Below are 57,671 nucleotides of genomic sequence, written 5' to 3' on the forward strand. Positions count from 1 at the left end.
ATTTTTTCTTGCATTTGTTGGGCTTGCTTCATCAGATTACCCAAACCACCTTTTCCGAACATAATTGTCTCTCTTTGTAAAAGCCACACAGTATGAAGTCATACAATATGTTGCGATTAAACAGGTCGGATACTCTCTTCATCCAGTTCAGCATCAAAATATTGCTGTAATGTTTGAATCGTTTTATCCGTAATAATCGATTGACGCGATAACGCCAATTTTTCATCATAAATGGCTTGTCGCCACTCCAACGGCGTTTTTACCGCTGGATCATCATCTTCTATAATTGTGAGTGAAATTGCTTTTCCATGCAATTCACTTAACGCATTAGTGAGCGTGCGTAACGCATTTGCTGAATTTAAATGTTTCTGTTTAGTTCGTAAATGCAAAATAACGTTTTCTTCGCTTACTGTCTCTTTATACGCATTTAATGCCAGTTGTTGTACTAATTTAGGTAGTGGCATTTTGTCAATTTCGGCTGCCCAAGCATCTCTTTCTTGCGACTCTTTGGCAATTTTTGCCGCTAATTCAGGTGTTTTTTCATACTCGAGAACTTCTTTGATCTCTTTTGGTGAAGAAACAACCTCTTGCGTTGACATTAATTCAGGATTTTGTGGACGCCACTGATACTCTTCTTTTTTCTTCTTTTCAGGCGCATTAGTCTGACGCTTAGCAACTTGCTGGCGTTTTTCACTGACGGCTGCTAGCCGCTCTAATGCACTAGCAGCCGGCTTAGCCCGATTAGGCGTCGCCGGTTCAGACTTTTTTGGCGGGGTTTGTTGTTCCGTCCCCTTTATTGCCTGCCTTGCTCTTAAAAGTTGTGCTGCGGGGCTATTGCCTAATGAAGCACTATTTTCTATTTGTGAAGATGGTTGATGAGCCTTTTGAGACGAATGCGTTTGCGCCATTTGCGGTGCATTATGCTCAGACATCCTATTTGCTGGTAATGATGCTGACGGTAAAGTTTGTGCTAATGGCGCGGAAGGTATTTCATCAATCACTGTTTTAGGATGAAAAGCAAGCGCACGTAGCAGCGTCATTTCAACGCCCATACGTCTATCTGGCGCATAAGCCAGCTCTTTTCGCCCTACTAATAAGGTTTGATAATAGAGTTGTAAATCTTGTGGAGAAACAGATTTAGCCAATAAACGTAAACGTTCTTGAGTAAATTGCTCTTGAGGATTTTCTTCACTAGGCAATAATTGCAACATTGCAATTTGATGCAGTAATGAGAGTGTTTCAACCAAGAAGTTTTCCCAGTCAGTACCTCTTGAAGCCACTTCATTAACCAGCGACATGACCTGTTGGCCATCGGCTTTTACCAGTGCTTCAATCAATGCTAAAGGCTGAGCATCATCAATAGTGCCAAGCATTTGGCTAACCACTTCCGCACTGACAACACCTTCGCCGCTTGCAATAGCTTGGTCTGTTAAGCTTAACGCATCTCGCATACTGCCATCAGCAGCACGCGCAATAAGTTGACGTGCTCTTACATCATTTTCAATATGCTCGGCTGAAAGTACTTTTTCGAGTTGTGTCGCAATCTGGTCGATATCTAATGCACGCAGATGAAATTGCAAGCAACGCGATAAAATCGTGACAGGTAATTTTTGTGGATCAGTCGTCGCTAATAAGAATTTAACGTGTTCTGGCGGCTCTTCTAATGTTTTTAATAGCGCATTAAAACTGTGGCGAGAAAGCATGTGAACTTCGTCTATTAGATAGACCTTAAAACGTCCACGAGCTGGCGCATATTGCACATTATCAAGCAGTTCTCGGGTATCTTCTACCTTAGTACGAGATGCGGCATCGATTTCAATTAAATCGACAAAACGCCCTTGTTCTATTTCAAGACAATTTGCACATTGACCACAAGGTTTACTCGTAATGCCAGTTTCACAATTAAGCCCTTTGGCAAATAATCGGGCAATAGTGGTTTTTCCGACACCTCTTGTGCCAGAAAAAAGATAGGCGTGATGAAGTCGCTGATGATCAAGACCATTAGCTAAAGCCGTCAACACATGACGTTGACCAACAACATCGTTAAAAGTTTGTGGGCGCCACTTACGGGCAAGTACCTGATAGCTCATTGATTCCGCTAAATTTGAACAAGATTTATCTCTATGCTAACACAGGGACGACCTATTGAGCGAGATTTGTAAGAAACAAATGAGATATTGATGAAAGAACCAGCAGAAATTTAAGATAAAGTAAAAAGTAACAATTGTGCGGGCAATATACATTTATAAAATAGAAAAACTTATAAATGATATATAAACACCCGCACTCTTACTTGTGTTTACGATAAGAGCTCATTCGCCCTTCTCTAAACAGTGAAGATATTAATGTCCTGGAAAATCAACCAGTGTAAAGCTGTGAACACCTTGTTTTTCTAAGCGTTCGATACCGCCTAAATCAGGTAAGCAGATAATGAAAGCAGCTTCTGTCACAGTACCACCTAAACGGCGGATAAGACGAGCAGTTGCTTCAATAGTGCCACCCGTTGCCAGTAAATCATCAACCATTAATACTTTGTCTTGATCCGTAATGCTATCTTTGTGGATCTCTAAAGTATCTGTGCCGTATTCCAGATCATAAGTTTCACTGAGCGTTTCGCGAGGCAATTTACCTTTTTTACGAACAGGAACAAAACCAACACCTAGGCGTAAAGCAACCGGAGCACCAAATAAGAAGCCACGCGCTTCGGTACCCACAACTTTAGTGATACCCTGACCTTGATAGTGTTCTACCAATAAATCAATGGTTGCCTGATATGCAGCAGGATTATCCAATAACGTAGTGATATCACGGAATAATATCCCTTCTTTTGGATAATCAGGAATGGTTTCAATACTGTCTTTAATAAATTGCAGTTGTTGCGCGTTAGCAGTCATAATCAGTGCCATAATAAAAAACGAAACGATAGAATCTATGCAATATGCCGTTAAAATGCAACAGAAAGCCAATTAACAACTCTTTTTTGTTGCTTTAAGTCAATTCATGTTTTTATCAAAACAGGGACAAGAACCAGATGAATAAACCCGATCCTTTAAGCTTGTTTAAAAAACAGATAGACAATCTTGCCGAAACAGTGGCGCCTATTGCAAACAAAAAAATTGCAGCACCTTGCTTCGACACAGCACTGTTCCACCGCCGAAGTGATTCCCTTGGTGGCTATATGCAACAGATCCGCGATAATTTTACCCAGTTAATCGCTTGTGTTGAGGCACAACGAAGCCAGCAGGTTAAATTTCTGGCCACACAAATCCTACAACAAATTGAAGCATTAACTCGTGAATTATCGACACAAACACTAAGAAAGCAAGAGAACCAGCTTACTCAACGAAAAAAAAGTGTCGATTTATACCAAAAGCTTGCCCAACATCAGGATTATGAGCGTCGATTACAAGCCATGATCCAAGATAGAGAGCTTTCATTAACGCAAGCACAAAGCTTTATGAAGCAACAAGAGTTACAAAAAGAGATTGCTGCTCTTGAAAATCGCCTTGCACGCTGCAAAAACGCCCTGTTTTCTATCGAAAAGAGTATTGAGAAACAAGAAGATAAATTTTAAAGGGAGTGACAATGAGTTTAAAAGAAGCACCTGAGTCTGTTCAATTGGCAGTCGATCTTATCTATTTACTTGAAAGCCACCATATTGATCCTAAAACAGCACTAGAAGCCCTTGAGATTGTGCGCCAAGATTATGAAAAAAAATTGGCGGCACAATCTCCCCATTCATCTTTTTAATTAAGCAAAAGGCGTATTGGCTTCAGGTGTTGAGCCATCAAGAGGACGTTTTATCTCTTGTACTTCATCACCTTGTTTATTATGTAAATAGACATCAAGTTGGTTAAACGCGATATTGATATTATTTTCATTACATAGTTTATCAATAGCACGGTTAACTTCATCTATTGCAATACTTCTATCACCTAATGTTCTGACATAAAAACGTAAATCATGATTCAGGGTACTTGCCCCAAATTCAGTAAATAGCACCACAGGTTCTGGCTCTGTCATCACCCTGACATTATCTTTAGCCGCTTTCATTAAGATCTCTTTGACCTTATCGAGATCAGAGCCATAAGCAACACCCACTTGAATAATAATACGTGTCACCGTATCAGATAATGTCCAGTTAATAAGCCGTTCGGTTACAAACGCTTTATTTGGAATAATCACTTCTTTGCGATCGAAGTCAGTCACTGTGGTTGCCCTAATACGAATTCGGCTAACTGTGCCGGAATAAGTACCAATAGTCACCGTATCACCAATTCTGACGGGTCTTTCGAACAAGATAATTAAGCCAGATACAAAGTTGGCAAATATTTCTTGTAAACCAAACCCTAAACCAACCGTTAAAGCCGCAGCTAACCATTGCAATTTCTCCCATGCTACACCTAATATTCCCAGTGATACGATGGTTCCGATAGCAATAATAATGTAGGTCAAAATGGTTGTGATCGCGTAAGAAGCACCTTGTTGCAGTTTTATACGGGATAAAATTAATACTTCTAATAAACCCGGTAAGTTTCTCGTCATAAACCAAGAAATTGCCATAATAGAAACAGACAATAATAGATCAGCAACAGTAACTGCCTTAACAACATTACCGAGTTCTGTTGGTAAATTGTAACTCCAGAGCGTTATTCCATCTAAATAGGTAAAGACCGTAATAAAATCAGACCAGATTCCATAGAAACTAGAAGCAAAGATGATAAATAAGATCATCGTTGTCAGTCTTAATGATTGCTGATTGATTTGATCCATATCCATAGGTGGCTCTTGAATTGGTTCAAGGCTGTTATCTTCACCTTCTTTTTTCTCTTTTAACATAGCTTGTCTACGTTCAAGAGCTCGGCGATAAGCAAGCCTTCTAGCCGCAACAGTTAATCCGCGTAAACTGGCGTGGTACGCAATAAACCACAACATAAGCAGATATAAACTGTCGATCCAACGATTTGCCAAACGTAACGCCGTATAGTAATAACCAAAAATAACCAGACCCATTAGAATTAAAGGTGAAAACGTTAATAAGGTAATCACAACGGTTCTAACAACATGGTTGCCTTTCTCTTGCCATATTTCACGGCAAAATGGCAGTGCGAAGAAACTAATACCAAATAACGAAATAATCGCAACCAACTGCCCAATAACATCGCCCACCAGTAATAATGGATTATTAATCCCATAAGCAGAAAGCAGAATAATAGGCAACATAGGAAGAGAGAGTCGCAATAAACGTTTACGGTTTTGCTGGACCCGTTCTACTGGAATTTTGAAATGTTTTACTGCAACACCATTGTCAGACATTAAGCGATAAGACCATTCAAACATCAGCCAAAATACCGCAAATTGCCAAGCGAAAGACCAGATAAATTCTTGCTGTACATTAAAGCTATTGATTAGCCAATATCCTATCGCTAAGACGAAACAAGAGAGCGGTAATGTTTTTAGAAAGACAATTCCCAGCGCGAGTGGTGTATGTAGCTGTGAATCTTTATTGAGTTTATTAATATCCCCATTGAGTTTTTCAAACTGGATATCAAGTTTCTTACGCTGCCAAATCAGTATTGAACCGAACAAAATTAGTGCAATAAGAACAGGAAGTGATTTCTTAGCCCCGATCAGCAGATTTTCATTTGACCAATTAAGTTTAAAACCTTGAAATTCAGCAACAGCCTGAGCAGGAAATGTTGAGAACCAATTGAGATTAATCGGCTTATTACTGCTTACCCAGAAAATTTGCTGAGCCAATGTATTTTCGAGTGAGCTCACTACACTGCGTAATTGCTGTTGATCCATTTGCAGGTTAATCGAACCTGAGATTTGATTACCCAATTGATTATTGAGCTTATCAAGTAATTCACGTCGAGCGTCAACAAGCAATTCTAATGCACTACGTAGCTCTTTTTGTGCATTAGGATCTGTCACTTCAGGATGAGCGACTTGGTATTCATGCATCAACTGATCAATATAAATACTGGGCTGTATTATCTGATCGCGTTGTTTGTTTATTTCAAATTGTTCTAAACGTAAGTCTGCAATTTTATCCGGTAGATTATTAATGAAAATGCCATCAGGTAAATCGACCTGCTCTTCAAATAAGATACGGGAAAGCAATAAGCTTCCTTTGAGCACATCAATTTGCTCTTTTAAATTCCGCTCAGATTGAATGGCTCTGTCTAAACGATTTTTTACCATTAAGCTATGGCGATTTAACTCATTATTATTTTGCGTTGTAACAATCAGCTTATCACTAAGCTGCTTATTGATTTCTGTTTGCGCTAAATAAAAAGGATTACTATTAATGACCTGATTTTCAAGCCCTGCGCTTTGCGCTTCTTTCGCTGTTTCTTCTGAACTGTCTAAACGCTTATCACTAATCGCGTCTTGAATTAGTTGAGCATGTTCTTGGGAAAGATCGATGTAAGCAGAACTATAATCACGTTGAAGTTGTAATAGGCTTTGCAACTGCACATTAGATTGTAAGGTGCGCTTTTGATAATTATTCTGTTGTTGAAGATAGTATTGCTCCAATTGCAATAACTGTACTGCTGAAGGTCGCATTTGCGCTTTATCTGCACTGCTTTTATTCAATAATGTTCTTATTTGTTGCAGTCTTTCTGAGTTATTAAATAACACAGATTGCGCCCTTTCTGGTTGTGTTTGTAACACAATAAGTTCATTGCTGTAATTTGCTAAATCATCTTGAGCTTTTTGTAATGATTGTAAAACGCTCTCTAATTGTGACTCTAACGTTGCTAACGGTAATGCTTCCAGTGACTTTTGATAGTCTTCCGCTTCTTTATTAGCGACTTTCTGTTTTAATTGATTAAGTTGATATTGTGCATTACGCAGTTTTTCAGGTAATTGCTCTACGGTTTTATCATAACTCGCTAATTTTTTTTCTAACTGTTGAATGTTATCAAGTAATAAGAGCGATTGTTCAAAGTCAGCAATCGTTAATTTATCTTCTGCACTTAACTCACTACGTTTGTTTAATAAATTAAGCTGGTTTTGGATGCTTTCTTGAGTAGGTAAATTACTGGGGACCGCAGCTAAAACAGAGGTGATGGAGAAACTCCAAATAATAAAAATAATAATCGAGACAGAAACAACCGTCATTATTCGATTATTAAACTGAGAGAAAAAAGTTTGAGTACGCATCGTTAAGCAACTTGTTCAATTAATATTGAAAAACTGTTCATTATTATAATCCAATTGCTTTAAATTGGCAGTGTAAACAGCACAAGTTGCTTGATTTGTTTCTCGCCTGAGAAAACGAAATGGCGATCAGAAAGTCAGTATTTTATCAGCGTCTAATGTCCACTGAGCTAAATCTACTAATGTGCCTAACTCTGCGCCATCAACAAGTGGTAACTCACTGATACCACGGGTATCTGTGCATGTTTTACAGAGTTTAACTGGAACATTCTGTGCTGTTAAAATTTCCAACATTTGCTGTAAGTTATAACCTTCTTTAGGTTGTTGACGAGCTAAAGCCCCTGTTACGGCATCTGACATTAAAAAAATATTTAATTCAGTTTCTGGATGCTGCTCTTTTAATGTTATTGATAAACGCAGGGCGTTAAATAATGATTCATTACCATAAGCTGCACCATTAGCAATAACTAATACCTTACTCATAAACATCTTCCTCAAGTTTAATAATAAATTAAGATGGCGTTGATATTCTCATATTTGCGCTGTGCTTTATCATATCAATAAAGCTATCAACCAAATATTGACATTCATCTTTGATAGAAAAACTTTCTGGTGAAAATAACCAGTTTTCGGCAAGGCCTGTCATCATTGCTCTTAACATGATGGCAGATCTTCTTAAATTAAGGTCGGCAGGAAGTTGTTTTTTTTCAATACAACGAGATAAAGACTGTTCTATTCTGGAGTGATCGGCTGCACACAATTCTCTGCGAATTTCAACAATTGGTGTCATTTCACCGACAAATTCGCATTTATGGAAATATATTTCTAAAAGTGCATTATGTTTGGGATCTTCGACAATCGATGTCAATATGTAAATAAGCAATTCTCTTAATACAAATAGTGGATCATCTGGATATTTTGTTTGATACTCTATTTCTAAAGATTCTATTTTTAAGTCGGTGAGTTCGCACGCTTCAGTAAATAAATCCACTTTATTTTTAAAGTGCCAATATATTGCGCCACGGGTAACACCTGCCGCGGATGCAATATCTGAAAGTGATGTGGCAGAAACGCCTTGCACAGTAAACAGCCTAAGTGCAGCATCAATAATCTGCTGTTTTGTTTCTTGTGCCTGCCGTTTAGTTTTTCGTGCCATTAATCCTCGATTTTGACTGAAGTTAATTTACATACATTCATGTATGTTTGTACTATACATCGCAACCAATCATCAACTTAATTATTTTTATCCCGGGAAACAACGTTTGAATAGAGGTTTTCTTATGCGAAAAAACAGAGGGGTTTTGCCTCTGGCTCTGTTAGTGCTATCAGGCAGCTTGGTTCTTGCTGGATGTGACGACAAAGCTAAACAGTCTGCTGGGGGTCCACCTCCTGCACCGGCTGTCGGTGTTGTGACTTTAGGGGCGCAAGCTCTGACAATCACCACTGATTTACCTGGTCGTACATCAGCCTTCCGTATTGCTGAAGTTCGTCCTCAAGTTGGCGGCATTATTTTAAAACGCAATTATACCGAAGGTAGCTATGTAGAAGCAGGTACATCTTTGTACCAAATCGACCCAGCTATGTTTGAAGCAACTTTAAATAGTGCACAAGCTGAACTGGCTAAAGCTAAAGCTAATGCTGAAATAGCTCGTCTCACTGTGGAGCGTTATAAGCCTCTGCTGGGTACAAACTATGTCAGTAAACAAGATTTTGACTCTGCAACTTCTCAGTATGCACAGGCTGTTGCCGCTGTTAGAGCAGGCGAAGCTGCTGTAACAACAGCAAAAATTAATCTTGGATATACCAAAGTAACGGCACCAATTTCAGGTCGTTCAGGTAAGTCCAGTGTCACCGAAGGTGCGCTTGTCGCTCCGGGTCAACAAGTTGCACTGACGACTGTTCAGCAAATTGATCCGATCTACGTCAATGTGACTCAGTCGAGTGAAGATTACCTGAAGCTCAAAAATGAAATTGAAAGTGGTGTTATTCGTCAAGAGCAAGGCAAACCTGTTGTTCATTTAACTCTGACTAATGGGCAAGCTTACGCAGAGAAAGGTCATTTAGAATTTTCTGATGTAACTGTTGATGAGACAACAGGCTCAATTACTATGCGTGCTATCGTACCTAACCCAAATGGGGAATTATTACCAGGTATGTTTGTTCGCACTAAATTAGAAAATGGTATTCGCCAAAATGCAGTTTTGATCCCACAACAAGCTGTTGTTCGTACTGCTCGTGGTGATGCAACAGCAATGGTTGTTAATAAAGACAACGTTGTTGAAGTTCGTACCATCGAAGTGTCACAAGCTGTTGGTAATAAATGGCTCGTTAATAGTGGTGTTCAGGCTGGTGAGCGCGTTATCGTTTCTGGATTGCAAAAAGCAAAACCAAAAATGACAGTAACGCCTCAAGAAGAGAATTTAGATGCGAAGCCATCACCTGAACAAACTGAGCCAGCTAAGAATCCTCAATAAGGAGTCGGTGATCCATGCCTAAGTTTTTTATAGATAGACCGATATTTGCGTGGGTAATTGCGATAATTACCATGCTCGCAGGTCTTCTGGCACTCATCAAACTGCCTGTTGCCCAGTATCCAACGATTGCGCCGCCAGCGATTTCTATCTCTGCGGTTTATCCTGGTGCTGACGCCACCACTGTGCAGAACACCGTTACCCAAGTTATCGAACAGAATATGAATGGTATCGATAACATGGTGTATATGTCTGCGACCAGTGACTCAGCAGGTATGATGAATATCACTCTGACCTTTGAAGCAGGTACTGACCCTGATATCGCGCAAGTACAGGTGCAGAATAAACTGCAACTTGCCATGCCGTTATTACCTCAGGAAGTGCAACAACAAGGGATTAGTGTTGATAAATCCTCAAGTTCATTCTTGATGGTTGCAGGGTTCATCTCAAGTGACGGCTCAATGTCACAAGATGATATTGCAGACTATGTGGGTGCAACGATTAAAGACCCGTTAAGCCGTGTAACTGGCGTGGGTGAAACCCAATTATTTGGTACCCAATACGCAATGCGTATTTGGTTAGATCCAGATAAATTGGTGAAATATAACATGACAACACTTGACGTTATTGGTGCAATTAAAGCGCAAAATAACCAAGTGGCAGCAGGTCAATTAGGGGGTACACCTCCTGTTCCTGGTCAGCGTTTAAACGTATCAATCATTGCTCAAACTCGACTCAATAACGCAGAGCAATTTAGCGATATCCTGATGAAGGTCAACACAGACGGTTCACAGGTTAAGCTAAAAGATCTCGGTGTAGTTGAAATGGGTGCTGAAAGCTATAGTACCATTGCTCGCTTTAATGGCTTACCTGCTTCTGGTATCGGTATTAAATTAGCAACGGGTGCTAACGCATTAGATACAGCCACCGCTGTGCGTGCTGCATTAGCTGAAATGGAGCCGTTCTTCCCTGCAGGATTAGAGGTCGTTTATCCTTATGATACAACGCCATTCGTTAAGATCTCTATTTTTGAAGTGGTAAAAACGCTTGTTGAAGCTATCATGCTGGTATTCGTAGTTATGTATCTGTTCTTACAGAACTTCCGTGCTACGTTAATCCCAACAATTGCAGTACCTGTTGTATTATTAGGTACCTTCGCCATACTCTCAGCGTTCGGTTATTCGATAAATACCTTGACGATGTTCGCGATGGTACTTGCCATCGGGCTTCTGGTGGATGACGCCATCGTTGTGGTAGAAAACGTCGAACGTGTTATGCAAGAAGAAGGTTTATCACCTAAAGAAGCAACACGTAAATCCATGGGACAAATCCAAAGTGCATTGGTCGGTATCGCCCTTGTACTTTCTGCGGTATTTATTCCAATGGCATTCTTTGGTGGTTCAACAGGTGCGATTTATCGCCAGTTCTCTATCACCATCGTATCAGCAATGGTTCTGTCTGTTTTCGTTGCCTTGATTTTAACACCTGCACTTTGTGCGACCATGTTAAAACCTGTACCGAAAGGCAGTCATGGTGTGCAAACTGGTTTCTTTGGTTGGTTTAACCGTACCTTTGAAAAGAGTAGCCATCACTATACTGACAGCGTATCCCGTACACTTCGTGGTACTGGTCGTTACTTATTGATTTACGTTTTATTAGTAGCGGGTATGGCGTTAATGTTTATTCGCTTACCTGCATCGTTCTTACCTGAAGAAGACCAAGGTGTATTACTGACAATGGTTCAGTTGCCAGCTGGTTCAACGCAAGAACAAACGCAAGACGTATTAGAAAGAGTAAACGACTACTTCAATACCGATGAAAAAGAACTCGTTAAATCTGTCTTTACCGTTAGTGGCTTCGGCTTCGGCGGTCAAGGTCAAAATATGGGTCTGGTTTTCGTTGTATTGAACGATTGGGATGAACGTAAAGCAGATGAAGACAAAGTTCCCGCAATTGTAGGTCGTGCCAATATGGCATTATCCCAAATTAAGGAAGCCTTTGTTTACTCATTTAATATTCCAGCGATTGTTGAGTTAGGCTCTGCGGGTGGTTTCGAATTCGAATTAGTGGATAAAGCTAACCTCGGTCACGAAAAACTCATGGAAGCTCGAAATCAACTACTTGGAATGGCAGCACAACAGCCTCAAATGTTAATGGGTGTGCGTCCTAATGGTCAGGAAGATACTTCACAGTATCGTCTGTATATCGACCTAGAAAAAGCACAAGCTCAAGGCGTTGCAGTGAGCGATATCTATTCAACATTAGGTACAATGTTTGGTGGTAGCTATGTAAACGACTTTATCGACCGCGGTCGTGTTAAGAAAGTTTACGTTCAAGCGGGATCTGAATTCCGTATGTTGCCACAAGATATCGGTAATCTTTATGTTCGTAACAATGTCGGTCAGATGGTTCCATTCTCATCGTTCATTGATACAAGTAAAGATCCTTGGTTATACGGCTCACCTCGTTTAGAGCGTTATAACGGTTTACCAGCAGTTCAAATTCAAGGTAGTGCAACACCAGGTCAAAGTAGTGGTGACGCAATGCTGATGATGGAAGATCTCGCAAGTAAATTACCAAGCGGTATCGGTTATGAATGGACAGGAATGTCATATCAAGAACGTTTATCGGGTAACCAAGCGCCTGCGCTGTATACCATTTCCTTGATAGTTGTATTCCTCTGTCTTGCTGCTCTTTATGAAAGCTGGTCAGTACCATTCTCCGTTATGTTAGTCGTTCCACTCGGTGTTATTGGTGCGCTTGCATTAACATCAATAAGAGGCCTCGAGAACGACGTTTACTTTAAGGTTGGGCTCTTAACAACCATTGGGTTATCGGCGAAAAACGCAATCTTGATTGTTGAATTCGCCAAAGACTTGATGGAGAAAGAAGGTAAAGGACTTATAGAAGCAACGTTAGACTCTGTTAGAATGCGTCTACGTCCAATTCTAATGACTTCACTGGCCTTTATGTTAGGGGTTATTCCTCTAGTATTAAGTAACGGTGCAGGTTCTGGTGCTCAGAACTCAGTAGGTACAGGTGTATTCGGTGGTATGATTGCCGCAACTTCCCTTGCTATCTACTTCGTTCCTATTTTCTTCGTCGTGATCCGTAGACGATTCGCGAAGAAAAATGAAGATTTAGAGCATCCAAATCATTCACACTAATTTGAATGAATTTGAGTAAAAATGCCAAAAAGGTCGCGAAAGCGACCTTTTTCTTTATCTGTTGATGTATTGTTTAAAATGAAAACTTATCTCATTATATTATTTTTAGGAAATATCTCTTTAATCAATAAATTCATTTTATTTTTTTTCTTATATGCGACTTTTTGTCAAAATTAAACAGTTCTGTTATTTATAAATAACAGCGATAATTATGCCTCATTTACACGCTTAAACATTCAAATCACAATAAAAACAAGTATAATCATCACGTTAAGAAGAATGGTCTTTAATTGGGGTTTCTTGATTTTTACGAAAATAGACAAAATTCTGTTGTTCAGATAGTGACTTATGCAATAATAGTGCTATATTAAGCAAAGAAATACTTATTGTATAAATTTTAAACTCATTTGTGTGTAATTGAGTGTTTAGTATTGTCTTTCGATATGCTATTACTTTGTTAGAAATAATAAATATAATTATTAAACTCTTTTAGCATACGAGTAAATATAAACACCCATTTTCAAATTTATGTTTTTTATTAATCCATTAATGAATTATGTGATGTATCCTATTAATAAGCTCATCTTTAAGTATTTATCATTATTAATGAATATTTTCTATTAATTCAATTACGATATGTTATGGACGAATATTCACCAGAAAAAGTAGATTTAGCCGAATTGTCGTTTCTATGCGAAGAGCTATTACAGCAAGCTTTAGGCTCATTAGATAAAGGTAGCACAGTTTGGCACAATGATCTGAGTAGCACAAAAAGCGTTGACCTTAATGTCTTAATTGAACACATTATGGACTTCAGTTGGAAATTTAAGATTAAACACCCAGATAAACATGTAATTAACACGCTTATAGAAGAGTACCTTGAAGAGACTTATCGTTTATTTGGTAATACATCAATTTCTTACTCAGATATCAATAATTGGAAAGAGTTAAACCAATCACTTTTAACTCTCATTGCCAAAAACCCGAAAAGTTATATTAAGTAATTTTAATTATCTTTAGTTTTATTTTAATAATAGAGAAAAGACAACATGACTAAGACAGACTATCTAATGCGTTTAAGAAAATGTACTTCAATCGAGACATTAGAACGTGTGATTGAAAAAAACAAATATGAACTCTCTGATGATGAGCTGGAGCTGTTTTATTCAGCCGCAGACCACCGTTTAGCAGAACTCACAATGAATAAGCTATATGATAAAATTCCAGCGTCTGTTTGGAAATTTGTAAGATAATCTAGTTCTATTTAATTGCCTTAGTTTTATTTTTGCTATTTTTATTTTTTATAGTAGTAGGGTTATTAGTTCTTAATTTAGATATCGTTTTATTCACGTTTTCTTATCAGTAGAATGATTACACACCATCATGCCGTTGATTTATTACGGCATGACTGCACTGCTTTACCTAAATATTCCTTCCATTTATAAACACTGTCGCAAATTTCCCAATAATAATTGATACATTAAGCTCACTATTTTCTATTTAATAATATGACTCTCAAGCTCAAAGAAAAAGGTGCTAAAAAAACACTTATAAAGAGTAAAAATATTAGAAAGAGGGATAAAATTCTTAGAGGATAACATTTATGAAGGGCTAGAAATTGGGTGGGGCCTTGCCAGCGACATCCCGGCACACGCGACACCTGCCATGGCTGCTTCCTTCCGGACCTGACCGAGTTAACAAGTTAGCGTTGCGGGAGAACCAACAAGACCCCATAGATTGTCTTATTGCTAAGACGTCACGCATTATGTTTTAAACTGACTTAAATAGCAAGGAAAGCAAGCCTAAGTGATGATTAATTACCCAAATCTGCACTCGCTGATTATTCAATTGCCTTTAACGCCCTTTTTGCCTCTCATAAATTCATCAAAAAGTATTCAATAAGCTGATAAATAATAATCTCCAGCAACTCTGTGCGTTTATCACTAGATTGCGATCTAAGAGGAAAAAGGAGATTATTTTTTATCTTCTTAGGATTGTATATAATCAACTTTATAAAAAATAACCAGATCTAATGATACAGGTACACTATGAGTCAGGCATTGAAAGATCTCATCAATTTGATGGCGCTTGAAAAAATAGAAGAAGGTCTATTTAGAGGTCAAAGCGAAGATTTAGGATTACCTCAAGTTTTTGGTGGGCAAGTTGTAGGACAAGCACTATACGCTGCAAAACAGACAATTGCTGATAACCGTTATATCAACTCATTTCATAGCTACTTTTTACGTCCTGGTGATAGTCATAAGCCTATCGTTTATGACGTGGAGTTTATTCGTGATGGTGGCTCATTTAGCACTCGTAGAGTCAGTGCTATTCAGCATGGTAAACCTATTTTTTATATGACGGTTTCTTTTCAAGAATTTGAAGAAGGTTTTGAACATCAAGATGCAATGCCTGATGTTCCTTTTCCAAATGAACTTATCTCACAACATGAGATTTTAAAGAAATTAGCGCCTAAATTACCTGAACCGATTAAATCTTTAGCGCTACGAGAAACGCCTTTTGAGGCGCGTCCAGTACAATATTTTAGCCCTTTCGGCTACTCTAAAGCGCCTGCTGAACGCTATGTTTGGTATCGTAGCCGTGGTGAAATGCCATCTGATCCTTTCTTGCATCAATACTTGCTTGGCTATGTTTCTGATTTTGACTTTTTACCAACCGCTCTCCAACCTTATGGTTTAGGCTTTATGGATACAAGTCTGCAAGTTGCTACGATTGACCATTCTATGTGGTTTCATCGTCCATTCCGAGTGGATGATTGGTTGCTTTATGTGATCGAAAGCCCTTCAGCATCAGGCGGTAGAGGATTTGTGAGAGGTAAATTCTTTAATACAAATGGTCAACTAGTGGCGTCTTCTGTTCAAGAAGGGGTTATTCGCCAAAAACGTACTAAACATTCAAAATAATATCTTGGCATATTCCCCCCTCAAAAGAGGGGGAATAGACAATTACTGTTGATAAGCTCTTTCACCATGAGTTGTTAAATCTAATCCATCATGCTCTTCCTCTTCTGAAACACGTAAACCCACCAGCTTATCTGCGATTTTAAAACTGATATAAGCGACAACACCAGACCAAATCACAGTGATCACAACACTCATGAATTGAATTAAAACCTGTTTAATCAGTGTCATATCATCGCTATATCCCACACCACCTAAAAATGAAGCCGTAAATACCCCCGTTAATAGACAACCTGCAATACCGCAAGTACCATGAATACCAAAAACATCACAAACATCATCAGCTTTTAACCAGCGCTTTAAAACAACAACTCCCCAAAGCCCAATAATTCCTCCCATGACACCAATAAATAAAGCGCCCATCACTCCGACCGTGCCAGCAGCAGGCGTAATCGCCACTAACCCTGCAATACAGCCTGAACAACTGCCTAACATAGAAGGTTTGCCTCTGGTGATCCATTCTGACGCAGTCCAAGAAAGCACGGCTCCTGCGGTTGCAATGACGGTATTTAAAAACGCTAAAGCCGCAATTGCATTTGCACTGCCAGCAGAGCCTGCATTAAAACCGAACCAACCGATATAAAGTACAGCCGTACCTGTAAAAACCATGGGCAAATTATGAGGTTTAAGCGCTGTATGCTGGCTATCACGTCGATTACCAAGTAAGTAAGCACCAACAAGTGCCGCAATAGCAGCATTAATATGTACGACCGTTCCACCAGCAAAATCTAATGCGCCATCATCGATTAACCAGCCACCTTCTCCCCATACCATATGCGCAATAGGAATATAAGAAAAAGTGAACCAAATAATCGTAAAAATAAGTAATGCAGAAAAACGAATGCGCTCTCCTAATGCCCCAACAATTAATGCAACAGTGATAACCGCAAACGATCCTTGAAAAGCAACATGTACATATTGATTAATTGAACCAGATAGTGAATCCAGTGAGACATTATTCAAAAAAGTAAGTGACCACCCACCCCAGACTTTATTACCCACAGTAAAAGCCAAACTGTAACCAAAAGTTATCCAAAGAATGACCACAACACTAAAGATCATCATCACTTGTGTTATCAATGAAAGTACGTTTTTACTTCTTAGTAATCCCCCATAAAACAATGCAATACCGGGTATAGTCATAAAAAAGACCAAAGCAGTACATATCAACATAAAGCCATTATCCGCCTTATCAACAAGCGCTGTTTCAGTCGCAAATGCAGATGAAGAAAAGTGTGTAAGCACTAACATCAATAGCAAAGAAAGTAAGCGTTTCATCGAATATCTCCTTTAAAGTGCTTCATCACCAGATTCACCGGTACGAATACGGACTGCCTGCAATAACTCCAAAACAAAGATTTTTCCATCACCAACTTTTCCTGTATCCGTTGCTTGCATAATCGCTTGCATAACTGGCTCAAGTTGCTCATCACAAATAGCGAGTTCTATTTTTACTTTTGGGAGAAAATTAACTTCATACTCGGCGCCTCTATACAGTTCGGCATGTCCTTTTTGCCGCCCATACCCCTTTACCTCACTGATTGTCATTCCCTTTATGCCTAACTCAGAAAGTAACTCTCGTACTTCTTCTAATTTAAATGGCTTAATAATGGCGATGATATATTTCATATAAACCTCGTCGATATTTGAAAGAACAAAGTTTATATAGCAAAGCAAAAGACATGCCATTATTTAACCTATTGATAAAATGGCTAAATATCGAAACTTAGAATAATTAAAATCGAAAAATTCACAGAATTGGTGCAAAAAGATGACTGCTATTTTGCTCAAAGCAAGATAACTGGGAAATAAAAAAGGGCACATACATAAAGATGATGTGCCCTTTAAAATTATATTTTTTATTTAAGGTTATTATTCTACTTCAATAGGCTCTTGTTCTTGTAAAGACTCTCTGACTTGCTGTAATTGATACATATTATAGTATCTGCCTTTTTGTAAGAGTAGCTTAGCATGATCACCCTGCTCGACAATTGCACCACGATGAAGCACTACAATTTCATTGGCTTCAATAATAGTGGAAAGTCGGTGAGCAATAACAATCAGTGTCGTTTTTTCCCTAACCACTTTTAACGCCTTCTGTATGGCTTGCTCTGTTCCTGAGTCAATATTTGCTGTTGCCTCATCCAGAATAAGAATACGAGGAGGTATTAATAGTACACGCGCCAATGCAAGTAACTGCTTTTGCCCAGCAGATAAGCGACTACCTTGCTCACCAAGTTCTGTTTGTAGCCCTTCAGGTAATGCTTTAGCCCACTGATCAAGTTGTACTGTTTCTAGTATCTGCCATAAATGAGACTCATCACATTCACGCCCTAATGTAATATTGTCATGCAGTGAACCTGACAGTAAAACAGGATCTTGCTGCACCATCGCAATACCACTGCGTAATGCGGCGTGAGAGTATGCTTCTAACGGTTGATTATCTAAAGAGATACTCCCTTTTTGCCAAGGGTAATTTCCCATTAATAAACTGGCTAAAGTACTCTTACCGCTTCCTGTGTGCCCAACAAATGCGATAAAATGACGAGCAGGAATAGTTAAATTGATATCTTTTAATACCCATTGCTCATCACGATACGCAAACCACAGAGAGTTAACGTCAATATGACCTTGGGTGATGATATGTGATGATGAACCGTAGTGCTGCAAAGGAGCATCCATTAGTTCAAAAACACGCTCACCAGAGACAACTGCCTGTTGTAAAATCGATTGTTGCGATGTCAGGGTGATCAAGGGTTCATTTAATCGACCCAAATAACTAATAAATGCATAAATAACCCCAACACCAATAACAGCACTGCCTTGATACCCAAACAGCATTAATAAACCACATAGAACCAACGCAGAGAGCATACTTAGTAAAGGACGTAATAACAGACCATCAAGTTTTAACGCTTTCATACGTGCTTGGTAATGTTGCCAGCTGTCATCTGACATTCTTTCACCAAATCGAGCTTGTTGCCTAAATTGCTGAATAACTGACATACCATTGATGACCTCGTGGAAGCCATCATTTATATTGGCAAGGAAATGGCGCACATTACGAACTATTGGCGTACTAAGTCGCTGATAAAGCATCATCACACCGATAACGGCAGGGAAGATTGTCATCGCGATTAATGCCATTTGCCATTCTAATATGAACATGGCTATCAGCATTACAACCACTAAAGCAATCGCTCGGAATAATGTCGGTAACACGTTCACAAACAAGTCTTTAATCGTCTCGGTATCATTTGTTACACGAGAAATTAACTGCCCCACAGGTTGATTATCGAAAGCACTTAACGGCTGTTTTAGTGCCGCACTCATCACATCCGTGCGCAATTGTTGCACAACCCCAACGGCAGCATGATTAAACACAATAGCTTGATAATAGTGAAGTGTGGCGGCTATCACCTGTAAAAGAATAAAAGCTAACGCCAAACCTAATGATGACATTAATTCCACATTATTTGTGGCGACTTTTGTATCAATAAAATAACCAACAATTAATGGGCCACCCACTTCTGCAACGGCGGCTACCCACAACATAATGACTCCCCATGTCATGGGTTTGCGATAGGTTTTGCCATAAGTCAAAAGACGCTTTAATGCAGGTAATAGCGCTTTAACGGATTTATTTTTATTCATCGTCATCCAGCGCGGCCTCTAATTGCTGATAATGGTACATATCTTGATACCAACCCGGTATTGAAATTAATTGCTGATGTGTACCTTGCTCTATAATCTCACCTTGTTTTAAAACTAAGATATTCGTAGCACCAACTAATGCAGATAAGCGGTGAGCGCTAATAATTAACGTTCTATCTTTTCGCCATTGCGACAAGTTTTGCAAAATTTGATATTCAGTTTGTCCATCAACAGCGGATAGAGCATCATCTAATAATAAAATTTCAGCATCCAATAATAGCGCTCGAGCGATAGAAATACGCTGTTTTTGCCCACCAGATAACATTACACCCTTTTCACCTACCTGCGTTTGATACCCTTCAGGTAAGCGTAAAATATCCTCATGAATATTTGCCAGTTTCGCAACAGACTCTATTTCTTCTTTTGTCGCATCAGGACGACCTAAGGCAATGTTTCCCGCAATGGTATCTGAAAATAGGAATGGTGTTTGATTAACAACTGCCAAGCGTGCTCGCCATTCATCAAGTTTCAATTGATAAATAGGTATGGATTGAAAACGAATTTCACCTTCAGTCACATCGTAAAGTCGTTGAATAACGGTAAGTAATGTACTTTTTCCACTCCCAGTCATTCCACAAATACCCAACATTTCACCGGGTGATAATGTGAAATGAACATTTTTCAGTGATTCTGTTGTTTGTTCGGGATATTGGAAACGTTTGATATCAACAGATAGCACACCTCGACCTTGCTTTGGTGATAATTCACCATCAATCATATCGAGTTTTTCATCCAATAAACTATTAATTCGGCTATAAGCAGCACTACCACGCTCAACAATATTGAACATCCATGCTAATGCCAGCATTGGCCAGATCATTTGCCCCAAATACATCACAAAACTGGTTAATTCACCCAATGTCATTTTGCCATTAATAACAAAATAGCTGCCACCCGCAACAGCGAGTAAATTAGCAAAACCAATAGCCATGAAAATAGTAGGATCGAATAGCGCATCAATTCGTGCAACACGCATATTTTGGCGTCCAGTTTCTTTTGCAACATCATCAAAACGAGAGGCGTGTTGTTGTTCTAGCCCGAATGATTTGATCATGCGAATACTACTCAAGCTTTCTTGTGCTTGATTATTGAGTGAAGAGAAAAGTGCCTGTGCGGTTTTAAAGCGACTGTGTAGTTTATCTCCATATCGCTTAATCAAAATAGCCATGATTGGCATAGGTAATAATGAAATTAGTGTTAGTTCCCAACTTAACTGAATACTCATCATGACAAGCACAGCAAGCCCCATCACCATAGAATCCACTAAGGTCAGTACACCTTCGCCCGCTGCGAAAACGACTTTATCAACATCATTGGTGGTACGTGCAATTAAATCACCAGTACGATAACGGTGATAAAATGAAGAGGATTGTTGGTTAAGTTGTTGGTAAATTTGCATCCGCAGTTTTACTGCGAGTTGATAAGATGCACCAAATAACCAAAGACGCCAAAAATAACGCAAAAGATAAACTGCGAGGGCAATTAATACCATCACACCAATCCAATTCATTACTTGGCTAAATGTCAGACTATGGTTATCGACACCATCCACAATGATCCCAACAATTTTCGGAGGGATCACCTGTAATACTGCGATAACCATCAATAAGAAAATGGCACCTACATAACGACGCCATTCACTGAGGAAATACCAACTGAGCTGTGAAAATAGAGCCACGCCTTAAATCCTAAGGTTATACAAAAAATAAAAGTGCCAGTTGGTAAAGATGAACCTTATTCAGGTATCGGCATTGCCGTTGTGTATTTAATTTTTTCCATTGCGAAGTTAGAAGTCACGTCAATAAGACCCGGTACGCCATTAACCATACGCTTATAAAATAGGTCATAACTTTTCATGTCTACTACTTCAACATGCATTAGATAATCACACTCACCCGCCATTCGATAGAATGTCAGTACTTCTGGCATTTGCTTAACAAATGAAACAAACTGTTCGTACCATTCGCTATTATGTTGCTGTGTTCTAATCATAACAATAACTGTTAGACCTAGCCCGATTTTTTCACTATCAAGCAGCGCAACACGCTTACGAATATACCCCTCATCCTCTAGTCTTTTCAATCGTTTCCAGCAAGGTGTTGAGGTTAGGTTAACAGCCTCAGCCAAAGTATTCAGTGAGAGGCTTGAATCTTCCTGTAACAGCGCTAATAGTTTACGGTCAATCTTATCTAACATAGATACTCCTTCAAAATATGCCCCTACAAAAAATAATGATAACCTGCCCCTTACTATAAGAGTAATCATCTAATGATAAATCGGTAATAAATTGCCATAATATATGTACTTTTATGCGTACTAATCCTTATAGAAATTCAATATTCAGGAGTATTCTGATGAAAAAAACGGTCGTTGTCTTTAGTGGTGGACAAGATTCGACAACCTGCCTTATTCAAGCGTTGGAAAAGTACGATGAAGTACATTGCATTACGTTTAATTATGGGCAACGCCATAAAGAAGAAATTGAGGTAGCACAAAAAGTTAGTCAATTACTGGGGGCAACTGCGCATAAAGTTTTAGATGTAAGTTTACTTAATGAACTCGCTATCAGTAGCCTAACTCGCGACAATATTCCTGTTCCTGATTTCAAAGAAAGTGAAGAAAGTGATATTCCAAGTACCTTCGTACCGGGTAGAAATATTCTTTTCCTCACTTTGGCAGCAATTTACGCTTATCAAATTGGGGCTGAGAGTGTCATCACTGGTGTTTGTGAGACTGATTTTTCTGGTTACCCTGATTGTCGTGATGAATTTGTAAAAGCACTGAATCATGCTGTCAGCTTAGGTATTGCACGTGATATTAAATTTATCACCCCATTAATGTGGCTAGATAAAGCTGAAACTTGGGCCCTTGCTGATTACTATAAAAAGTTAGATTTCGTTCGTCACGAAACCTTAACTTGCTATAACGGTATTCAAGGTGATGGCTGTGGTGAATGTGCAGCCTGTCATTTAAGACAACGCGGATTAAGCACTTACTTAGCTGATAAAACACCAATTATGCAGGCAATGAAACAGAAAGTAGGTCTTAAATAATCATCATTATTACTTTGCTTATTATCACTGCTACCCGTAGCTCTATTCGCTTATGCAGTGATAAGTCACAAAGCATTATCACTGCATTAAATCATCTTTAATTAGCCCAATAGCATTGAGCAAGAGAGTTCTAATACCCTCTTTGTGTATTAGGATGATTGACGTACATACTCAAGCTTCTCTCTTAACTGATCTGTTAATGTCAGTGCTTTTTTGGTGTTAATGTCTACAAGAACAAAAGTGATTAATGCATCAGAGATAAGTGCACCGTCTTTTTTTCTCACGATCTTCTGAGAAAGTACACCACTTTTAATCCCCACTTCAGCAACATTACAATCAATCAGTAGCTCATCGCCTAAACTTGCAGGTAAGCGATAATTAATATTGATATTAGCAACGACTAATGCCAAGCCATTGCGCTTAAACCAATCAAAATCTAAATGTTGTTCAATCCAATCCCATCGGGCTTGCTCTAAAAACTCAAGATAACGTGCATTATTCACATGTTCAAAAACATCTAAATGGAAGCCATAAACTTTAATTAATGTACTCATATCAATTTATTACCTCTTGATTATTCTAATAAACTTTTTATAAAGTTTTTTTGCGATACCATAAATATAGCCAAGAAAATAAATTTAGTAATTTCTGATATAGGTTTATTTCGTTTTCTTTCAGAACAGAAAATGCTAAGAAAACGTGTTTCTCTTATCAAAAAAAATCAAAGAGAAACACGGGGACTTTCAATCAATATTCACGTTTTTGCTATCACTTATACCTACATCGTATAAGAATGAACACCTTAATTAATAACGATAAAATCACGATTTTGATCAACCAACTTCATACCAATTCCAAAAACTTTTTCAAGTTCATCGATAGAGGTAAAACGTCCTAACTGCTCGCGATAATCAATAATGGCCTGCGCTTTTGCTTTTCCGATCCCTTTTAACCCCATTAATTCATCTACTGTTGCCGTATTTAAATTAACTTTACCTTCTGCATTGGCTTTATTTTCTTTAGCATCACGATCAACTGAGGTGTGAGTTTCGATAGAAACTGTTGGTGTTGAAGTCGGTGTTTCTTCTGCATAAGAGAGAGGAGAAAAACCTAATCCCAAAGCAAGACAAATAGAGGCCATAAAACCTGACAACATTCTTTTATCCATCTTCATAATCATAATTTCCTTTTATTCAATAATTTTAAATTCAATAGCAAACAGAGATTTCTGAATGCAGAAAAAGAATGCCAATATATTGATAAATCGACAATTGTATAAAAAGAAAACTACGAGAAAGCAGGAAAAATAAAAATGAACAGAAGAAGCATTACAAAAAATTGTCGGACTTGCTCTCAAATGTGAACTTTTCTAGAAATGGAGTTATTAGCTTAAATTATCAAAGACTGTTCGCCATAAAAAAACCCAGCTTTATGCTGGGTTTTTAATGTAATAACTCAAAATTGATTATTGATAATCTTTATCAAAAATTTCAATTTTAGCGTTATCTTTTAGGTCACGTAACATAAGTTGTAACGCTTCTTCGCCCATCTGAGCACGATAGAGATTAGTCATAAACTCTAGTTGTTCAGCTGTTGGTTTGCCATCTGTTACGCTGTCTAATTGAATGAGGACGACTTTGGTACCAGGTACATTAGTCATACCATACTCTTTTTTACCTTCAGCAGGTTTTGGCATAGAGAAAATAGCGGTTTGTACTACATCTGTTGCAGATGAGTGAACAATGCTTTCTTCACTACCAAACGAAATATTAGCCGCTTTCAGTGCTTCTTCGCCTTTGCCTTCTTTCAATGCAGCTAAAAGTTTTTGAGCCTGAGCATTCATTGCTTGTGATGCTTTTTGCTGTTTAACTAGCATAACAACTTGATCACGCACTTTATCTAATGGTTGGCTTGCTGAAGGCTTATAACCTTCTACACGCACGATAAATGCGCTGTCATTACCCAACGTCACCATGTCTGAATTCATGCCTGTTGGGCCATTTTCATCCACTAATGAACCACCAAAAATTAACTGGGTGAGTTTTTCATTATTTAATGGTGCAGGAACTGTGTTTTCATCAAACCAATCAGTATTAACAACAGTTACATTGCCCGCTTTAGCCGCAGGAGCTAATGTGTCGTTGTCGTTAGATGCAGCTTGACTCACTTTTTGTTGTAATGCGAAGAAATCGTCAATTGCTTTGTTTTCACGCATTTTTGCCAGTAAATCTGTTTTCACTTCATCAAACGGTTTTACAACAGATTGTTTAATATCATCAAGGCGGAAAATTGCGTAACCGTTGCTGATTTTAACAGGTGCAGAAATTTGGCCTTTTTCTGTCAAACTTGCATTAGCTAGCTCTGGTAATTCTTGACCGATAGTTATCCAACCTAAAGAACCATTTTGTTTTTTAGAGAAGCTATCAATAGATTTTTCTTTCACTAACGAAACAAAATCAGCGCCTTTTTTCAGCTCTTCTTCTGCTGCTTTAGCGGCTGCTTCATCAGCTAGAACTAAGATGCTGTATTGTTTTTGTCCTGCTGCTGTGAATTCATCAATATTACTATCGTAGTAAGCCTTCGCTTCTTCATCAGTAATGTTGATGTTATTAAAATCTTTTTGAGCATTTAATTGAATATAGCTAATTTTAAATTGCTCTGGCGCGATGAACATTTGGTTATTTTGCTCATAGAACGCTTTCACTTCTTCATCAGATGCCGTTTCTTTTTCAAGGAATGGCTGAATGTCCAATGATGCTAAACGTACATTACGGCTTTGTAGCATCAAGCCTGCAAATTCTTTAACTTCGCTATCTAAGGCAAAATCTGTACCTTGAATAGAAAATTTCAATTGCTGATTGATAAGGTTTTGACGAATACCTTCTGCAAAGGCATCAGCATCAATATTATTGCCTTTCAATAAATCGACATATTTTTTATTGTCAAATTTGCCATCAGTTTGAAAGTAAGGAAGTGCAAAAATAGCATCTCTAATTTGCTGATCACCGGCTGAAATACCCAGATTTTGTGCAAATTGATCAAGTAATGCTTGGTTGATCAGCATATCAAGCGCTTGTTGGCGAATAAGTTTCTGACCTTCTTCCGATGAAGCAAGAGCAGCAAAATTTTCACCCATATCTTGTTGTAATTGAGCACGACGTTGCTGATAAGTTTGCTCTAATTGAGAACGGCTAATTTTATATCCGTTAACTTCAGCAGCATCATTAACGCCTGAACTAAAGAGATATCCGCCCACACCAGTTAGGACGAAGGAGAGGATGATCACAGCTAATAATATCTTTATAAATGGATTATTAGCAGTGGAACGAATGTTGTCCATCATAACGAGACGAGGCTCCGTTTGGTGAAATAAAAATTATTTTTATGGGTGTTACACGACTATTTTGAGCACAGCGAAAAGATAATATGCCCATGCTGGCTTAATATCAAAATGTCGCGACACGCGACAATCATTAAAAACAGCCAGTCCCGTATTAATGCGCAGTCTTAACACGCACTTTCTATAACTAAGAAAAAACTAAACAGCATTATTTGATTCATTGATTACGATAACCATTTAACCCATCACTGAATCATTCATTGTTGTCTATTTCAGTTATAGAACAACGCGTCATTCTATCAAATGACTACTTCAGTTTCACGTCTTATCGCCAGAGAATACAAGGTTTAATCGTGATTTATAACCTAAAAAAAGAAAAGCGCATCTCAAAAAGATGCGCTTCATTTTTTAATTGAGTCGTTTTCTGTTTATCCATAACGTTAAGCTAATAACAAATTGGCAGAAAATAAGTTCAACTATTATTGATTAACTGCGTCTTTTAAGCCTTTACCAGCACGGAATGCAGGAACTTTCGCAGCTTCAATTTGAATTTCTTTACCTGTTTGTGGGTTACGGCCTGTACGAGCTGCACGATCACGTACAGTGAAAGTACCGAAACCTACTAATGCTACATCATCACCTTTTTGTAAAGATTCAGTGATAGAAGCAACCAGAGCATCTACAACACGACCAGCTGCCGCTTTTGAGATATCTGCATTTGCAGCAATTTTGTCGATCAGTTGAGTTTTATTCACGCTTTCATCCCCATAATTTTATGCGTTATTTTTCACCATTAATGGCAAATTTTGCAAACGTCGTTATATCAAGCCTTTTTAGATATAGCAAGACCGATAAAACAGCATTTTTAATTAAAATCCCAATTAAATTAGCGACACAAAAAAAGGCTGGCAAGCTTTTATTACTTATCCAGCCTTTTTTTTAGCTATAATTTATGACTAATATCACTCTTTAGTGTGATTTATCAGTCACAACTTCCATGCCAAACGGCGAATTTTGCAGGGCTAGCGATAAAACTTCCTCAATTGTTTTCACCGGGTGAATATCCAGGTCAGCAACAATATTTTCAGGAATTTCTTCTAAATCACGTTTATTTTCATCAGGGATAAGAACTGTCTTAATTCCACCACGATGTGCAGCAAGTAACTTTTCTTTCAGTCCGCCAATTGGCAATACTTGTCCGCGTAACGTAATTTCGCCCGTCATTGCAACATCCGAACGTACAGGGTTACCTGTTAGGCTTGATACCAATGCAGTACACATTGCGATACCTGCACTTGGACCATCTTTTGGTGTTGCGCCTTCAGGAACGTGTACGTGCATATCACGTTTTTCATAGAAATCGCCATTAATACCAAGTTTATCAGCACGAGCACGAACCACGGTCATTGCCGCTTGAATAGACTCTTGCATCACTTCACCTAAAGAGCCGGTGAATGTTAGCTTGCCTTTACCCGGTACACTTGCTGTTTCAATAGTCAGTAGATCACCACCAACTTCTGTCCATGCAAGTCCTGTAACCATACCCACTCGGTTTTCTGTATCAGCACGACCGTAGTCAACTTTACGAACACCTAAGTAGTCTTTGAGATTATCTTCGTTAATCTCAATATGTTTGATTGTGCTATCCATTAGCAGTTGTTTTACTGCTTTACGGCATAATTTAGAGATTTCACGTTCTAAACTACGTACACCCGCTTCACGCGTGTAATAACGAATAATGCCCATAATTGCGCTGTCATGGATTGTCAGCTCACTTGGTTTTAATGCATTACGTTCAATCTGTTTTGGTAGCAAATGTTGCTTAGCAATATTCAGTTTTTCATCTTCGGTATAGCCTGATAAACGAATAACTTCCATACGATCTAGCAACGGTGCTGGTATATTCATGGAGTTAGATGTCGCCACGAACATAACATCAGACAGATCGTAATCAACTTCCAGATAATGGTCGTTAAATGCGATGTTTTGCTCTGGATCTAACACCTCTAACAGTGCAGAAGCTGGATCGCCACGCATATCTGATGACATCTTATCAATTTCATCTAACAGGAAAAGTGGGTTTTTGACGCCAACTTTCGCCATTTTCTGAATTAATTTACCCGGCATAGAACCGATGTAAGTACGACGGTGACCGCGGATTTCAGCTTCATCACGCACACCACCTAACGCCATACGAACATATTTACGGCCTGTTGCTTTAGCAATAGATTGACCCAGTGAGGTTTTACCTACACCCGGAGGCCCTACCAAGCACAGGATTGGCCCTTTAATTTTGCTAACGCGAGATTGTACCGCGAGATATTCAAGGATACGTTCTTTAACACGCTCTAAACCATAATGGTCAGTATCAAGAACCTCTTGCGCTTTCACTAAGTCTTTTTTAACTTTGCTACGGCTATTCCAAGGAACTTGAACCATCCAATCAATATAACTACGTACAACCGTGGCTTCAGCTGACATTGGCGACATCATTTTTAATTTCTGAAGTTCCGCTTCTGTCTTCTCTTTTGCCTCTTTCGGCATTTTTGCAGCGTCGATTTTACGTTTCAGCGATTCCATTTCATCAGGTGCATCATCCATCTCACCTAATTCTTTTTGAATCGCTTTCATTTGTTCGTTGAGATAATACTCACGCTGACTCTTTTCCATCTGCTTTTTAACGCGGTTACGAATGCGTTTTTCAACTTGTAGCAGATCGATTTCTGATTCCATCATCGCCATTAAATATTCAAGGCGTTCTGTAACATCAGACATTTCAAGTACAGCTTGCTTATCTTTTAATTTCAGCGGCATATGAGAAGCAATGGTGTCTGCTAATTTCGCTGATTCTTCAATAGCATGTAATGAGGTTAATACCTCTGGCGGAATTTTTTTATTCAGCTTGATATAACCTTCAAACTGATTAATCGTTGTACGATTTAAGACTTCCTGTTCGCGCTCATCAACTGCTGGCGTTTCAAGGTATTCTGCTTTCGCCTGAAAGTATTCACCATTGTCAGATAACGTCGTAATTTTGGCACGACGAATACCTTCGACAAGTACTTTCACTGTTCCATCAGGTAGTTTTAGCATCTGTAAAACAGAGGCAACTGTACCAACAGAAAAAAGATCATTAACACCTGGTTCGTCAGTAGATGCATCTTTCTGCGCAACCAGCATAATTTGTTTGTTGTCGTTCATCGCAGCTTCTAAGCAATGAATGGATTTTTCACGACCAACAAACAACGGGATCACCATATGCGGATATACAACGACATCACGTAATGGCAATACAGGTATTTCAATACGTTCTGGACGCTCAGGATTCATAGAGCTCTCTCTTCGTTTTTAGCTTAACGCTTTTACAGGTAATTTTATTCGCATGTCACCAAATAAAATTAATTCCACGGATTGTCAAAATATATAAGGGCACTTTTCTGACATTCAATAGCATTACCCATTAAAAAAACAAAATGAGGGAAAATTCCCTCATTTTTATTGCGTTGGCACGCTTTATCTTAAATTTCTCTCTTATTTTGAGAGAAAACTAGATAATGTCAGACAAGAGACATTGCCAAATTACGATGCATTATTCACCTGAAGCCTGATTTTCTGGTTGGCTATAAATAACCAGAGGCTCAGATTTTCCATTAATAACGCCTTCATCAATGACCACTTTTTCTGCATTTTCAAATGAAGGAAGGTCATACATCGTATCAAGTAATGCTGCTTCAACAATTGAACGTAAACCACGAGCACCTGTTTTACGTACCATCGCTTTTTTCGCAATTGCAGTCAGCGCTTCCTTACGGAATTCTAAATCCACACCTTCTAATTTAAATAATGCCTGATATTGCTTAGTCAGTGCATTCTTAGGTTCTTGTAAGATTTGGATTAATGCTTCTTCGCTTAATTCGCCTAGCGTTGCAACAACAGGTAAACGACCAATAAATTCAGGGATAAGGCCAAATTTAATCAGATCTTCTGGCTCAACTTGGGCTAATAATTCACCTTCGCTAGCTTTCTCTTTCTGGCTTTTAACTTCTGCGCCAAAACCAATACCTGAATGTGTATTTAAACGCTGTGCAACAACTTTATCGAGCCCTGCAAATGCACCACCACAGATAAAGAGGATCTTAGAAGTATCTACTTGTAAAAACTCTTGTTGTGGGTGCTTACGTCCGCCTTGAGGAGGAACAGAAGCCACAGTACCTTCAACTAATTTCAATAATGCTTGCTGTACACCTTCACCAGACACGTCACGAGTGATTGATGGGTTTTCAGATTTACGAGTGATCTTGTCAATTTCATCAATATAAACAATACCACGTTGTGCTTTTTGCACATCGTAATCGCATTTTTGTAGCAGTTTTTGAATGATGTTTTCAACATCTTCACCCACATAACCCGCTTCTGTCAGCGTTGTGGCATCTGCCATAGTAAAAGGAACATCAAGGTAGCGTGCTAATGTCTCTGCTAATAACGTTTTACCGCTACCAGTAGGGCCAATCAGCAAAATATTACTTTTCCCTAGCTCAACACCATTGGCTTTATCGCCATTACGCAGACGTTTATAGTGGTTATAAACGGCAACAGCCAAAACTTTTTTAGCCAATTCCTGACCGATAACATAGTCATCAAGGTGCTTACGGATTTCATGTGGCGTTGGCAATTCACTGCGTTCATGATGAGGTGCCAGTTCTTTTATTTCCTCACGAATGATATCAACACAAAGATCGACACATTCATCACAGATATAAACCGACGGACCAGCAATCAATTTTTTTACTTCATGCTGGCTTTTACCGCAGAAAGAGCAATACAGAAGCTTCCCTGAGCTATCTTTGCGCTTATCTGTCATCAGTCAACCTCACTTAGTTATTCCTCTTATCATTTATAAGAAGAAGAAAGTCTTTTTACATAAATATTGATAGCCGCTTCCTTTGCGTCATTGACCAACAAAGGAAACGTATTAATTCAGTTGCTATTACAACGTGTAATGATTAGCTACGTTGAGTATAGACTTTATCCACTAATCCGTATTCTAACGCTTCGTTAGCGGATAAGAAACGATCACGCTCAGTGTCTCTTTCTATTTCTTCAATAGATTTACCTGTATGTTGAGCCATTAGCTCATTCATACGGGATTTTACTTTCAAAATTTCTTGAGCATGAATTTGAATATCTGTTGCTTGACCTTGGAAACCACCTAACGGTTGGTGGATCATCACACGAGAGTTAGGTAAGCAAATACGTTTACCTTTCGCACCAGCAGATAGTAAGAAAGCGCCCATTGAACACGCTTGCCCCATACAAATTGTACTCACATCTGCTTTGATATACTGCATGGTGTCATAGATAGACATACCCGCAGTAATTACGCCACCTGGTGAGTTGATATACAGGTTGATGTCTTTCTCTGGGTTTTCTGCTTCTAAAAATAGCATTTGAGCAACGATAAGATTAGCCATGTGATCTTCAACTTGGCCAGTCAGGAAAATGATACGTTCTTTTAATAAACGTGAGTAAATGTCGTAAGAACGCTCTCCTCGCGAAGTTTGCTCTATAACCATCGGCACCAGAGCCATATTAGGTGCGAATTGTTCCTGTGTGTCGTTAAATGACATGTCTGTCTCCTATTGCATTCTTATTGGTGCCAATGACAACAATTTTACTTGAGATAATTGATCATGACCATTTCTAATGATCTAATCTCTCACAAGACATTCAAGGCGCCTCGCGAGGAGTGATAAAGAGAATATAGAATTATCTGGAGATAATCGCTCAAATTTCAAGGCAAAATTTGATAAATATATACAAACTGAAAAAAACCCGTGGTAAAAACCACGGGTTTTTGCTTAAAACCGATATTCGCGGTTAAGAATTAACCCATTTGAACTTCGTTCATCAGTTCAGTGAAGTTAGTTTCTTTTTCAGTTACTTTAGCATTTGCTAAGATTTTTTCTACCGCTTGCTCTTCTAACGCAAGATTACGGATGTTGTTCATCAGTTGTTCGTTCTTGTTGTAGAACTCAACAACTTCTGATGGATCTTCGTAAGCTGAAGCCATTTCGTCGATCAGTGCATTCACACGGTCGTCTTCTGCTTTCAGTTCATTACTATTGATCACTTCACCTAACAGTAATCCAACGATTACACGACGTTTAGCTTGTTCTTCGAACAGTTCACGTGGTAATTGCAGAGCTTGTTTCTCGTCGCCACCAAAACGTTGAGCTGCTTGACGTTGCAGAACTTCGATTTCGCTGTCAACAGCGGCTGCTGGTACGTCAACTTCGTTTGCTTTAACTAAGCCATCAATAACTTGTGATTTAACACGAGTACGGATTGCATTTTTCAGTTCACGTTCCATGTTTTTACGTACTTCAGCACGTAAACCATCAACAGAACCATCAGCAATACCAAAACGCTTGATGAACTCTTCAGTTAATTCTGGCAGTTCACGCTCTTCAACTTTTTTCAGGTTGATAGCGAATTGTGCTTTTTTACCTTTCAGGTTTTCAGCGTGGTAATCTTCTGGGAAAGTCACATCGATTGTGAATTCTTCGCCAGCTTTATGACCGATAACGCCTTCTTCGAAACCTGGGATCATACGACCTTGACCCATTGCCAGTACGAAATCTTCAGCTTTTCCGCCTTCGAATTCTTCACCGTCAATAGAACCGTTGAAATCAACAGTTACGCGATCTTCTGCTGCAACTTCGCCGTCTTTGTCTTTCCACTCTGCTTGTTGCTTACGCAGTGTTTCTAACATGTTATCAACGTCTTCGTCTTTAACAGTAACAACAGGTTTTACAACTTCAATGCTTTCCAGATCTTTCAGTTCGATTTCTGGGAAAACTTCGAATTCTACAGAGTAAACAAAGTCTTCACCTTCTTTGTATTGCTCTGGTTTGTAGTCAGGCGCGCCAACTGGGTTTACTTTGTTTTCGATGATAGCGTTAATGAAATTACGCTGCATCAGGTCACCCAGAACATCATTCAGTACTGACATACCGTAACGCTGTTTAACCATTGACATTGGAACGTGACCTTTACGGAAACCATCAATGCGAACAGTTTTAGCAGCTTTTTTCAGTTCACTGTCTACAGCAGTTTGGATATCAGCGGCTGGTACGGTGATTGTGACACGACGCCCTAGGCCTTGAGTCGTTTCAACAGAAACTTGCATCTTGTTACCTCAAAATAAGTTTTAGTGCTCGGTCTACTTTAAAGGAAACTAACATGATATTGACATGTTTAGGTTTATTTTCCTTTCAGAACCGGGGCCGCCACATTTAAAAAAACGAGGATCCCTGATATCAGAAGCATCCCGAAACCTTACTGAAAATTAGACGCGACATTATAACGATCTAGAGGGGTTGAGTCGAGAAAGAGCCGTTTTATTCCTCAATTTTTTCATAAAATCGAGTAACTCGCCCCTTTTTTCCTCTATAAAGAACAAAAAATACGCATCTTAGGATCTATTTACTCACGATTAACGATAAGGTTGTTAATCTTCTTGGCTTCCGCCACGACACCCAGGAGAGCGTAATGCTTTATCCTGCTGTTCATTCCATTCGCTCAAAGTAAAGGTGTGCAATGCTAATGCATGAACACCATTTTCCATTTCATGAGCTAATGTTTGGTACACATCACGATGGCGCGAAACACTACGTTTTTCATTAAAATCATCACTAACGATAATGACTTTAAAGTGGCTTTCAGAGCCCTCGGGCACATTATGGCGATGGCTTTCGTTTATTACTTGTAAAAAATGCGGTGAAAAGCGTGAAATCAGCTTATTCTCAATATCATCACGGATCATCTCTGCCCCTAATACTCTAGCCTTTATACCATGGTGAATAAAAAACAAGTCAACCAGACTATATTGATTTAGTCTTTATCAATACAAAATGATGGGCTTATTCTTTTTAATTTTGCTGACGATAATCGCTTATTTTTCATCTTGAGTAAAACCATTGACCGAATATTGTCAAATATATGAGTAAAAATGAGAGTAATTTGAAATAAAATCAATTGATAAAATCAGATAATTTCGTTCGTTAAAGGGATATTAGCAACCTATCAGCAGTGGTATGATAGGCTAAAGTTTGAAGCCTATTCTACTTGTTAACATAACAGACATATTTAACCGAGATTACCTCATGATTAAAAATTTACTCTGTGCTGTTTTTGCATTAACACTGCTTTCAGGTTGTGCAACTCCTAGTAACAAATTATCTATTGAGCCTGTGATGTCAGTTCCTGCGGCTGATCCAACAATGCGCCCAATTTCACTGAATATCTCAAGCCAAGACAAGCGAGCATCCAAAAATCTAGCGGAAATTAACCGCAACGGTAAATTAGAAGTCCTTGTTCCAACTCGTGACATTGCATTTTTAATGCAAGAAGTTTTACAAAAACAAATGACAGCCCGCGGTTTTATGGTGGGTTCTCCGGCTTCTGCTGATGTGATTATTGTTATCAATAAGCTCAATGCAGAAGTGGGAGAAGGCAGTGTTCGTCATAATATCAGTGCGAAAGCGGATATTTCAATTATCGTCACCTTACCGAATGGCAGTTCTAATACCAAAACATTCCGTACTAGCTACAATGTTCAAGGTCCATTTGGTGCAACTAATGAGAAAATTGCCGCTGCGATTAACAATGTCTTAAGTGAACTCGTTAGCGATATGGCAAAAGACGCTTCAGTCAGTCAATTTATCAAATCTAACGCCCGTTAATTTTATTAGAATAAACGACCTGTTATCTCAAACAGGTCGTTGAAAGGAATTTTTGCATGGTTCAGCCCGCCTTCAAACAAACCACTTGGTATAAATCATTTATTCTTCTATTACTTGGCTTTACTTCTGGATTACCGCTGGCATTAACAGCTGGTACATTACAAGCATGGATGACAGTAGAAGATATCGATTTAAAAACCATTGGTTTTTTCTCATTGGTGGGACAAGCCTATGTTTTTAAATTCCTTTGGTCGCCTTTTATGGATCGCTATACCCCTTCTTTTCTTGGCCGTCGCCGAGGATGGATGTTGCTCACTCAAATAGGATTAGTGATTGGCATTGCAGGAATGGGATTTCTAAATCCTAATGATCATTTATGGTGGCTTGCCTCTTTAGCGGTCATTGTTGCCTTTTGTTCTGCTTCACAAGACATTGTTTTTGATGCCTATAAAACAGATATACTAAAAGCAGACGAGCGTGGTACAGGTGCTGCGGTTTCTGTATTAGGCTATCGCATAGCTATGCTTGTTTCTGGAGGAATGGCACTTTGGTTGGCTGATAAATATATTGGCTGGCAAAACATGTATTGGTTAATGGCTGCCTTAATGGGTATTGGTATTATTGCCACATTACTTGCTCAAGAGCCAGAAACTGCCGTAAAGCCGCCACGTACACTCTATGAAGCGGTTATTGAGCCTTTATATGAATTCTTCTCTCGTAATAATGCTTGGCTAATTTTACTGCTTATTGTGTTGTATAAAATGGGTGATGCCTTTGCCTTAAGTTTAAGTACCACCTTTCTTATTCGTGGTGCTGGATTTGATGCTGGTGAAGTAGGATTAGTGAATAAAACACTTGGGCTTGCAGCCACTATTGTTGGGGCATTATTAGGTGGTTTATTAATGCGCCGTTGGAGTTTATTTAAAGCACTGATGATTTTTGGTATTTTGCAAGGTGGCTCGAATATCGGTTACTGGTATTTAGCTATTTCTGAGCAAAGTATTTATAGCATGGGTGCAGTAGTTGCATTTGAAAATATCTGTGGCGGAATGGGTACAGCTGCATTCGTTGCTCTATTAATGACACTTTGCCACCTCTCCTTTTCAGCTACACAGTTTGCATTGCTTTCAGCTCTCTCAGCCATTGGTCGTGTTTATGTTGGCCCAGTTGCCGGTTGGTACGTTGAAAGTCACGGTTGGGAAGCCTTTTACCTTTTTTCTATTGTTGCTTCGGTCCCCGGTCTTATTTTGCTGTTGATTTCGAAAAACACACTTATTTATACGCAAAAAACGGGTGAATTCCTCAGGAGAACTTTATTTATTAAGCAGTACCGTTTTGCTATTTATGGTTTGATGCTAACCGTTCTCTTCTTTATTTGTAGTTTAATTCTTGTTATTACAAATTCACTACCAACTTTAGAAATGTTCCAGTCTGTTGATTTTATTCAATCAATAGATACGAATAGATTAAGCTCTTGGGCTTCAACACTCTTTTTATACGGTGTTATTATTGGTGCGATAAGCCTTATCTTTGGCACAATTTTAGATTATTTAGCCCTTAAGAAAACAGCATATTAGTTTTATTGCTTTCTCAGACTATGTACCATAAAAAAGGACAGCTTAAGCTGTCCTTTTTGCATTCTTAATAAAGAGAATTTATCTAAACAATCTTACTTTTACTGCTTTACCTTTGATTTTACCTTGTTGCAGCTGTTTCCAAACTTGTTTGGCGATAGATTGTTTTACGGCAACGTAAGCATGCGTTGGGTTAATCATAATTTTGCCAATATCGGCACCATTGAAACCCATATCGCCCGTTAATGCGCCTAAAATATCACCTGGACGCATTTTCGCTTTTTTACCACCATCAATACATAATGTTGCCATTGTTGCTTCAAGAGGCGTAATTTGTAGCCCAGTTGGTACTGGTAGCCAATTTATCTTCATATGAAGCATCTCTTCTAAAGCGTTAGCACGCTGAATTTCTTCTGGTGCGCAAAAACTAATAGCCAATCCACTTTCACCCGCTCTCGCTGTACGACCAATTCGGTGAACATGAACTTCAGGATCCCACGATAATTCGTAGTTAATCACCATTTCTAACGCTTTAATATCAAGCCCACGAGCCGCAACATCTGTTGCCACTAATACACGACAACTCCCATTAGCAAAGCGAATAAGTGTTTGGTCACGCTCTCTCTGTTCCATATCGCCGTGTAGAGCAAGTACACTTTGGTTGCTTTCTGTCAGTGTTTCATACACATCTTGGCAATCTCGTTTCGTGTTACAAAATACGACACAAGAAGCGGGCTGCTCACGACTTAAAAGCTTTTGCAGTAATCCTATTTTTCCATGACGAGAGATTTCATAAAACTGCTGTTCAACCGCAGGAAGTTCATCAACAGAGTTTATTTCAATAGTTACTGGATTTTGCTGAATTTTGCGGCTAATTGCTGCAATTTCATTTGGCCAAGTTGCAGAAAAGAGTAATGTTTGACGTGCGGTTGGCATACGAGAAATAATGTCGTTGATATCATCAAAAAATCCCATATCCAACATTCTGTCTGCTTCATCCAATACCAATGTTTTCACATCATCTAAAGTAACAGTTTCTTTTTTTAGGTGATCAAGCAATCTACCCGGTGTTGCAACAATAATATGTGCAGCATGAATCAATGAATCACGCTGGATGCTAAATGGAACGCCACCACACAACGTTAATACTTTGATATTTGGAAGATAACGAGCAAGACGACGTAATTCATTTGCAACTTGATCAGCAAGTTCTCGCGTTGGGCATAAAATAAGTGATTGAGTATTAAACTGTTTTGCATCAATGTGTTGCAATAGTCCCAAACCGAAAGCAGCTGTCTTACCGCTACCTGTTTTTGCTTGAGCGCGAACGTCTTTTCCTTCAAGAATGGCGGGCAAAGCAGCTTCTTGAACTGGAGTCATAGTGAGATAACCCAATTCATTAAGGTTAGCGAGTTGTTCAGCAGGAAGTGCGTTAAGTTCAGCAAATGAGGTCACAATGAAAATTCCAAGTAAGATAAAAACGAATATTGGTTAATGATACTATCCCTTTATTCCTGTGTCGTGAGGTATTTTTACGCGCCCCTCCCCACGTTTTTTTCTTTCCTCTTTTACTTCCTTTTTTTCTTGCCAAAAAAGCCAATCACCAAATACTTAATTCATTCAAAAAAGATCAAATTATAAAAATAAACTAAACAATACTAAAATTCTCACTTTTAATTATCAATTTAATATTCTAGAAATAGATCATATTTTCAATATTATGATCTACAAATAGAGATTTAATGGGTTATAGTTTCAAAATATATTAAAAAATAAATTCACCGCAAAATTATTTCATTAAATTTAATTGAGATTATTCATGATAAAAAAAACATTTTTATTAACCATCGCAAGTACACTTTCTTTATCAGCCCAAGCTAGTTATTTAGGTGGTTTCGCTAATACCAGTATCAACTATCTTGATTGGACTTCTCACACAACACACAAAACAGGGCAATCCTCTCATAAAGATGATTTTGCCTATTTAGAACTTGAAGGTGGCGCTAACTTTTCATGGGGTGAGTTTTACGGCTTTTTTGATCTTGAAAATCCATTTAATCCTCGAAAAACACAACCGGGTGATAATCAACGTTATACCGTTAAAGCAACAAGCCGCATTTATTTAGGTGAAAGTCATTTCAATCTATACGGACACGTTTACGGTACATGGTCACTTCCGGGTAAAGAAAACAATGGCAACTTCCATGAAGTTAATACGCTTTACGGTTTAGGCTATAACACACAAATTGATAATTTATGGTTTAAACCATTTGTCGCGCTCCATTATGTCGATCAAACTTACTATTCAGGAAATAATGGCTACGTCGTTGGCTGGGTTGCTGGATATGATTTTTCCATTACTAATCAAAATTTTAGTATTAGCAATTGGCATGAAATGGAATTTAGCCGTCATGAGCGATATGGCAATGGCGGGCAAAATGGGTTTAATGGCGCTTTAGCTTTTTGGTGGCATCCAACGACTTCTATTACCACTGGTATTCAATATCGTTATGCTTATAAAAAGCTAGGCGAAGATTTTCTGCAAGACGGCATTGTATATAGCCTGAAATATAATTTTTGATCGCTAATTGTTAATTTTCATTACAGCGAAAGCATTTTTATTCGCTGTAACCTCTTTTTATCACTTAATGAAAATTTTTCTCATTGGATATAAACATTCATCAAATCACTAATTACCCATATTAAAAATCATACAAGCATCAAATATGGATATTAAACATCAATATAAAAAGGATTTCACCCCTCAACTCTCCTCCGACCTCTAATTTGTTACTTTTTTAATCAGAATACGTTTTCTTACACTTTTTATTGAATTTTTATTTGTAAAAATATGTATTTATTTTAAAAACATGGTACTTTATGAAATTATAGTTAATACGCAATAATTAAATTAACATTTATTTAATACTTTGATTACTTGTGATCACATTAACACAAAAGACTAACCAACCACTTACTTACCATTACAATTGTTTACACTGTCGCAACCTTACCGTAAAATGTCCTTACTGATACTGATGAAACAACAATAGAACCTTTGTCATTTGGGTCGTTGGATGAGACTTATGAAATACATAAAAAGTATTGGGACACTCTCGCTATTAGCAGCAGCTCTTCTATTAAGTGGCTGTGATATGGCGTTAATGAATCCCAAAGGCGCTATCGGCGCTGAGCAAAAAACATTAATCCTCATTGCGCTTGGTTTAATGTTAATTGTTGTGATACCGGTAATACTGATGGTGATTGTTTTCGCTTTTCGCTACCGTGAATCCAATACTAAAGCCACCTATCGCCCAAACTGGGCTCACTCAAATAAAATTGAACTCGTCGTTTGGACTGTGCCAATTATCATCATTGTGATTTTGGCGAGCATCACATGGAAAACAACCCATGAGCTTGATCCTTACAAACCATTAGAGTCCACAGAAAAACCTGTCACCATTGAAGTAGTTTCAATGGATTGGAAATGGTTATTTATCTATCCAGAACAAGGTATTGCAACAGTTAATGAACTGGCTTTCCCTACTAATGTTCCTGTTAATTTCAAAATCACTTCTGACTCTGTCATGAACTCATTCTTTATCCCTCGCTTAGGTGGGCAAATCTATGCGATGGCAGGAATGCAAACTAAGTTGCACTTAATTGCTAATGAACCTGGTGAATATCCAGGAATGTCAGCAAGTTATAGTGGACACGGTTTCTCTGATATGAAATTTACAGCGATTGCGACACCTGATCGTGCCGGTTTCGATGCGTGGGTTGAAAAAGTCAAACAATCGTCAGATACGTTAAATACGACCGCTGCATTTAATGAACTTGCTAAACCAAGCCAGAAAAATCCAGTGACCTACTATTCAAGCGTGAAGCCAATGCTATTCCAAGAGACTATTTCTAAATTTGGTCACACAGGTCATGGCGCTCACACCAGTGGCAATCAGACAGCACATGCTGATGCAACAATGAATATGAACATGAGCCATGCGGCGCATGCAGGAGCAGAGGAATAAAGGCATGTTCGGAAAATTAACTCTTGATGCAATCCCGCTACATGAACCAATTATCGTAGTTACTTTACTCGGTATTGTTCTTGGTGGGCTTGCTGTTGTTGGCGCACTAACTTATTTTCGTAAATGGAAATGGTTGTGGACCGAATGGTTAACCAGCGTTGACCATAAAAAAATTGGTATTATGTATATCCTCGTTGCAATGGTCATGATGTTCCGTGGCTTTGCCGATGCGATTATGATGAGAAGCCAACAAGCTCTCGCCTCTGCTGGCGAAGCAGGTTTCTTACCACCTCATCACTATGATCAGATTTTTACCGCACACGGCGTTATCATGATTTTCTTCATGGCAACACCTTTCGTTGTGGGTCTGATGAACCTCGTTGTACCTTTACAAATTGGTGCTCGTGATGTTGCCTTCCCTTTCCTTAACTCATTGAGCTTCTGGTTCTTTGTTGTTGGTGTGGTTCTTATCAACCTTTCTTTAGGTATTGGTGAATTCGCACAAACAGGTTGGTTAGCTTATCCGCCACTTTCTGGTCTGGAATATAACCCAGGAGTCGGGGTCGATTATTGGATATGGAGTTTACAGATATCCGGTATTGGTACGCTTCTAACAGGGGTTAACTTCTTCGCGACTATCTTGCGTATGCGTGCGCCGGGTATGAGCATGATGAAAATGCCAGTATTCTCTTGGGCTGCTTTATGTACTAACGTCCTGATTATCGCTGCATTCCCAATTTTAACAGTCACTATTACGCTGTTAACTTTAGACCGCTATCTTGGTACGCACTTCTTTACCAATGATATGGGCGGTAACATGATGATGTACATCAACCTCGTATGGGCTTGGGGTCATCCAGAAGTTTATATCCTTGTCCTGCCAGTATTTGGTGTGTTTTCTGAAGTTACAGCAACATTCTCTAAAAAACGGTTATTTGGTTACACCTCTTTAGTTGGCGCAACTGTCGTTATTACCGTGTTGTCATTTATTGTTTGGTTACACCACTTCTTTACCATGGGCTCTGGCGCTAACGTCAATGCCTTCTTCGGTATCGCCACGATGATCATCGCAATACCAACAGGGGTTAAAATCTTTAACTGGCTGTTTACGATGTATCAAGGCCGTATCGAATATAAAAGCCCAATGCTGTGGACTATCGGTTTCCTTATCACCTTCTCTGTTGGGGGTATGACTGGGGTTCTGTTAGCCGTTCCGGGTGCAAACTTCGTTCTACATAACAGCTTATTCTTAATTGCTCACTTCCATAACGTTATTATTGGTGGTGTGGTATTTGGCTGTTTCGCTGGTATGACTTACTGGTTCCCTAAAGCATTCGGTTTCACACTGAATGAGAAATGGGGTATCCGTGCATTCTGGTTCTGGTTTATCGGCTTCTTTATGGCCTTTATGCCACTGTACATTCTTGGCTTTATGGGTATGACTCGTCGTATCAGCCAAAACATCAACCCAGAATTCCATCCAATGCTGATGGTTGCTGCGGGTGGTGCTGCACTGATTGCTATTGGTATCGCTTGTCAAGTTGTCCAGATCTACGTAAGTATCCGTGACCGTGATCAAAACCGTGATTTAACGGGAGATCCGTGGGGTGGACGTACTCTTGAATGGTCAATTTCTTCACCTGCTCCTTTCTATAACTTTGCCGTTGAACCTAATGTTCAAACGCGTGATGAGTGGTGGGATCAGAAAGAAAAAGGCACAGCTTATCAGCGCCCAACTAAATACGAACCAATCCATATGCCTAAAAATACAGGCGCTGGTGTGATTATCTCAGCATTTAGCTTAGTACTTGGTTTTGCCATGATCTGGCATATCTGGTGGTTAGCTATCGTTGGTTTCGCTGGCATGATTGTCACTTGGATCGTGAAAAGCTTTGATACAGATGTGGATTACTATGTCCAAGTACCTGAAATTGAAGCTCTCGAGAATAAGCATTATGAAGAACTGAAAAAAGCAGGTGTGAAATAATGTCTACTCAAACTGTAAATAACACAAACGCCCATGAGCATCATGGGCACCACGATGCAGGAGCGACGAAAGTTTTCGGCTTCTGGATCTACCTAATGAGCGACCTTATCCTGTTTGCCAGCTTATTCGCCACTTATGCGGTGCTTGTTAACGGGATTGCGGATGGTCCTTCAGGTAAAGAAATTTTTAGCTTACCGTTTGTTTTAGTTGAAACCTTCTTACTGCTATTTAGTAGTATCACTTTTGGTTTCGCTATGCTGAGTATGAACAAAGGTAGCGTTAGCCAAGTTAATCTGTGGTTATTTGTTACTTTCTTATTTGGCCTAGGTTTTGTCATCATGGAAGTTTACGAATTCCATGAGCTAATCGCAGAAGGTTATGGCCCAGATCGCAGTGCATTCTTATCTGCATTCTTTGCATTAGTTTCAACGCACGGTCTTCACGTAACTGCGGGTTTAATTTGGATTGTTATTATGATGATCCAAGTATCTCGCCGTGGTTTAACTGAAGTTAACCGTACTCGTTTAAGCTGTTTAAGTCTGTTCTGGCACTTCCTTGACGTTGTCTGGATCTGTGTGTTCACCGTAGTTTATCTGATGGGAGCGATGTAATGAGTCATCCAAATACTTCTCCTTCAGGCGCAAGCCACGGCAGCATGAAGTCTTATCTGATTGGCTTTATTCTGTCTGTTATCCTCACCGTTATTCCATTTTGGATGGTGATGGAAGGAACAGCGACACCAGCAACAATTCTATGGACTGTTGTCGGTATGGCAGTTGTGCAAATTGTGGTTCACTTAGTCTGCTTCTTGCATATGAATACGTCATCAGAAGAGCGCTGGAACGTCGTCGCATTCTTGTTCACACTGCTTATTATCGGCATTGTTGTCGTAGGCTCGTTGTGGATTATGTACAACCTGAACATCAATATGATGATGGATTAAGAGTTGTCGCTATGATTAAGCAATACCTACAAGTCACCAAACCAGGAATTATTTTCGGAAATTTAATTTCTGTAATAGGTGGTTTTCTGCTCGCTTCTAAAGGTGAGATTGATTACTCCCTATTTTTCGCGACTCTGCTTGGGGTGTCTCTGGTCGTTGCTTCTGGTTGTGTTTTTAACAACTACATTGACCGTGATATTGACCGTATCATGGAAAGAACGAAGAACCGTCCATTAGTTAAAGGATTAATTGACCCTCGAATTAGCCTGATTTATGCCTCAGTATTAGGTATTGCAGGTGTTGTGCTGCTCTATGTAGCAGCCAACCCACTTGCAATGTTTATCGCTGTATTCGGTTTTATTATTTATGTTGGGGTTTATAGCCTCTACATGAAGCGTAAATCTGTTTATGGCACACTGATTGGAAGTTTATCTGGCTCTGCACCTCCTGTTATCGGCTATTGTGCCGTTAGCGGTGAATTTGATGCAGGTGCGGCAATCCTATTACTTATCTTTAGTTTGTGGCAAATGCCTCACTCTTATGCCATTGCTATTTTCCGTTTTAAAGACTACCAAGCTGCAAATATCCCTGTATTACCTGTAATTAAAGGGATTTCAGTCGCTAAACGCCATATCATTCTTTATATTCTGGCGTTTATGATTGCAACCTTAATGCTGACATTAGTTGGTTATGCTGGCTATAAATACCTGATTGTGGCTTCAGCCGTCAGTATTTGGTGGTTAGGCATGGCTTTATCAGGTTATAAAGCAACCAATGATATTGTGTGGGCACGAAAATTATTTATTTTCTCTATTGTCGCAATCACTTCATTAAGCGTAATGATGTCTGTTGATCCAACAAGCTCAACAGAAGCGGTTCTTGCGTATCTAAGATAATGTATTTATTAAAGTAACCTAAATACCAGTCAGCCTTCTGACTGGTATTTTTTTATCTCTTTTACGACTTCGCATGATATCAGTACAGTTTTGTCTTTTTTGTATCCCATTTATTGATTAACCTCACTAGAAAATGTCATTACAATGGGGATATCAGTAATACGAGGTAATCCATGAATGATAATAAAATGACCCCATTAGAGCGCAAAGCAACATGGGGACTAGGCACTGTTTTTTCTCTTCGCATGCTTGGCATGTTTATGGTACTCCCAGTTTTAACCACCTACGGGCTTCAATTACAACACGCAACAGAATCTCTTATTGGATTAGCCATCGGTATTTATGGATTAACACAAGCTATATTCCAAATTCCTTTTGGTATTTTCTCTGATAAATTTGGTCGAAAACCTATGATTGTTTTTGGCTTAATTATTTTTATTATTGGTAGTCTAATTGCGGCTCTCAGTGACAATATCTACGGCATTATTATTGGTAGAGCATTGCAAGGAGCGGGAGCTATCTCAGCTGCGGTAATGGCTTTATTATCAGATTTAACACGAGAACAAAATAGAACAAAAGCAATGGCATTTATTGGTATTAGCTTTGGGATAACGTTCGCTTTAGCCTTAGTTTTAGGGCCTATTTTAACGCATATTTTTGGCTTACATGGCCTGTTTTGGGGAATTGCCCTACTCGCCTTTGGTGGCATTATTATTACGCTTTTTACTGTGCCGAATAGTGAACACCATATTCTTAATCGAGAATCTGGTTTTGTTCGTGGTAGCGTAAAAAAGGTTTTATTTGATGCACAACTTCTTAAATTGAACACAGGTATTTTTTCACTACATACTTTATTAATGGCCGCATTTGTTGCACTTCCTCTGGTTATGAGTAGCGCAGGTTTAGCGAAAGAAAAACATTGGGTTGTTTATCTAGTCACCATGCTTATTGCCTTTATTACTGTACTTCCTTTTATTATCTATGCAGAAAAGAAACGAAAAATGAAACAAGTTTTCTTATTCTGTATTTCCTTACTTATTATTGCTCAAGTTATTTTGATTATTTCAGGCTCTAGCCTGTGGTTAATTATTGCGGGTATTCAAGTTTTCTTTATTGGATTTAATATTATGGAAGCGCTTCTTCCTTCATTAATCAGTAAAGAAGCACCAGCAGGTTATAAAGGCACAGCAATGGGAATTTATTCCACCAGCCAATTTTTAGGTGTGGCATTAGGCGGAATTTTAGGAGGATGGCTTTATCAGCATTATAGTGCGCAGATTGTATTTTTAGGTTGTTTAGTGATTGGTCTTATTTGGTTTTTTATTAGCCTAACATTACGCCAACCCTCTTATGTCAGTAGCTTACGTGTTGAATTACCTGAAAGTTTATCGTCAAGCCAACAACAGCAACTACAACAATTATTTAAGCAACAACCCGGTGTTAATGAAGTTGTGATTATGGCTGATGAGCAAAGTGCCTATATCAAGGTTGATACTAAACAGACGCCAAGAGCAACATTAGAGGCTCTGATCCCTTTAGTTTGAAGGTCAATAAGCTTATTAGATGAAATAAAAATGCGCTGGTTCAACAGCGCATTTTTGTATGACTAAAGGGGGAAACAATTAGTCACGGAAATTGTTAAATTGGAATGGCTGCCCTAACTCGCCTTCTCTTACTAATTTCATCACGGCTTGTAAGTCGTCGCGCGATTTACCTGTAACACGAACTTGCTCACCTTGAATTTGGGCCTGGACTTTCAATTTACTGTCTTTGATCAGCTTAACAATTTTTTTCGCTAAGGCTGTATCAATACCTTGCTTTAAGGTGGCTTCTACGCTGTACATTTTTCCGCTGTGAGTCATCTCTTCAGGGATATTTAATACTGCACCATCAATCCCTCTTTTTGCCATTTTCTCACGCAGAATATCTAATAATTGTTGAACCTGAAATTCAGATACACTGGTCGTTTTCACCGACTCTGCTTTTTCGTTTAATTCAAAGCTTGCTTCAACGTTACGAAAATCCCAGCGAGTAGTCAGTTCACGTTGTGCGTTTTCTACCGCATTTCGCACTTCATGTAAGTCAACTTCAGATACGATATCAAAAGATGGCATTCTTTCTTCCTCAATAAATAAATACAACCCAAATAATAGCTTCTTTTAGGGTTGCAAAAAAGCATTGCACATTCAATAACAAGTTTATCTCTTTAATTTTCTCTCACAGTAAAGCACAAACATACTTTAAACAGAGAAGTGTAATCAATGTTATAATTTTAGCTAAATAGTCTAATGACCGTCAGTAGCCACCTTACGCTATTACGATTTGCAAAAAGAGGCACAATGAAAATTACCGTTTTAGGGTGTGGTTCGATTGGTAAACTTTGGGTTGCAGCTTTAACACTTCAATCTCATGAAGTACAAGGTTGGCTAAGAGTGCCTCAGCCTTTTTTGGACGTGAGTGTTGATAACATTAATGGCAAGCCTTTTTATCAACGTATTACCGCAAATCAACTTGAATGGTTAAAACAAAGCGAATTATTAATTGTCTGCTTAAAATCTTGGCAAGTATCAGATGCGGTTAATGCGCTACTACCTTATCTTTCTGCACAATGTCCTATTTTATTAATTCATAATGGTATGGGTACTGCTGATGAATTAACAGCAACACCGCACCCCGTTATCAGACCTATTTTGCAAGGCATTATTACTCATGGTGCTTATCAACAAGGGCAAGATGTTATTCATACAGCAACTGGAATAACACATATAGGTCCATTAAATCATGCAGCTCAACAATACAGTTATTTAGCCGAAATCTTGCATCATGCCTTACCCGATGTCGCTTGGCATAATGATATCCATACGATTAGTTGGCTAAAACTTGCGGTTAATTGTGTTATCAACCCTCTTACTGTTTATTATCAATGCCGTAATGGAGATTTATTGCGTTATCCTGAACATATTCAAAAAATATGTGATGAAGTTTATCAAGTTATGGAGCGCGAAGGGGTTGTACCAACATCTCAAGCCCATCTTCATGGTTATATTATTGATACGATAGAACAAACAGCAAATAATTATTCGTCTATGTATCAAGATGTGAGATATCAACGTCATACAGAGATTGACTATATTACTGGTTATTTATTACGTCGGGCTTCAGAACAAGGGCTTGTGTTACCAGAAAATAACCGCCTTTTTCAATTTATTAAACAACAGGAAGGCAATTATGACCATATCAGCGCTCATCTGCCTAGCTAATGGAAGTGAAGAAACCGAAGTCGTTACCACCGCAGATTTACTGGTAAGAGCCGGTATTAATGTTGTACTTGCAAGTGCAGAAGATGATGTTGATGATCTTGTTATCACTTGTTCTCGTGGTATTAAAATTGTAGCTGATGCGCCTTTAGTTCGTGTCGTTGATCATCATTACGACGTTATTATTCTACCCGGTGGGTTACAAGGTACTGAAACCTTAAGAGACAGCCCTTTAGTGGTTGAGAAAGTGCGCCGTATGCACAGTGAGAATAGACTTGTCGCAGCCATTTGTGCAGCACCCGCCATTATTCTTGAATCTCACAATATTTTTCCCATCGGCAACATGACGGGCTTTCCTGCATTAAAAGATAAAATATCACCGAAAAAATGGGTTGATTATCGAGTCTATTTTGATGAAAGAGTTAACCTAATTACTAGCCAAGCACCTGCAACATCTATCGATTTTGCACTAAAAATTATCGAGCGCTTAAAAGGCAAAGAAGTCGCTGCCGATGTTGCCAAACAACTTGTATTACCACCCGGCATTTATAATTACCAAGATGAATTTACAGGTTTTGGGGATAGGTAATTAACTTACATACTAGAAAACGTCCCCATTTAATAAAATCACATTATTAATATATTATTTATTAGTTGGGGATTAATTTTTAAGACTTATTTCAGCTGTTATTTCTTCTTATCATATTTAAAAATAATTATTGAGAGGCTAAGATAGAGTCAATTTCTAAAGGATGTGGCAAAATGAAAACTCTGCAATATCATAAAAAATTACCTAGGCTTGTTACTTTAATTTCTATGGGATTAGCCACTGTCCCAGCAGAAAGTTTTAAACATAAACAATCATCGTTAATCTCCAATGTTCAATACTCTTTTGCATCTCCGGTATCTAATCAACTTGTTGCTATTCCAATTAATGATGCCACTGAAAAAATGAACAAATTAGCTGAGTTACTCAATAGTGACTTAAACAGATTAAAAGAAGAGTGGGAAAAACATGAAAGTTTATTTATTAGCCAACACATCTATGAACAAATAAATAAAAATATAAAAGGTATAGATACCTCTTTAGCTGATATAAAAAATGTCCTTATTTCATTTTCAAATAATGATATCTCAAAAAAACAGAGTATTCTTTTATTTGGCCGCTCATTAGCAATATATAGAAGTGCATTAGCTGAGGTTGTTTCATTTATAGAACAAACTCATCAGCCATTAAAAACAACGAATAAAAAACCCAATATAACAGATGCTGAGATGAGAAAACTAATACAATCTGAGCATACTAAATTAGGGCTTGATACACCTAAATTTGATAGCAATTAATGTGTTATGATTCAAATATCAATACATCCTGATATTGAATATAAAGCTATCGCTGATGAGTATGCTCTCTTATTAAAGCTCTGGAAAAAAGAGAAAATATTATCTAATTATTTAGGTGCTGATGGTCGATGGGAAAGTAATGCTAAATTATGTCAATCTCTAATTTCTAAAATACATATTAGAATGCCAATTGAGCCTGAATGGAATAAAAGAACACCACAAATACAAAGAAAATCCAATCATTACTTAGTTTACTGCCAGCATTGGCTCAACCCTGACAGATATCAAATTATTGCTATTATGTCACCAAATGCCCATGAAATAGCAAAAACATCATTTTTGGCTGTACTAGAAAAAAGAGCTGAAGAATTTCAAAATCTCTTTTAATAAATCATTATCAACAACCAATTAAAAAGCCACTTTATAGTGGCTTTTTAATCAACAATATAAACGTTATATATTATTTTTTACGATAGACTTTAACGTTCTCAAAACCTTGCTCACGTAAATAAAGCGCCTGTAAACGGCTCATCATTCCACGATCACAATAGAGTAAATAGGTTTTTGCGTTATCTAAATCACCAAACTGAGTGCTTAGTTTATAGAAAGGTAGCTCTTTAACATCAACACCTTCTATCTTTAATGGTGAAGTCTCTTGCTCTTCTGGTGAGCGAATATCCAGAATAACGTCGTTAGCGCCAAATTCAGAGACCATTTCAACTTCAGTAACTTGCTGTACGGTTTCTTCTGCAATACGACGAATATCCATATTTTTAGCATTTTCAACAACGCTATCAAGAATAGAAAAATCAAACTTCTCTTCTTCTGCTTCGATCTTCGCTTTTACCGCTTTCACTGTTGGGCTTTTTGAAATCACACCACAGAATTCAGGCATTGTGCGAGCGAAATCTTCTGTACCAATTTGACGTGCGATATTGATAATGTTCTCTTTATCATGAGTGATAAGAGGACGTAAAATTAACGTATCTGTCGCATTATCAATTAAACGTAAATTAGTTAAGGTTTGGCTAGAAACCTGCCCTAATGCTTCGCCAGTAACAATTGCTTGAACACCATAACGTTCTGCCACTCTTGATGCTGCACGTACCATCATACGTTTTAATACAACACCCATTTGACCATCATCGACTTTTTCTAAGATTTCTGCGACAACAGGCTCAAAATCAACAGCAACGAAATGCACTTTATGTGAACGACCAAAACGGTTCCATAAATAATGCGCAACTTGTTTAACGCCAATTTCGTGAGCAGAGCCACCTAAGTTAAAGAAACAATAGTGAACTCGGCTACCACGACGCATTAACATATAGCTCGATACACCTGAGTCATAACCACCAGAGATCAGTGATAAAACATCTTCTTGTGTACCAATTGGGAAACCGCCAATACCTTCATAACGCGCATTTACCAGAATCAGTTTGTCATCTTCAATTTCCAAATTAATGGTGACATCTGGGCGGGTTAATTTCACTTTAGCGCTTTCAACGTGTTGGTTAAAACCACCACCAACATAGCGCTCAACTTCATTTGAAGTAAAACTATGTTTGCCGCGGCGTTTGGCGCGAACACAAAATGTTTTGTTTTCAACTAAATGCTTAAATGCTGCAAAAGTTTGCTCAAAAATATTGTGTAGATCAGTGTACGGATGCTCTTCTACTTGTAGAAAGTGATGAATACCAGGAATACGCGTTAATGCATCACATACCGCTTCACTTTTGCTTTCATCTTTGCTGACAACAACAATGTTATCCCAATTACGGACAACAGTAATTTCATCACCTAATGTATTAAGTACATTACGAATATTGCTAGTGAGGATCTTGATAAAACGTATACGAACTGATTGGCTTTTGATCGTAATTTCGGGGAATAATTTAATAATAAACTTCATAGTCAATGGTCATAGGTTATTAAGTAGAAACATAAACTACAGTGATGTAAATTGACTGGAGTTTATAAAAGTCACAAAGTATATCACCAATATTTAGGGCTCACCCGCAAAAATCATCGACTGAATAAGAAATTTTCTTCTCAATTGTAGTAAGATGATCGCTATTATTCAGCGCTAACATGCTTTATTATCAAAAATATTATGGCTAAGAAAACGACACCAATTAACGAAGACATCGCACAAGCACCAAGTTTCGAAGCATCTATGCAAGAACTTGAGCAAATCGTAAACCGTTTAGAATCCGGTGAACTCCCTTTAGAAGAAGCGCTTAATGAATTTGAACATGGCGTTCGTCTAGCCCGTGTTGGACAAAAAACATTACAAGACGCAGAACAGCGTGTTCGCATTCTTCTTAAAGAAGATGATAATGCAACTCCTGATGATTTTATCCAAGAGGCAGAATAATTGAGTAACGCAACTTCAAGCACGGATGCGTTCCGTCATAAATTAGATTCCGCCCACCAGCGTGTTGACGATGCATTAAACCAAGCGCTATCCGCTTTACCATTTACTGACATGCCTCTAGGTAAAGCCATGCATTATGGTGCCCTTTTAGGTGGAAAGCGCTTACGTCCTTTCCTTGTTTATGCAGTAGGTGAAATGTTTAAAATCCCTGCTCTTAATCTTGATGCACCAGCCGCCGCAGTAGAATGTATTCACGCTTATTCTCTTATTCATGATGATCTACCTGCGATGGATGATGATGATTTACGTCGTGGTAAACCTACATGTCATATTGAGTTTGGTGAAGCCAACGCAATTTTAGCGGGCGATGCATTACAAACACTTGCCTTTGAGATCTTAGCAAAAAATCCAATGCCTGATGTTGCAATGAGTGATCGGGTTGCAATGATTGCTGAATTAGCAACAGCCAGCGGGCTTGCTGGTATGTGTGGTGGTCAAGCTCTTGATCTTGAAGCCGAAGATAAATCCATTGATCTCGCATCTCTTGAAAAAATCCATTTACACAAGACAGGTGCATTAATTCGTGCAGCTGTTCGCTTAGGCGCATTTAGTGCTGGCTCAAAAGGTCACGATGTATTACCCGCATTAGATAAATATGCCCACTCTATTGGCCTTGCATTTCAGGTACAAGATGACATTTTAGATGTCATTGGCAGTACTGAAGAAACAGGAAAGCGTCAAGGTAGCGACCAAGAGTCAGGAAAAAGCACATATCCTGCACTTCTTGGGTTAGAGCAAGCTCAAAAGAAAGCACAGGAATTGTATAACGAAGCACTGGATGCCTTAGCGTTTCTTGAGCAATACGAGTACGATACGACCACGCTTAAACAATTAGCGAGTTTTATCGTCGAACGGAAAAACTAATAAAAAATAAAGAGAGCAGCTTACCTGTTCTTTCCCTATTACAAGTGATTAATTAATAGGCATCACATGAGCATTGATATCGAAAAATATCCCACATTGGCGTTGGTTGAAACACCAGAAGATTTGCGCCTATTACCAAAAGAGAGTTTACCTAAACTCTGTGATGAGCTAAGGCTATTTCTTCTTAACAGTGTCAGCCGCTCAAGTGGTCACTTCGCCTCAGGTTTAGGTGCTATTGAGTTAACGGTTGCTCTTCATTACGTCTATAAAACCCCTTTTGATAATCTTATTTGGGATGTGGGTCATCAAGCCTATCCCCATAAGATCTTAACAGGTCGCCGTGACCGCATTGATACTATCCGCCAAAAAAATGGGTTACATCCCTTCCCTTGGCGAGAAGAGAGTGAATACGACAAACTTTGTGTCGGTCACTCTTCAACCTCTATTAGTGCAGGTTTAGGTATGGCTGTTGCAGCTGAACAAGAAAAGCTGAACAGAAAAACAGTTTGTGTGATTGGTGATGGTGCAATTACTGCGGGTATGGCTTTTGAAGCAATGAACCACGCAGGTGATATTGAGCCAGATATGCTCGTTGTACTTAATGACAACGAGATGTCAATCTCCGAAAACGTTGGTGCATTGAATAATCATCTTGCACAATTGTTATCAGGCAAACTGTATACCACCTTACGTGAAGGTGGAAAAAAGGTCTTTTCTGGTATTCCACCGATTAAAGAATTACTGAAAAAGACAGAAGAACATATTAAAGGCATGGTTGTTCCCGGCACCATGTTTGAAGAATTGGGCTTTAATTATATCGGTCCAGTTGATGGTCATGATGTTATTGCGTTAGTGCAAACACTCGCTAATATGCGTGATCTAAAAGGTCCTCAACTCCTGCATATTATGACTAAGAAAGGTCGTGGATATGCACCTGCTGAACGTGATCCTATTAGCTGGCATGCTGTACCTAAGTTTGATCCACAAGCAGGTACATTACCTAAAAGCCCTAATGCACGACCTACATTTTCTAAAATTTTTGGTGACTGGTTATGTGAAGAAGCCTCAACCGATCCAAAACTCATGGCAATTACCCCTGCTATGCGTGAAGGCTCTGGTATGGTGCGTTTCTCAAAAGAATATCCATCACAATACTTTGATGTTGCGATCGCAGAACAACACGCCGTTACCTTTGCAGCAGGTTTAGCAATTGGTGGTTATAAGCCTATTGTTGCTATCTACTCAACATTCTTACAACGCGCTTACGATCAAGTGATCCACGATATTGCCATTCAAAAACTGCCTGTTTTATTTGCTATTGATCGTGGTGGTATTGTGGGAGCAGATGGTCAAACTCACCAAGGTGCTTTCGATCTCTCATTCTTACGCTGTATTCCTAATATGGTCATTATGGCACCAAGTGATGAAAATGAGTGTCGCCAAATGCTTCACACGGGTTATCACTATCAAGATGGCCCTGTTGCAGTACGTTACCCAAGAGGCTCTAGTGTTGGTGCGCAATTACAACCACTCAGTCCATTGCCTATGGGTAAAGGCATTATTCGTCGCCAAGGTAAAGGTATTGCTATTCTAAACTTTGGTACATTACTGCCTGAGGCGTTAGAAGTCGCTGAAAAACTTGATGCAACTGTCGCCGATATGCGTTTTATCAAGCCTCTTGATAAATCACTTATCCTTTCTCTGGCAGAACAACATGATATGTTGGTAACGTTAGAAGAGAATGCGATTATGGGTGGTGCTGGCAGTGGTGTTAATGAGTTACTGATGCAAGAGCGTTGCCTAGTACCTGTCTTAAACTTAGGTATACCTGATCTATTTGTACCACAAGGTGGACAAGAAGAGATCAGAACTGACTTAGGTTTAGATGCAGACGGTATTGAAAAATCAATTAAAGCCTATCAAGCTAACTAATTGAATTAAAATGATTAAAAATAACCTCTCCTAATTAACTATAGGAGAGGTTAATGTATTTTCTAAGCTAAAATTTGTCTACTTTTATATACTGGTTCACGCTTTCACACCTCATATTTTCTTCAATTATAATCTTGTCCATCATCACATTTTTATGAAATTCACTGAAAATAACCACTTTCCTTATTGAATCCATTCAGCGTTAATTTATTCAATCAGTTAGATTTTTCTTTCTTTTTGTTTGCCAACGAAACGTTTCGATCATGCTCACAATATGAATAAATCAAACTTGTTTTCCCGCCTTTCTTTTCTACTATGTAGACAGCGAAACGTTTCGCTGAGGAGAAAACATGAAAAAAGGTGTATTACTTAATAGTCCTATTTCGAGTGTAATTTCACGTTTAGGACACACTGACAAAATCACTATTGCAGATGCCGGATTACCTATTCCCTCCTCTGTTGAACGTATTGATCTTGCTCTCACTCAGGGTATTCCGGACTTTATGTCCGTGTTGCAAACAATCACTCATGAGATGCAAGTGGAAGCCGTGATGCTGGCGGAAGAAATTAAAACCATCAATCCCTCTCTTTTTAATGAAATCCTCTCTTATCTCTATTTATTAGAGCAAGAGCAGAAGAAATCTATTCAAATAATGTATGTTTCACATGAAGCATTCAAAAAGCAACTTACTGAAAATAAAGCTGTTATTAGAACTGGTGAATGTACGCCTTATGCCAATATTGTGTTGTTTTCTGGTGTGACTTTTTGAGGACAATATGGAACCTTTACTTGAACTTAAAGATATTGATAAGTCATTCCCCGGTGTAAAAGCACTATCAGGCGCTACTTTACGAATTTACCCTGGTCGAGTAATGGCTTTAGTCGGTGAAAATGGCGCAGGAAAATCAACACTGATGAAAGTACTCACTGGGATCTATAAAAAAGATGCTGGTGAAGTGATTTATCAAGGTGAAAGTTGTGCTTTTAATGGTCCCAAATCTTCTCAAGAAGCAGGGATAGGTATTATTCACCAAGAGCTTAACCTTATTCCTGAATTAACCATCGCAGAGAATATTTTCTTAGGTCGTGAGTTTACCCGTGCTTTTGGCGCTATCGATTGGAAGAAAATGTATGCAGAGGCCGATAAGTTATTAGCCCGATTAAATCTTGCTTACAGTAGTCACCGTTTAGTGTCTGAATTATCGATTGGTGATCAGCAAATGGTAGAAATCGCCAAGGTACTTAGTTTTGGTTCCAAAGTCATTATTATGGATGAACCAACAGATGCATTAACTGACACTGAAACTGAATCGCTATTTAGTGTTATTCGTGAACTAAGAGATCAAGGTTGCGGTATTGTTTATATCTCACATCGTTTAAAAGAGATCTTTGAGATTTGTGATGATGTAACTGTACTACGAGATGGTCAGTTTATTGGTGAAAAACCTGTCGCCTCATTAAAAGAAGACACTCTGATTGAAATGATGGTTGGTCGTAAGTTAGAAGACCAATACCCTCGTATTAATATCCCTCAAGGTAAAACCAAACTCAACGTCATTAACCTCAGTGGCGAAGATGTTCATGATGTCAGTTTCTCATTACATGAAAGCGAAATTCTTGGTATTTCAGGCTTAATGGGTGCGGGTCGGACTGAATTAATGAAAATTATCTACGGAGCATTACCCAAAACCAATGGCACCGTTGAGTTAGATGGTAAACCTTGCCAAATCAAAAAGCCCGCTGAAGGTTTAGAACAAGGTATTGTTTACATCTCTGAAGATAGAAAGCGTGATGGTTTAGTGCTCGGTATGTCGGTGAAAGAAAATATGTCTCTGACTGCACTACGCTATTTTAGCCGCAGTATGGGTGTGCTTAATCATAAAGAAGAGCAACTCACTGTTGGCGATTTTATTAAATTATTCAATATAAAAACCCCTTCAATGGATCAAACCATCGGTTTCTTATCAGGGGGAAATCAACAAAAAGTGGCTATCGCAAGAGGCCTAATGACTCGCCCTAAAGTACTTATTCTTGATGAACCCACTCGTGGCGTTGATGTGGGCGCTAAAAAAGAAATTTATCAGCTAATTAATAAATTTAAACAAGAAGGATTAAGCATCATCTTAATTTCTTCTGAAATGCCTGAGGTAATGGGAATGAGTGACCGTATTTTGGTTATGCATGAAGGTCGTATTAGTGGTGAGTTCTCCGCTCACAATGTCACACAAGAAATGCTAATGGCTGCGGCTGTTGGTAAACAATATGACGCTAAAGTAGGAGTTTGATATGAGCACGAATTCAATTCCAGCGTCAAAACGTTGGTTCTCAAAAGCTTGGCTATTAGAGCAAAAATCACTGATTGCTCTGCTTATCCTGATTGTCGTCGTTTCCACACTCAGTCCTAATTTTTTCACCTTAAATAATATTTTCAACATTCTTCAACAAACATCGGTCAACGCCATTATGGCGGTTGGGATGACTCTGGTTATTTTGACATCTGGCATCGACCTATCTGTTGGTTCATTGCTTGCATTAACAGGTGCTGTTGCTGCTTCTATGGTAGGTGCTGATGTTAATGCACTTGTTGCTGTTGTTGGAGCATTGGCGTTAGGTGCAGCTATTGGTGGTGTAACAGGAATTATCGTTGCTAAAGGTAAAGTTCAAGCCTTTATTGCTACGCTAGTCATGATGTTATTGCTGCGCGGTGTTACTCGTGTCTATACCGACGGTAGCCCAATTAATACCGGCTTTAGCGATAATGCTGATCTGTTTAGCTGGTTTGGTATTGGTCGCCCATTTGGTATTCCAACCCCAATCTGGCTGATGATGATTGTCTTTTTGAGCGCATGGTATTTATTACATCATACTCGTTTAGGCCGTTATATTTATGCGCTTGGCGGTAATGAATCAGCAACACGTTTATCCGGCATTAGCGTCGATAAAATCAAAATCATTGTTTATGCACTGTGTGGTTTATTAGCTGCCCTTGCCAGTGTCATTGAAGTTGCTCGCCTTTCATCAGCGCAACCAATGGCAGGTAATGGTTATGAGCTAGATGCTATTGCCGCCGTTGTTCTGGGTGGTACCAGTCTTGCTGGTGGTAAAGGTCGTATTATCGGTACATTAATTGGTGCACTTATTCTAGGTTTCTTAAATAACGCACTGAATTTATTAGGAATATCATCAAACTATCAAATGATAGTAAAAGCGGTGGTCATCTTACTTGCTGTTTTGGTAGATAACAAAAAATAACTCTCTATTCTCTTAATCCGAATCCCGACAGGAACTTATATTATGAAACTCAAAAAAATGGCGACACTTCTTTCTGTTGTTGCATTAAGCGCTACAATCAGCGCCAACGCATTTGCAAAAGAGTCGATCGCGCTTGTTATTTCAACACTTAACAACCCTTTCTTTGTCACCATGAAAGACAGTGCACAGAAAGAAGCTAATCGATTAGGCTACGATCTTGTTGTTCTAGATTCTATGGACAACCCAGCTAAAGAGCTTGCTAACGTGCAAGATCTGACAGTAAAAGGCACACGCTTAATGCTCATTAACCCGACAGACTCTGATGCTGTGGGTAACGCCGTTATTTTAGCTAATAAAGCCAAAATCCCTGTTATCACTTTAGACCGCGTTGCAAACAAAGGCGAAGTCGTCAGCCACGTTGCTTCAGATAACCGTCTTGGTGGTAAAATGGCGGGTGATTATATTGCAGAGAAAGTGGCTAGTGATGCCAAAGTTATCCAACTAGAGGGGATCACC

The 57,671-nt window shown here is 38.7% G+C and carries 51 protein-coding genes and 1 other RNA gene (2 of these 52 running past the window's edge); 28 read left to right on the forward strand and 24 right to left on the reverse strand.

Going from position 1 to position 57,671, the window contains the following annotated elements:
- The 3 genes from ABN236_RS05065 to apt all read right to left on the reverse strand — a co-directional run.
- Positions 1 to 62 carry the 5' portion of a YbaB/EbfC family nucleoid-associated protein gene (locus tag ABN236_RS05065; RefSeq protein ID WP_023580840.1) on the reverse strand. Its footprint begins 268 nt before the window's first position, so 62 of the gene's 330 nt are visible here — the first part of the coding sequence; the start codon lies at positions 60 to 62; its stop codon lies off the left edge, out of view.
- Between the two features lie 54 nt (positions 63 to 116).
- On the reverse strand, positions 117 to 2,090 hold the full coding sequence (dnaX, locus tag ABN236_RS05070; RefSeq protein WP_088493662.1) for a DNA polymerase III subunit gamma/tau: 1,974 nt from the start codon (positions 2,088 to 2,090) through the stop codon (positions 117 to 119).
- 252 nt (positions 2,091 to 2,342) lie between these two features.
- Positions 2,343 to 2,894 carry an adenine phosphoribosyltransferase gene (gene apt, locus ABN236_RS05075; protein WP_036911661.1) on the reverse strand — a complete coding sequence of 184 codons (552 nt, stop codon included), beginning with the start codon at positions 2,892 to 2,894 and terminating at the stop codon, positions 2,343 to 2,345.
- Between the two features lie 137 nt (positions 2,895 to 3,031).
- Here apt and priC point away from each other — a divergent pair, with 137 nt between their 5' ends.
- Entirely contained in the window at positions 3,032 to 3,574 is a 543-nt protein-coding gene (gene priC / locus ABN236_RS05080) for a primosomal replication protein PriC (protein WP_088493663.1), read from the forward strand.
- An 11-nt stretch (positions 3,575 to 3,585) separates the two neighbouring features.
- Positions 3,586 to 3,750 (forward strand): pleiotropic regulatory protein RsmS, encoded by a 165-nt coding sequence (gene rsmS, locus ABN236_RS05085; RefSeq protein WP_349473518.1) that lies wholly within the window; start codon positions 3,586 to 3,588, stop codon positions 3,748 to 3,750.
- Here rsmS and mscK read toward each other — a convergent pair whose 3' ends face one another.
- The 3 genes from mscK to acrR form a co-directional block, all read right to left on the reverse strand.
- Positions 3,751 to 7,173 carry a mechanosensitive channel MscK gene (gene mscK, locus ABN236_RS05090; protein WP_349473519.1) on the reverse strand — a complete coding sequence of 1,141 codons (3,423 nt, stop codon included), beginning with the start codon at positions 7,171 to 7,173 and terminating at the stop codon, positions 3,751 to 3,753. It lies immediately after the preceding gene.
- 126 nt (positions 7,174 to 7,299) lie between these two features.
- Positions 7,300 to 7,653, reverse strand: coding sequence for a DsrE/DsrF/TusD sulfur relay family protein (locus tag ABN236_RS05095; protein ID WP_088493666.1), 354 nt, complete (start codon positions 7,651 to 7,653; stop codon positions 7,300 to 7,302).
- A gap of 28 nt (positions 7,654 to 7,681) precedes the next feature.
- On the reverse strand, positions 7,682 to 8,326 hold the full coding sequence (gene acrR, locus ABN236_RS05100) for a multidrug efflux transporter transcriptional repressor AcrR (RefSeq protein ID WP_088493667.1): 645 nt from the start codon (positions 8,324 to 8,326) through the stop codon (positions 7,682 to 7,684).
- 124 nt (positions 8,327 to 8,450) lie between these two features.
- Here acrR and ABN236_RS05105 point away from each other — a divergent pair, with 124 nt between their 5' ends.
- The 4 genes from ABN236_RS05105 to hha all read left to right on the forward strand — a co-directional run bounded on the left by ABN236_RS05105 (position 8,451) and on the right by hha (position 14,061).
- Complete coding sequence (locus ABN236_RS05105) at positions 8,451 to 9,644, forward strand: efflux RND transporter periplasmic adaptor subunit (RefSeq protein ID WP_088493668.1); 1,194 nt, start codon at positions 8,451 to 8,453, stop codon at positions 9,642 to 9,644.
- A gap of 14 nt (positions 9,645 to 9,658) precedes the next feature.
- Entirely contained in the window at positions 9,659 to 12,808 is a 3,150-nt protein-coding gene (locus tag ABN236_RS05110) for an efflux RND transporter permease subunit (protein WP_088493669.1), read from the forward strand.
- 641 nt (positions 12,809 to 13,449) lie between these two features.
- Entirely contained in the window at positions 13,450 to 13,812 is a 363-nt protein-coding gene (tomB, locus tag ABN236_RS05115; RefSeq protein ID WP_099074230.1) for an Hha toxicity modulator TomB, read from the forward strand.
- A gap of 45 nt (positions 13,813 to 13,857) precedes the next feature.
- On the forward strand, positions 13,858 to 14,061 hold the full coding sequence (hha, locus tag ABN236_RS05120; RefSeq protein WP_006535062.1) for a hemolysin expression-modulating protein Hha: 204 nt from the start codon (positions 13,858 to 13,860) through the stop codon (positions 14,059 to 14,061).
- Positions 14,062 to 14,436: 375 nt separating this feature from the next.
- Here the strand turns inward: hha and ffs are convergent.
- Positions 14,437 to 14,533: signal recognition particle sRNA small type (ffs, locus tag ABN236_RS05125), an RNA gene on the reverse strand.
- 323 nt (positions 14,534 to 14,856) lie between these two features.
- Here ffs and tesB point away from each other — a divergent pair.
- Complete coding sequence (gene tesB, locus ABN236_RS05130; RefSeq protein ID WP_088493671.1) at positions 14,857 to 15,732, forward strand: acyl-CoA thioesterase II; 876 nt, start codon at positions 14,857 to 14,859, stop codon at positions 15,730 to 15,732.
- A 42-nt stretch (positions 15,733 to 15,774) separates the two neighbouring features.
- On the opposite strand, the gene amtB is transcribed toward tesB, so the two are convergent.
- From amtB to ABN236_RS05155, 5 genes are all read right to left on the reverse strand, one after another.
- Entirely contained in the window at positions 15,775 to 17,067 is a 1,293-nt protein-coding gene (amtB, locus tag ABN236_RS05135) for an ammonium transporter AmtB (protein WP_349473520.1), read from the reverse strand.
- 12 nt (positions 17,068 to 17,079) lie between these two features.
- Positions 17,080 to 17,418, reverse strand: coding sequence for a P-II family nitrogen regulator (locus ABN236_RS05140; protein ID WP_088495958.1), 339 nt, complete (start codon positions 17,416 to 17,418; stop codon positions 17,080 to 17,082).
- Positions 17,419 to 17,661: 243 nt separating this feature from the next.
- Positions 17,662 to 19,449, reverse strand: a complete 1,788-nt coding sequence (locus tag ABN236_RS05145) for a SmdB family multidrug efflux ABC transporter permease/ATP-binding protein (RefSeq protein ID WP_349473521.1) — start codon at positions 19,447 to 19,449, stop codon at positions 17,662 to 17,664.
- The gene (locus ABN236_RS05150; RefSeq protein WP_349473522.1) at positions 19,436 to 21,181 is read right to left on the reverse strand and encodes a SmdA family multidrug ABC transporter permease/ATP-binding protein; all 1,746 of its coding nucleotides are present in this window, start codon (positions 21,179 to 21,181) and stop codon (positions 19,436 to 19,438) included. The genes ABN236_RS05145 and ABN236_RS05150 overlap by 14 nt, the downstream gene beginning before the upstream one ends.
- Positions 21,182 to 21,237: 56 nt before the next feature.
- Positions 21,238 to 21,699 (reverse strand): Lrp/AsnC family transcriptional regulator, encoded by a 462-nt coding sequence (locus ABN236_RS05155; protein ID WP_036911686.1) that lies wholly within the window; start codon positions 21,697 to 21,699, stop codon positions 21,238 to 21,240.
- Between the two features lie 158 nt (positions 21,700 to 21,857).
- On the opposite strand from ABN236_RS05155, the gene queC reads away from it, so the two are divergent.
- Positions 21,858 to 22,556, forward strand: coding sequence for a 7-cyano-7-deazaguanine synthase QueC (queC, locus tag ABN236_RS05160; protein ID WP_088493675.1), 699 nt, complete (start codon positions 21,858 to 21,860; stop codon positions 22,554 to 22,556).
- Positions 22,557 to 22,705: 149 nt separating this feature from the next.
- On the opposite strand, the gene ABN236_RS05165 is transcribed toward queC, so the two are convergent.
- The 9 genes from ABN236_RS05165 to bolA all read right to left on the reverse strand — a co-directional run bounded on the left by ABN236_RS05165 (position 22,706) and on the right by bolA (position 33,721).
- Entirely contained in the window at positions 22,706 to 23,110 is a 405-nt protein-coding gene (locus ABN236_RS05165; RefSeq protein WP_088493676.1) for an acyl-CoA thioesterase, read from the reverse strand.
- A 248-nt stretch (positions 23,111 to 23,358) separates the two neighbouring features.
- A complete protein-coding gene (locus tag ABN236_RS05170) occupies positions 23,359 to 23,730 on the reverse strand; it encodes a ComEA family DNA-binding protein (RefSeq protein WP_227718948.1) in 372 nt (123 codons plus the stop codon).
- A 291-nt stretch (positions 23,731 to 24,021) separates the two neighbouring features.
- A complete protein-coding gene (gene ppiD, locus ABN236_RS05175) occupies positions 24,022 to 25,899 on the reverse strand; it encodes a peptidylprolyl isomerase (RefSeq protein WP_088493677.1) in 1,878 nt (625 codons plus the stop codon).
- A 476-nt stretch (positions 25,900 to 26,375) separates the two neighbouring features.
- Positions 26,376 to 26,651 (reverse strand): nucleoid-associated protein HU-beta, encoded by a 276-nt coding sequence (hupB, locus tag ABN236_RS05180; protein ID WP_036911695.1) that lies wholly within the window; start codon positions 26,649 to 26,651, stop codon positions 26,376 to 26,378.
- Positions 26,652 to 26,865: 214 nt separating this feature from the next.
- Positions 26,866 to 29,226: an endopeptidase La gene (lon, locus tag ABN236_RS05185; RefSeq protein WP_075671981.1), complete on the reverse strand. Its 2,361-nt coding sequence runs from the start codon at positions 29,224 to 29,226 to the stop codon at positions 26,866 to 26,868.
- Positions 29,227 to 29,485: 259 nt separating this feature from the next.
- Positions 29,486 to 30,757, reverse strand: coding sequence for an ATP-dependent protease ATP-binding subunit ClpX (gene clpX / locus ABN236_RS05190; protein ID WP_194951868.1), 1,272 nt, complete (start codon positions 30,755 to 30,757; stop codon positions 29,486 to 29,488).
- 142 nt (positions 30,758 to 30,899) lie between these two features.
- A complete protein-coding gene (gene clpP, locus ABN236_RS05195; RefSeq protein WP_100159251.1) occupies positions 30,900 to 31,523 on the reverse strand; it encodes an ATP-dependent Clp endopeptidase proteolytic subunit ClpP in 624 nt (207 codons plus the stop codon).
- A 257-nt stretch (positions 31,524 to 31,780) separates the two neighbouring features.
- Entirely contained in the window at positions 31,781 to 33,085 is a 1,305-nt protein-coding gene (gene tig, locus ABN236_RS05200; protein ID WP_023580863.1) for a trigger factor, read from the reverse strand.
- Between the two features lie 321 nt (positions 33,086 to 33,406).
- Positions 33,407 to 33,721, reverse strand: coding sequence for a transcriptional regulator BolA (gene bolA, locus ABN236_RS05205; protein WP_075671985.1), 315 nt, complete (start codon positions 33,719 to 33,721; stop codon positions 33,407 to 33,409).
- Positions 33,722 to 34,061: 340 nt separating this feature from the next.
- Between bolA and ABN236_RS05210 the strand changes: the two genes are divergently transcribed.
- Entirely contained in the window at positions 34,062 to 34,640 is a 579-nt protein-coding gene (locus tag ABN236_RS05210) for a YajG family lipoprotein (protein WP_349473523.1), read from the forward strand.
- A gap of 56 nt (positions 34,641 to 34,696) precedes the next feature.
- A complete protein-coding gene (gene ampG / locus ABN236_RS05215) occupies positions 34,697 to 36,217 on the forward strand; it encodes a muropeptide MFS transporter AmpG (RefSeq protein ID WP_088493682.1) in 1,521 nt (506 codons plus the stop codon).
- Between the two features lie 78 nt (positions 36,218 to 36,295).
- On the opposite strand, the gene dbpA is transcribed toward ampG, so the two are convergent.
- Positions 36,296 to 37,669, reverse strand: a complete 1,374-nt coding sequence (gene dbpA, locus ABN236_RS05220) for an ATP-dependent RNA helicase DbpA (RefSeq protein WP_088493683.1) — start codon at positions 37,667 to 37,669, stop codon at positions 36,296 to 36,298.
- A 364-nt stretch (positions 37,670 to 38,033) separates the two neighbouring features.
- Between dbpA and ABN236_RS05225 the strand changes: the two genes are divergently transcribed.
- The 7 genes from ABN236_RS05225 (at position 38,034) to ABN236_RS05255 (ending at position 45,612) form a co-directional block, all read left to right on the forward strand.
- Positions 38,034 to 38,795, forward strand: coding sequence for a nucleoside-specific channel-forming Tsx family protein (locus ABN236_RS05225; RefSeq protein WP_088493684.1), 762 nt, complete (start codon positions 38,034 to 38,036; stop codon positions 38,793 to 38,795).
- Between the two features lie 496 nt (positions 38,796 to 39,291).
- Positions 39,292 to 40,242 (forward strand): cytochrome o ubiquinol oxidase subunit II, encoded by a 951-nt coding sequence (cyoA, locus tag ABN236_RS05230; protein WP_088493685.1) that lies wholly within the window; start codon positions 39,292 to 39,294, stop codon positions 40,240 to 40,242.
- 4 nt (positions 40,243 to 40,246) lie between these two features.
- Entirely contained in the window at positions 40,247 to 42,229 is a 1,983-nt protein-coding gene (gene cyoB, locus ABN236_RS05235; protein ID WP_088493686.1) for a cytochrome o ubiquinol oxidase subunit I, read from the forward strand.
- Positions 42,229 to 42,840, forward strand: a complete 612-nt coding sequence (locus tag ABN236_RS05240) for a cytochrome o ubiquinol oxidase subunit III (RefSeq protein WP_036932890.1) — start codon at positions 42,229 to 42,231, stop codon at positions 42,838 to 42,840. The genes cyoB and ABN236_RS05240 overlap by 1 nt, the downstream gene beginning before the upstream one ends.
- Positions 42,840 to 43,172, forward strand: a complete 333-nt coding sequence (locus tag ABN236_RS05245; protein WP_006535101.1) for a cytochrome o ubiquinol oxidase subunit IV — start codon at positions 42,840 to 42,842, stop codon at positions 43,170 to 43,172. The genes ABN236_RS05240 and ABN236_RS05245 overlap by 1 nt, the downstream gene beginning before the upstream one ends.
- A gap of 11 nt (positions 43,173 to 43,183) precedes the next feature.
- Positions 43,184 to 44,068: a heme o synthase gene (gene cyoE / locus ABN236_RS05250; RefSeq protein WP_069368580.1), complete on the forward strand. Its 885-nt coding sequence runs from the start codon at positions 43,184 to 43,186 to the stop codon at positions 44,066 to 44,068.
- 173 nt (positions 44,069 to 44,241) lie between these two features.
- Positions 44,242 to 45,612, forward strand: a complete 1,371-nt coding sequence (locus ABN236_RS05255; protein ID WP_088493687.1) for an MFS transporter — start codon at positions 44,242 to 44,244, stop codon at positions 45,610 to 45,612.
- Positions 45,613 to 45,690: 78 nt separating this feature from the next.
- Here ABN236_RS05255 and ABN236_RS05260 read toward each other — a convergent pair whose 3' ends face one another.
- The gene (locus ABN236_RS05260) at positions 45,691 to 46,182 is read right to left on the reverse strand and encodes a YajQ family cyclic di-GMP-binding protein (protein WP_072063676.1); all 492 of its coding nucleotides are present in this window, start codon (positions 46,180 to 46,182) and stop codon (positions 45,691 to 45,693) included.
- Positions 46,183 to 46,407: 225 nt separating this feature from the next.
- Between ABN236_RS05260 and panE the strand changes: the two genes are divergently transcribed.
- The 4 genes from panE to ABN236_RS05280 all read left to right on the forward strand — a co-directional run bounded on the left by panE (position 46,408) and on the right by ABN236_RS05280 (position 49,056).
- Positions 46,408 to 47,328 carry a 2-dehydropantoate 2-reductase gene (panE, locus tag ABN236_RS05265; protein ID WP_088493688.1) on the forward strand — a complete coding sequence of 307 codons (921 nt, stop codon included), beginning with the start codon at positions 46,408 to 46,410 and terminating at the stop codon, positions 47,326 to 47,328.
- The gene (gene yajL, locus ABN236_RS05270; RefSeq protein ID WP_088493689.1) at positions 47,297 to 47,914 is read left to right on the forward strand and encodes a protein deglycase YajL; all 618 of its coding nucleotides are present in this window, start codon (positions 47,297 to 47,299) and stop codon (positions 47,912 to 47,914) included. The genes panE and yajL overlap by 32 nt, the downstream gene beginning before the upstream one ends.
- A gap of 173 nt (positions 47,915 to 48,087) precedes the next feature.
- On the forward strand, positions 48,088 to 48,669 hold the full coding sequence (locus ABN236_RS05275; RefSeq protein ID WP_098941114.1) for a hypothetical protein: 582 nt from the start codon (positions 48,088 to 48,090) through the stop codon (positions 48,667 to 48,669).
- Positions 48,670 to 48,675: 6 nt separating this feature from the next.
- Entirely contained in the window at positions 48,676 to 49,056 is a 381-nt protein-coding gene (locus ABN236_RS05280; RefSeq protein ID WP_098941115.1) for a type II toxin-antitoxin system YafO family toxin, read from the forward strand.
- Positions 49,057 to 49,129: 73 nt separating this feature from the next.
- On the opposite strand, the gene thiI is transcribed toward ABN236_RS05280, so the two are convergent.
- Positions 49,130 to 50,581, reverse strand: a complete 1,452-nt coding sequence (gene thiI / locus ABN236_RS05285; protein ID WP_088493692.1) for a tRNA uracil 4-sulfurtransferase ThiI — start codon at positions 50,579 to 50,581, stop codon at positions 49,130 to 49,132.
- Positions 50,582 to 50,782: 201 nt separating this feature from the next.
- On the opposite strand from thiI, the gene xseB reads away from it, so the two are divergent.
- The 7 genes from xseB to rbsB form a co-directional block, all read left to right on the forward strand.
- The gene (xseB, locus tag ABN236_RS05290; protein ID WP_023580876.1) at positions 50,783 to 51,046 is read left to right on the forward strand and encodes an exodeoxyribonuclease VII small subunit; all 264 of its coding nucleotides are present in this window, start codon (positions 50,783 to 50,785) and stop codon (positions 51,044 to 51,046) included.
- Entirely contained in the window at positions 51,047 to 51,970 is a 924-nt protein-coding gene (gene ispA, locus ABN236_RS05295; RefSeq protein ID WP_088493693.1) for a (2E,6E)-farnesyl diphosphate synthase, read from the forward strand.
- A 66-nt stretch (positions 51,971 to 52,036) separates the two neighbouring features.
- The gene (gene dxs / locus ABN236_RS05300; RefSeq protein ID WP_194951858.1) at positions 52,037 to 53,902 is read left to right on the forward strand and encodes a 1-deoxy-D-xylulose-5-phosphate synthase; all 1,866 of its coding nucleotides are present in this window, start codon (positions 52,037 to 52,039) and stop codon (positions 53,900 to 53,902) included.
- Between the two features lie 350 nt (positions 53,903 to 54,252).
- Positions 54,253 to 54,672, forward strand: coding sequence for a D-ribose pyranase (gene rbsD / locus ABN236_RS05305; protein WP_088493695.1), 420 nt, complete (start codon positions 54,253 to 54,255; stop codon positions 54,670 to 54,672).
- A gap of 7 nt (positions 54,673 to 54,679) precedes the next feature.
- Positions 54,680 to 56,188 (forward strand): ribose ABC transporter ATP-binding protein RbsA, encoded by a 1,509-nt coding sequence (gene rbsA, locus ABN236_RS05310; protein ID WP_349473524.1) that lies wholly within the window; start codon positions 54,680 to 54,682, stop codon positions 56,186 to 56,188.
- A 1-nt stretch (position 56,189) separates the two neighbouring features.
- The gene (gene rbsC / locus ABN236_RS05315; protein ID WP_088493697.1) at positions 56,190 to 57,155 is read left to right on the forward strand and encodes a ribose ABC transporter permease; all 966 of its coding nucleotides are present in this window, start codon (positions 56,190 to 56,192) and stop codon (positions 57,153 to 57,155) included.
- A gap of 42 nt (positions 57,156 to 57,197) precedes the next feature.
- Positions 57,198 to 57,671, forward strand: partial view of a ribose ABC transporter substrate-binding protein RbsB gene (rbsB, locus tag ABN236_RS05320; protein WP_349473525.1) — the 5' portion only. Its footprint extends 417 nt past the window's final position; the window shows 474 of its 891 coding nt (coding positions 1-474); the start codon lies at positions 57,198 to 57,200; its stop codon lies beyond the right edge, outside the window.

The sequence above is a fragment of the Proteus sp. fly-1013 genome (assembly GCF_040140245.1).
In the GTDB taxonomy this organism is placed as follows: Bacteria; Pseudomonadota; Gammaproteobacteria; order Enterobacterales; family Enterobacteriaceae; genus Proteus; species Proteus mirabilis_B.

Bases quoted from the DNA above. Each gene is read 5' to 3' on its own strand.
- ABN236_RS05140 (WP_088495958.1), bottom strand. From the start codon at position 17,418: ATGAAATATATCATCGCCATTATTAAGCCATTTAAATTAGAAGAAGTA.
- ABN236_RS05110 (WP_088493669.1), top strand. From the start codon at position 9,659: ATGCCTAAGTTTTTTATAGATAGACCGATATTTGCGTGGGTAATTGCG.
- tig (WP_023580863.1), bottom strand. From the start codon at position 33,085: ATGCAAGTTTCTGTTGAAACGACTCAAGGCCTAGGGCGTCGTGTCACA.
- acrR (WP_088493667.1), bottom strand. From the start codon at position 8,326: ATGGCACGAAAAACTAAACGGCAGGCACAAGAAACAAAACAGCAGATT.
- xseB (WP_023580876.1), top strand. From the start codon at position 50,783: ATGGCTAAGAAAACGACACCAATTAACGAAGACATCGCACAAGCACCA.
- priC (WP_088493663.1), top strand. From the start codon at position 3,032: ATGAATAAACCCGATCCTTTAAGCTTGTTTAAAAAACAGATAGACAAT.
- ABN236_RS05170 (WP_227718948.1), bottom strand. From the start codon at position 23,730: ATGAAGATGGATAAAAGAATGTTGTCAGGTTTTATGGCCTCTATTTGT.
- ABN236_RS05240 (WP_036932890.1), top strand. From the start codon at position 42,229: ATGTCTACTCAAACTGTAAATAACACAAACGCCCATGAGCATCATGGG.
- panE (WP_088493688.1), top strand. From the start codon at position 46,408: ATGAAAATTACCGTTTTAGGGTGTGGTTCGATTGGTAAACTTTGGGTT.
- ABN236_RS05280 (WP_098941115.1), top strand. From the start codon at position 48,676: ATGATTCAAATATCAATACATCCTGATATTGAATATAAAGCTATCGCT.
- ABN236_RS05210 (WP_349473523.1), top strand. From the start codon at position 34,062: ATGATTAAAAATTTACTCTGTGCTGTTTTTGCATTAACACTGCTTTCA.
- rsmS (WP_349473518.1), top strand. From the start codon at position 3,586: ATGAGTTTAAAAGAAGCACCTGAGTCTGTTCAATTGGCAGTCGATCTT.
- cyoA (WP_088493685.1), top strand. From the start codon at position 39,292: ATGAGACTTATGAAATACATAAAAAGTATTGGGACACTCTCGCTATTA.
- ABN236_RS05225 (WP_088493684.1), top strand. From the start codon at position 38,034: ATGATAAAAAAAACATTTTTATTAACCATCGCAAGTACACTTTCTTTA.
- clpX (WP_194951868.1), bottom strand. From the start codon at position 30,757: ATGACAGATAAGCGCAAAGATAGCTCAGGGAAGCTTCTGTATTGCTCT.
- thiI (WP_088493692.1), bottom strand. From the start codon at position 50,581: ATGAAGTTTATTATTAAATTATTCCCCGAAATTACGATCAAAAGCCAA.
- ABN236_RS05155 (WP_036911686.1), bottom strand. From the start codon at position 21,699: ATGTTAGATAAGATTGACCGTAAACTATTAGCGCTGTTACAGGAAGAT.
- cyoB (WP_088493686.1), top strand. From the start codon at position 40,247: ATGTTCGGAAAATTAACTCTTGATGCAATCCCGCTACATGAACCAATT.
- bolA (WP_075671985.1), bottom strand. From the start codon at position 33,721: ATGATCCGTGATGATATTGAGAATAAGCTGATTTCACGCTTTTCACCG.
- ampG (WP_088493682.1), top strand. From the start codon at position 34,697: ATGGTTCAGCCCGCCTTCAAACAAACCACTTGGTATAAATCATTTATT.
- rbsD (WP_088493695.1), top strand. From the start codon at position 54,253: ATGAAAAAAGGTGTATTACTTAATAGTCCTATTTCGAGTGTAATTTCA.
- ABN236_RS05245 (WP_006535101.1), top strand. From the start codon at position 42,840: ATGAGTCATCCAAATACTTCTCCTTCAGGCGCAAGCCACGGCAGCATG.
- lon (WP_075671981.1), bottom strand. From the start codon at position 29,226: ATGAATCCTGAGCGTCCAGAACGTATTGAAATACCTGTATTGCCATTA.
- tesB (WP_088493671.1), top strand. From the start codon at position 14,857: ATGAGTCAGGCATTGAAAGATCTCATCAATTTGATGGCGCTTGAAAAA.
- yajL (WP_088493689.1), top strand. From the start codon at position 47,297: ATGACCATATCAGCGCTCATCTGCCTAGCTAATGGAAGTGAAGAAACC.
- queC (WP_088493675.1), top strand. From the start codon at position 21,858: ATGAAAAAAACGGTCGTTGTCTTTAGTGGTGGACAAGATTCGACAACC.
- cyoE (WP_069368580.1), top strand. From the start codon at position 43,184: ATGATTAAGCAATACCTACAAGTCACCAAACCAGGAATTATTTTCGGA.
- tomB (WP_099074230.1), top strand. From the start codon at position 13,450: ATGGACGAATATTCACCAGAAAAAGTAGATTTAGCCGAATTGTCGTTT.
- ABN236_RS05255 (WP_088493687.1), top strand. From the start codon at position 44,242: ATGAATGATAATAAAATGACCCCATTAGAGCGCAAAGCAACATGGGGA.
- dnaX (WP_088493662.1), bottom strand. From the start codon at position 2,090: ATGAGCTATCAGGTACTTGCCCGTAAGTGGCGCCCACAAACTTTTAAC.
- rbsC (WP_088493697.1), top strand. From the start codon at position 56,190: ATGAGCACGAATTCAATTCCAGCGTCAAAACGTTGGTTCTCAAAAGCT.
- ABN236_RS05275 (WP_098941114.1), top strand. From the start codon at position 48,088: ATGAAAACTCTGCAATATCATAAAAAATTACCTAGGCTTGTTACTTTA.
- ppiD (WP_088493677.1), bottom strand. From the start codon at position 25,899: ATGATGGACAACATTCGTTCCACTGCTAATAATCCATTTATAAAGATA.
- ABN236_RS05260 (WP_072063676.1), bottom strand. From the start codon at position 46,182: ATGCCATCTTTTGATATCGTATCTGAAGTTGACTTACATGAAGTGCGA.
- ABN236_RS05145 (WP_349473521.1), bottom strand. From the start codon at position 19,449: ATGACGATGAATAAAAATAAATCCGTTAAAGCGCTATTACCTGCATTA.
- ABN236_RS05095 (WP_088493666.1), bottom strand. From the start codon at position 7,653: ATGAGTAAGGTATTAGTTATTGCTAATGGTGCAGCTTATGGTAATGAA.
- amtB (WP_349473520.1), bottom strand. From the start codon at position 17,067: ATGAAACGCTTACTTTCTTTGCTATTGATGTTAGTGCTTACACACTTT.
- mscK (WP_349473519.1), bottom strand. From the start codon at position 7,173: ATGCGTACTCAAACTTTTTTCTCTCAGTTTAATAATCGAATAATGACG.
- dxs (WP_194951858.1), top strand. From the start codon at position 52,037: ATGAGCATTGATATCGAAAAATATCCCACATTGGCGTTGGTTGAAACA.
- ABN236_RS05165 (WP_088493676.1), bottom strand. From the start codon at position 23,110: ATGAGTACATTAATTAAAGTTTATGGCTTCCATTTAGATGTTTTTGAA.
- rbsA (WP_349473524.1), top strand. From the start codon at position 54,680: ATGGAACCTTTACTTGAACTTAAAGATATTGATAAGTCATTCCCCGGT.
- hha (WP_006535062.1), top strand. From the start codon at position 13,858: ATGACTAAGACAGACTATCTAATGCGTTTAAGAAAATGTACTTCAATC.
- ABN236_RS05105 (WP_088493668.1), top strand. From the start codon at position 8,451: ATGCGAAAAAACAGAGGGGTTTTGCCTCTGGCTCTGTTAGTGCTATCA.
- clpP (WP_100159251.1), bottom strand. From the start codon at position 31,523: ATGTCATTTAACGACACACAGGAACAATTCGCACCTAATATGGCTCTG.
- apt (WP_036911661.1), bottom strand. From the start codon at position 2,894: ATGACTGCTAACGCGCAACAACTGCAATTTATTAAAGACAGTATTGAA.